Here is a 57,351-nt window from a genome sequence, read left to right as displayed (position 1 = left end):
GAGCCCGGCCAGCACGTCCATTCCAAGCTCATGGGCTGGCTCGCGCTGGACCGCGCCCTGGCCATCGCCGACACGCACCACCTGCGGGAGCGTCAGCGTCGGCGCTGGCAGCACGCCCGTGATGCGATCGCCGCCGAGGTCCGGACGCGCGGCTTCGACGCGAGAGCGGACAGCTACGTCCGGGGGTACGGCTCCGCCGATCTCGACGCGGCGGTGCTCGTCCTGCCGTTGCTGGACATGGACCGGGCCGAGTCACCCCGGGTGCGGGGCACCGTCGACGCCGTGCGGGACAGGTTGTCCGCCGGCGGCCCTCTGCTCTACCGCTACCCGCCCGGACGTGACGGCCTACCCGGCACCGAGGGCGCGTTCCTGCCGTGCTCGTTCTGGCTCGTTCAGGGCCTTGCCCGCACCGGGCGTCGCCGCGAGGCCGTCGACATGTTCCGGGCCATGGTCGACCACGCCAGCCCGCTCGGCCTCTACGCCGAGGAGGTGGACCCGGCGACGGGTGCCCACCTCGGCAACTACCCGCAGACGCTGACCCACGCCGCGCTCGTCCAGGCGGCACTCGCCATCCGGGACGCCCCCGCTGGTGACGGGTCCGCCTGAGGGGCCGTCCGGGCGCAGGACACGCCTGTGGGACGGCTCGCGCGGGTAGGGTTCCGATCATGACGATTCCGCATCTGACGGCCGCCGACGGCACCACGTTGCCGGCGATCGGGCTCGGCACCTACCAACTGAACGGCTCGGCGGGTGTCGACGCGATCGGTCAGGCGATCCGGGCGGGTTACCGGTTGCTCGACTCGGCATTCAACTACGAGAACGAGGGCGCTGTCGGTCGGGCCGTGCGGTCGGCGGGCGACGTACGGGACGAGCTGATCGTCACCTCGAAGCTGCCGGGGCGGCACCACAGCTACGACGAGGCGCTGACCACCGTCGAGGAGAGTGTGTTCCGCACCGGCCTCGACCGGATCGACCTGTACCTGATCCACTGGCCGAACCCGAAGGTCGACAGGTACGTGCAGGCGTGGCAAGCGCTGATCGAGGCCCGCGAACGCGGGCTGGTACGGCACATCGGTCTGTCCAACTTCCTGCCCGAGCACATCGAGCGGCTGGTGGGCGAGACCGGTGTCGCCCCGGTGGTCAACCAGATCGAGGTGCACCCGTACTTCCCGCAGCAGGAGGCGCTCGACTACCACCGGGAGCACGGCATCCTGGTGCAGGGGTGGAGCCCGCTCGGCCACGGCAACGACCTGCGACAGCATCCGGTGATCGGGGAGATCGCTGCGGCGCACGGCGTCAGCCCGGCGCAGGCCATCCTCGCCTGGCACGTGGCCCGTCAGGTGATCCCGCTGCCCAAGGCCGCCTCCCCGCAGCGGCAGGCCGAGAACCTGGACGTCTTCGGGATCACGCTCACCGACGCGGAGGTCGCGGCCATCACCGCGCTGGGCCGCCCGGACGGGCGACTCGCGGACCAGGACCCGGCGGTGTACGAGGAGTTCTGACCGGCCCGCCGCACCGGACGGTCAGGAGTCGGGAGAGCATGGGGCGTGCTCGACGGACTCGACGACATCGACTGGGCGCGGCTCGGCCACGCGTACGGGGCGGCCGACGACGTGCCCGACCAGCTGCGCGCCCTCGCTTCGCCCGACCCGGCCGTCCGAGACGAGGCGCTGGGCGAGCTGTACACCAACGTCTTCCACCAGGGCGGCCGGTTCGAGGCGAGCGCGTACGCGGTGCCGTTCCTGCTGGAACTGCTCGCCGATGCGGCCACCCCGGATCCGGCGGCGGTGCTCGGGCTGCTGGGCGCCCTGGCGGTCGGCTTCGACGAGGGTGTCCTCCCCGACGGTTTCCCGGTTGCCGAACACCGCCGGGCCGCCGAGGGTGGGCGTGAGCTGCTCGCCGCGAAGCCGCCACCGTGGACCGGCCCGGACGAGTCGGCGAAGGAGTACGTCGAGTACACCTACGTCGAGTCGCTCACCGCTGCGGAGCAGAGTCGGCTGTGGGCGTACATCGAACTGTCGGTCTACGACGCGGTGCGCGCCGGGGTGGCGCTGTTGCGCACCCTGCTGCACCACAACGACCCGGGCGTGCGGACGGGCGCGGCGTACACAGTGGCCTGGTTTCCGGAGGAGGCCACCGGCAGCGTGCCCGCGCTGGCTGCCGCGATCGACGCCGCCGGGAAGCCTGGCGCCGAGGTGGCGTCCGGCGAGGTGGCGACGATGCTGGTGGCGTCGGGGCTGCTCGGCGCGGCGCCGGACGTCCGCTGGTTGGCCGATCCGCGCCCGGTTGTGCGGTGGGGCGCCGCGATCGGGCGGGCCCGTGTCCTCGGCGCGGCGGCCGACCCGGCGACCGTCGAGGAGCTGCTGAGCTGGGCGGCGGCCCCGCCCGACGGCATCGCCGCCCCCGACCACGCGGCCGATCCGAGCCGGGACGAGGTGCCGACACCCCTGCCCGAGGGGTGGGTGCCGTTCCTCGACGGCGACCTCGGCGGCTACGCGGGCCTGGCCCTGCGGCAGCTCGGCCCGCGGCACAGCGACCGGGCCTTCGACGCGTTGCTCGACCGGCTGCCCGTCGTCAGCGGTGACCGGTCGTTGACGGTGCTGGGTGCCGCGCTGCGCCTCGCCTTCCCGGACGGTCCCGCGCCGATGGCGGCACCGGTCGCGGCGTTGACGCCCCGGCAGCGGCGGCTCGCCGAGGTGCTGGGCCGCTCGACGCAGCCGTGGCTGATCGACGGGCAGGAGTTCGGCAACGTCAGCATGCTGGTCGAGGAGTACGGCCTGCCGGGAAGCCGCCCGGGGATGCTCGCGTACCTGCGGTAGCCGCCGACCAGCGGCGGACGGTCCGGCGCTGACCGGTGACGGTGTGTGCCGGGTTCGGCCGACGTGCTGTTCACCACGCCCAGGTCGGGGAATTCGGGTCCGCGGGATCGGGGTTGAAGTGCCGGAAGCAGCGGAGAACGGATGCGGCGGGCGCATCGTGACGAGGAGGATGGACGTGGCCACCGAGGTGGAGTTCGGGCTGGACAGCTTCGGGGATGTCACAGTCGACGCGAAGGGCAGACCGTTGCCGTACGCGCAGGTGATCCGCAACGTCGTCGAGCAGGCGGTCCTCGCGGACCGGCTCGGCGTGGACGCCATCGGCCTCGGTGAGCACCACCGCGACGACTTCGCGATCTCCGCCCCGGAGATCGTGCTCGCCGCTATCGCCGGTCGGACCGAGCGGATCCGGCTCGGCACCGCGGTGACCGTCCTCAGCTCGGACGATCCGGTGCGGGTCTTCGAGCGCTTCGCCACCCTCGACGCGGTCTCCCAGGGCCGTGCCGAGATCACCCTGGGCCGGGGCTCGTTCACCGAGTCGTTCCCGCTGTTCGGGTACGACCTGGGTGACTACGAGAAGTTGTTCGAGGAGAAGCTGGAGCTGATGACCCGGCTGCTCGCCGAAGGTCCGGTGACCTGGGAGGGCAGCGTACGGGCGCCGCTGAAGCAGCAGGAGGTCTACCCGAAGACGGAGTCCGGGCGGATTCGCACCTGGGTCGGCGTCGGCGGCAGCCCGCAGTCGGTGGTCCGGGCCGCCCGGCTCGGTTTCCCGCTGGCCCTGGCGGTGATCGGTGGTGACCCGGCCCGGTTCGCGCCCTACGTGGAGCTGTACCACCGTGCCCTCGACCAGTTCGGCCGCGAGCGCCTTCCGGTCATCGCACACGTGCCCGGCTTCGTCGCCGCTACCGACAAGGAGGCGGCCGATCGGCTCTGGCCGCACGCCCGCAACATGTTGAACCGGATCGGCCGGGAGCGCGGTTGGCCGCCGGCCACCCGGGCCCGGTTCGAAGCCGACATCGCCGAGGGGTCCTGGCACGTCGGTTCGCCGGAGACGGTGGCCCGCAAGATCGCGGAGACGGTGCGGGTGCTCGGTCTGCAGCGCATCGACCTCAAGTACGCCACCGGCACCCTGGCCCACGAACACCTGATGAGCAGCATCGAGCTGTACGCCACGACGGTGATCCCGCGGGTGCGGGAGCTGCTGGCCGACTGAGCCCGCGACCCCCGCCTTGCCGGGCGCTCAGGCCGCCGCTTGCCGGCGCGGAGGACTATCTGGTCAAGCCTGCCGAAGTCGCCGAACTGCTGGCCAGAATCCGGGCGCTGCTCCGCCGTCACCAGGACGCGGCACGCCGACTCCCCCTGGGCCTGCGAAGCTGGTTGGACGTGGGCAACCGCCGGGCGCGGCGGCGACGACTGAACCCACGCCGGTGCCGGGCGGCCACGTGGCGGCCGCCCGGCACGGCATCGGCGTGCGTGAGATCAGACGAGCCCGCCGAGGGACGGGTCGCTGATGCTGTCCTTGCCGTTCTCGACGTGGCCCGCGTACCGGTACTCGAAGGCGGCGTCACCCGCGACGCTGACGGTCAGGTCGTACCAGCCGTGGGTACGGGAGAGCGGCCACTGCGCCCGCTCCGTCTCGCCGGGCCGCAGCGACAGCTTGACCGGACGGGAGTTGTAGAGGTCCCGGACGGTTACCTCGACCCGCTTCGACCCACGGTTGGTGAGCGTGAGGGCGACCTTGAAGTCCCGCTCGTCGTACGAGGGGGTGACGTCGAGGTTCGACCGGCCGCCCGTGAACCGGCGGAAGAACCCGTTCGGCCCGTGCACCGACAGGTCGTACCCGGACTCGACCTTCCACGTGTCCGACAGGTGCTTGCCCGGCTCGACGGTGAAGCTGCGCGGGGCGTCCGCGCTGCCTGCCTGGCGGACCTGGAAGACCGCGGCGACCCCGCCCGAGTTGCGGAAGTCGATCCGGAACGCGCCGTCGGCGAGGTGCCCGTCGGCGTGCAGGGTGTACGGGATCGGGCGCGCCGGTCGTACCCCGTGCTCCTGCTTCGGCAGCCGCTGGTCCGCCGGCGGGACCGGCACCTCGTCGGGGTGCCGGATGAGGTCCTCGGGCTTGAAGTCGTCGGTGTCGGGCAGCCGGACCTCGCGTGAGCGGTTCGGGTGTCGGAAATCGAAGGCCGTGGTCAGGTCGCCGACGACGGCACGCCGCCACGGGGTGATGTTCTGCTCGATCAGGTCCGGCCGGCCGTGTCCGAACCGCGCCTCCAGGAACTTGATCAGCGAGGTGTGGTCGAAGACCTGGGAGTTCACGTAGCCGCCGCGGGTCCACGGCGACACGATGATCATCGGTACGCGAAGGCCGAGCCCGTAGGGTCCGGCCGGGTGGTTGGCGTCGCCGGGGAAGATCTCGTTGGTGGTGGGCACCGTGGACTGCCCGTGCTCCCGCGACTGCGGTGGGGTCGGCGGGACCACGTGGTCGAAGAAGCCGCCCTCCTCGTCGTACGTGATGAAGAGCGCCATCTTGCTCCACACCTCGGGGTTCGCCGCGAGGATGTCGATGACCTGCGAGATGTACCAGGAGCCGTACGCCGGCTCCCAGTTCGGGTGCTCGGTGTACGCCTCGGGAGCGGTGATCCAGGAAACCTGGGGCAGGCGTCCCGCCTCGACGTCGGCGCGGAAGTCGGCCAGCAGCGCCTCCGGGTCGCGGCCCTGCGTCCTGATCTCGGTGCCGGTCTTGGCCTTGTCTGCCAGCGGCGTTCCGGGCTGCGCGTTCTGGTACTGGTGGAAGTAGAGCAGCGAGTTGTCGCCGTAGTTGCCGATGTACGGGTCGTTCGTCCAGCCCCAGGAGCCGCCGGCGTTCAGGCCGGTGCCGACGTCCTGGTAGATCTTCCAGGAGATGCCGTTGCGCTCCAGCCGCTCCGGGTAGGTGGACCAGTCGTAGCCGGCCTCCGCGTTGGTGATGACCGGACCGCCACCCTTGCCATCGTTGCCGACCCAGCCGCTGAACATGTGGTAGCGGTTCGGGTCGGTCGGCCCCATCAGCGAACAGTGGTAACTGTCGCAGACAGTGAAGGCGTCGGCGAGCGCGTAGTGGTACGGCAGGTCCTGGCGGGTGTGGTAGGTCATCGCCGTGACGCCCTTGTTCGGCACCCACCTGTCGAACCGGCCGTCGTTCCAGGCGGCGTGCCCGTCGTTCCAGCCGTGCGGCGGGTCCGGCAGGAAGGTCTGGCCGAGGTCCTTCACCTCGGGCCGGAAGGGCAGCAGCTCGTCGGCCCCATTGGGCTGGTGCCACACGTCCTTGCCGGACGGCAGTGTCGCCGGATGGGGGTCACCGAATCCGCGTACACCGCGCATGGTGCCGAAGTAGTGGTCGAAGGAACGGTTCTCCTGCATCAGGATGATGACGTGCTCGACGTCCTTGATCGTGCCCGTCCGGTTGTTCGCCGGGATGGCGAGCGCCTTGCTGAGGTCCAGCGGGAGCGCCGCGCCGATCGCGGGGACTCCCATCGCCTTGAGGAACGTGCGCCGATCCACCGTGCCCATAACTCCGCCTTTTGTGCGATCTGGTCGAGAAACTGGCGACCGGACGCTACCGACGACGGGTTGACGGCGGATGACCGTAGTTCGTTGGTTTTGCGACCACTCGTCGACCGGCTCTGGGCCCTCGATGAGTGCCGGTCACGCCGCCGTGACGTCGACCCGGGTGAGCCGTCGATGCCCGCTCGGGCTCAGGCCGTGCACGCGTTTGAAGGCCGCGCTGAAGCCGAACGCGTCCGCGTACCCGAGGCGACGCGCCACGGCGGCGACCGTCGCTGTTGATTCGGACAACAGGTCGGCGGCCACCGCCATGCGCCAGTCGGTCAGGTAGGTGAGCGGCGGTTCACCCACCAATGCGGTGAACCGTTTCGCCAGTGTGGACCGGGACACCCCGGCCTGGGCGGCCAGGTCGGCCAGGGTCCACGGTCGGCCCGGCGCGTCGTGCATGGCGCGCAGCACCGGACCGACAGTGTCGTCGCTCAGCGCGCGGTACCAGCCGGGCGCCTCGGCCTCCGGCTGGTCGAACCAGTCCCGGACCGTGCACACCAACAACCAGTCCAGCAGACGGTCCAGCACGACCTGCCGTCCGGGCCGACCCGCGTTGAGTTGGGCGTCCAGGTAGTCGCGCAGCGCGGCGCAGTCCTGGTCTTCCGGCACGACGAGCACCGGCGGCAGCGCGCCCAGCAACCGCTGAGGCACCCGACCCCGGACGTGGTACACCCCGACCAACAGCACGAGGCGGTCGGTGTGATCCGCGTCCACCGGGTCGACGACCCCGGTCTGGCCGCGCCGGACGTCCCGCAGTTCCCCGGGCTCGAAGCTCGACCGGGGCTCGGCGGAGAAGACGAACGGCGCCGGCCCGCGCACGATGGCCGCCTCGCCGACCCGGACCAGGCGAGGCTTGTCGCTGTCCGGATGGGAGATCCAGCCCTCGCCCCGCATCGGAACACAGAGCGTCAGCGGGGCGCCGTCGGTGAACCGCAGCGCCCACGGCGGCGTCAGCACCGACCGGCCGAAGGCCGCGCCGTCGGCGTGCAGACCGCGCAGCAGATTGTCGAACGGGTCCATGTCTCCGACGATAGGTCGCGGAGGATGGACCGCGGACGATCGGACATGCCCGTCGTACGACAGGACATGTCCCGCAAACGACCGGGCGCGTTGACTCGTGGTCATGACGACGAACGCACCTTCGACACTCGTGATGGCCGGCACCGGCAAGACCGGTCGCCGGCTGGTCCAGACGCTGCGGGCGGCGGGTCACCACGCCCGGGCCGCCTCTCGCTCCGGTGAGGTGCGCTTCGACTGGTCGCGGCGGGACACCTGGCGGCCGGCCGTGGCAGGTGCCTCTGCTGTCTATCTGCTCGCTCCGGAGGACCCGGCGCTGGCCACCGACTTCGTGACGCAGGCAGTCGACTCAGGTGTCGGCCGGATCGTGGCGCTCTCCGGGCGCGGGATCGACCGGATCGGTGACTTCTCCCCCGGCATGCTCGCCGCGGAAGAGGCAGTGCGGAAGTCCGGCATCGAGTGGACGATCATCCGGGCGAACAACTTCAGTCAGAACTTCAGCGAGGACCTGTTTCGCCAACCACTGCTCGACGGTCGGCTGGCCCTGCCGATGGGGGCCACGCCCGAGCCGTTCGTCGACGCCCAGGACGTCGCCGACGTGGCGGCGACGCTGTTGACCTCGCCCGGTCACCACGGACAGGTGTACGACCTGTCCGGCCCCCGTGCGCTCACCTTCGCTACGGCGGTCGCCACGATCGCGCGGGTGACCGGCCGCTCGATCCGCTACGTGGAGCTCACTCCGGAGCAGTACCACGCCGAACTGCGCGCCGAGGGTTATCCGGCGCAGGCGGCCACGGGGCTGAACGCCCTGTTCGCCGGGATGCGGGCGGGCCATCTCGCCGAACCGACCGACGGGGTACGTCGAGTTCTCGGACGGGACCCGCTCGACTTCGACACCTACGCCGAACGGGCCGCTGCGGCCGGCGCGTGGTCGTAGTCCGCCCGGCGGGCGGCATGAGAGCGGCGTAACAGGTGATCTGCCCGCATACCGCGAGCACCCGGACGTACCGTGAGATCGTGTCGACGAAAGACGTACTCACCAAGGCTGACCTCGCTGAACTTCGCCGCTCGGCGCTCGGGACGGCCAACCCGCTCGGCGTCGCCGCTGATCTCGCCGAGGCGGCGGAGCAGGGCCGACTGGAGGATCCCGACGACGCCGGGGACGCGCTGACACTGGCCGCCGAGATCGCCGAGATCCGGGCCCGACCGGATGCCGCCCTGCGCTACGCGGAGCGGGCCCTGGCGGCGTACCCGTCCGGGGACGATCCGCGGGCCGGGTTCGCCCGGGCGCTGCGGGCCCGGGCGCTGTTCCGCGCCGGCGGTCGGGACGACGAGGCGATGGCAGAGTTGACAGCGCTGCGCCCGTTGCTGCGCACGCAGCCCGACGCCCCCGCCTACGTCAGCGCGGCGCTGGATGCCGGTGGTCGTTCGGCGATTGCCGAGCAGTGGCTGAGCGAGGCGGTCGACGCGGTGCTCAACGAACGCGCGACCGCCGCCTCCGGGCCGGCCAGCACCGCGATCGACCCGGTGGTCGATCTCGGTCCGCCGGACGCGCCCGGTGTCACCTTCTTCCTGCTGCAACAGCGGCATCGGGTACGCCGGAACCTGAACCTGCCGCACGACCGGCAGGACGACCTGGCAGACCGGCTGGAGACCCAACTCGTGCGCCGGGCCGGCGAGCGCAGGGACGCCGAGTCCGACCTGCTCTTCTGGCCCCGGGTCGAGTTCGACCGACTGCTCGCCGAGCACCCCGCGCTGAGCGAGGTGTACGGGTCGGACTGGGACGCGCACCGGGGCCGGCTGGAGAAGGAACTGGTCCGGCTGAGGGGGGCCGGTCAGGCCGGGTTGGCCGTGTTCCGTGCCACCGTGGACGGGTTGAACGCGTTTGCCGGTCGACGTGACGGCGATCCGGCCGACGCCGCGGTCCGGGCGGGATACGCGGCCGAGGTGCAGGCACGACCCAGCGCGCGGATCGCCTGGCCTCCGGAGCGCAACGACGTCTGCTGGTGCGGGTCGGGCCTCAAGTACAAGAAGGACTGCCTGCCGCGTTCCCGCAGCTGAGCGTGGCAGCTATCGAGGTGCGGCGTGCCGCTGATAGTGGCGGGCGACCCGGGCCCGGTTGCCGCAGGAGGGCTTGCACCACTCCTGACGTGGGTGGTCCTTGACGAAGTAGCGCACGCAGCGGGGTGCGGGGCAGGCGCGCAACTCCTCGCGCGCCGGACCGGTGAGGAAGCCGATGACGGCCCGGGCCAGGCCGGCGGTGATCGCGAGCCGCGCGTCGGCGGCCTCGCCGTGCCAGGCGAGGGACGGTGCGCCCTCCTGCGCCCAGCTCAGCACGGGCCGGACCGGCACCGCCCCGGCGGCCTGGTTGAGCTGGGCGACCGCCTCCTGCGGCGAGAGCAGTGAGGCCGAGTCGGCCCGGCTCGGTGGGCCTGGGCGGACCGCCACGGCGAACAGGCCACGCGCGGCACGGCGCACCGCCACCACGTCGAGTCGGGTCCGTTCGTCGACGACGTCGCCGTGGGCGTCGAACCCGTCGACGTACTCCCGCAGTGCGTCGGCCTGCTCGTGCAGCCAGGCGGTGAGGCCGGCGAGGTCGTCGAGGTCGTCGGCGACGCCGCCGTTGCCGTCGTGCCGAATCGTGCTGACCAGGGCGAGCGCGAGCTGCGCTGACATCGGTCCCTCCGGTGCTGGCTTGTGCTGTCGATGCTGCCAAGAGTAGCTTCCCTAATGCTTACGCCGTTCGTGAACCATTAGGGGGCGCCGTGCTGGTCATCGCACATCTCAGCGACACTCACATCGACAGCCACCCCCGATCGGCCGAGCGGACCGCCCGGGTCATGGACCACCTGCACTCCCTGCCACGACCGGTCGACGCCATCCTGATCACCGGGGACATCGCCGACCACGGCGAGGTGGCCGAGTACGAGACCGCCGCGAAGCTCTTCGACTCCCCGCTGCCGGTCATGGTCTGCCCCGGCAACCACGACGTGCGCGACGCGTACCGCAAGGGTCTGCTCGGCGACGACGGCGGCGGCACCGGCCCGATCAACGCCCGGCACGACGTGGCCGGCGCGGTCTTCCTCCTCGCCGACTCGTCGGTGCCCGGTGCCGACGAGGGCCACCTGGACGACGAGACCATGGCGTGGCTCGTCGACGAGCTGGGTTCGGTGCCGGCCGGGACGCCGACGTTCATCGCCCTACATCACCCGCCGGTGGTGCTGCACCACCCGGTCATCGATCCGATGCGGCTGCTGCCGGCCGACCCCCTGGCCGACCTCGTCGCCGCCCACCCCCAGGTCGTCGCCGTGCTGACCGGGCACTTCCACACCGCCGCCGCGAGCACCTTCGCGGGCCGTCCACTGCGGATCGCGCCGGGTGTCGTCTCCACGCTGCGGATGCCCTGGGAGGGTGACGGCCCGCTGACCACCCAGACCCAGCCGCCCGGCGTCGCGTTCCACGTGTACGACGACAGCGGGCTGCTCACCACCCACTACCGGGTGGTGGTCTGAGCGTGCACGGGGTCGCGGTGCTCGGCTTCATGCTCGCCGTCGCGCCGATCACCGCCACGCCGGGCGCGAGCCTGACCCTGGTCGTCTCGCGGGTCGCCAGCGGCGGCCGGCGGCAGGGCTGGTGGGTGATCCTGGGTACGGTGACCGGGCTGTACGTGCACGCCACCCTGGCCGCTGTCGGTCTGGCCGCGCTGGTGCTCCGCTCGTCGCAGGCGTTCTGGGTCGTCAAGCTGGTCGGGGCCGGTTACCTGGTCGGGCTCGGGCTCTGGCTGCTCTGGTCCGCGTCACGCCGTCGCACGACGGCGCAACGACGACCGACGGTTGCCAGCCGGAGGCTGCCCTGGCGGGTGGACCACCCTTACCTGCAGGGGTTGCTCGGCAACGTGCTGAACCCGAAGGCCGCCGCCATCTACCTCACCCTGGCACCACAGTTCCTCGAACCGGGTCGACCGGTGCTCGTGCCGATGGTGCTTCTCGCCACGGCACACGCCGCGCTGCACACCTGTTGGCTCGCCGGCTGGACCGAGGTCTCCGGTGCCGCCGCCCGGCTGCTCCGCACCGCCTCGGTGCGACGCGCGTTCGATCGGTTGACCGGTGCGATCCTGCTCGGCCTCGGGGTACGGGCGGCGGTGACCTGAGGTCGCCGTGGCTCGCGCCCCGCCGGGCGATCGTGGGGGCTGACACATCCGAGCGGTACCGATAGCGTCCATGCCCGGACGAACGACGTCCGGCCGGTATCAGGAGGAGACGCCGATGTTCGAGGAGTTCATGGGCATCCCCGCCCACCCTCTGCTGCTGCACGCAGCCGTGGTGTTCGTGCCGCTGCTGGCCCTGCTGACCGTCGGCTACGCGTTGGTCGCCCCGATCCGGCCGCACACCCGCTGGGTGTTGGGGCTGCTCGCCGTGGGCGCGCCGATCGCCGCCCTGCTGACGAAGCTCTCCGGTGACGCCTTCCTCGATCGCATGCAGGCGGCCAACCGGGTCACTCCCGAGTTCCTGCCGAAGCTTGAGGCGCATCAGGAGTTCGGTGACATCACGCTGTACGCGACGATCGGGTTGGCCGTGGTGGCGCTGGCACTGGTCTGGTTCGTCGCGCCCAGGGCGACCGACGGCGACGTCGACCGGCGCCCCTCCCTTGCGCTGACAGTGGCGTTGCAGGTGTTGTCCGTGGTGGCCGCCGGCGTCGCCGTCTACTACGTGTTCCGTACCGGCGACTCCGGGGCGAAGGCGGTCTGGGAGGGCCAGTGACCCGCCAGGCGAGCAGCAGACCGGCCGCGATCAGCGACCGGAACGCCGCCCCGCCGGATCGACACCTCCGGCGACAGAAGGATTCGGCACCGGGTCGAGGGCGGGCCCGAGGTCTCCGGTTGCTGGTCAGCCAACACGCTGACCAGCAACCGGAGACGGCACCGGCCCAGCCGGGAGACCTGAACGGGACAGCTAGCTCTGGAATCGCCGACGGCGACGCGTCCACCAGAGCATGCCACTGCCGACGGCGATGAGCGCGGCAGCGAACGTGAGCACCAGACCGACGGGCAGGCTGTCGCCGGTGATGGGCAGACCACCACCCGATCCGCCGTCGTTGGACGGCGGCTCGGGGGTCGCGCCTCCGCCCCTGGACGCCTTCACGGTGGTGTTACCGCCGAGGTAGAGGATGTTCTTGGTCTCGGCGTCGTCGGTCATCGCCTTGACGGAGGTCTGCGTGGTGCGCGGCAGGTGCGGGTGCGCCGTGGTGAACTCCGATTTGGTGATGTTCTTCTTCGGTGCCTGTGAGAAGTCCACGCCGCCGACGGTGTAGACGTAGACCCTGCCGCCGTACTCGCGCTCGAAGCTGTAGTCGCCCTCCTTGAAGGATTTCAGGTACCGCTGCCAGGTTTCGTTCTTGTCCCACTTCGCACCGCGGATCGGCCATCGGGACACCTCGTTGCTGTTGATGATGGCGCGGTAGTCGGTGGCCTTCTCCGCGTCCTGCAGCCGGATCCACTCCGCGGCGACGCGCGAGGTGTACACCCGGCGCAGGTCGGCGTACGCCGCATGGTTGTTGATCTTCTTTTCGACTTCGGGGAGGATCATGGTGTTGACGAGGCTCTGGTTGTGCTCGATCTGCGCTTTGGTCAGGTCGCAGGTGCCGCCTGGCACAGGCGTGTTGACCTCCTGCGGAACGGAGTTGACCTTCAGCGGCGCGTCGAGGATGTAGATGCCGCCGTCCTGCTCCCGCACCTGCGCCGGCTGGGGGACGATCCAGTTGCGGATGCTGTGCAGGCAGGGCCGTCCGTCGACCCGACTCAGCGAGTCCCAGAAGCGGGCGCCGCGGGCGGTGCTGGGGTTCATCGTCTGGGCGAAGTCGTGCTTCATATCCAGGTCAGCTTCGAGCAGCACGCGGCCAGCGTCGGTCTCGCCGAACCGGTCGTCCATGATCTTGTCGGGTTGGTCCGGGTTGAGGTTCACCCAGAACTTGTCCGGGGTGAGCGCGAGCCAGGTGAAGAACGAGTCGGAGACCAGCTCCGCCTTCTCCTTGCCGCCCGCACCGGGATTGGTGTCCGGATCTGGCATCTTCTTGGCGCTGAAGGAATAGTCCAGGCCCTCGCCCTTGACCGGCGCGCCCACGAAGCGCAGTTCCAGGGTGGAGAAGTCCACGCCGCCGGGACCACGCACGCGCTGACCGGTCGTGTCCAACTGACGGGCACGCTCGATCTGCTGGCGCGCGGTCTCCGGGTTCGGCGCGGACCGGTTGATCATGTCGTTGCCGCCGCCGCGTGAGCCCTGGTTCACGCCCGGCTTGGCGTTGAGGGTGGAGTCGTACCTGCTGTGCGGGCCAGGCGTGTAGCGGACGACTGCAGTGGAACGGTGCTCGTAGGTGGTGACCCTTGGCCTGCCCTGCGCGTCGTTGCCGATGTCCGCGCCCAGGTTCCGCACAGCCGTCCTGGTCTTCGGTTCCTGCTCCTGGCCGAAGGCGTACCGCAGTTTGTAGTCCTGGTACCTCGGGTCCTTGAGTACGACGCGGTCCTTCGGCGGCTGGCTCGTGTCGTGCGCGCCGCCGGACTTGAACTCGACGAATTCCTTGGTCCGGTGGTTGGCCGCGTCGTACTTGCGGATGGTCTTGCCGTCCTTGTCGAGGATGTACTCCTCACACAGCCAGTCCGGTCCGACGAGGTTCAGATCGCGTACGATCTTCGCGGTGAACGCGGCACCACGCCGGTTACGGGCGTAGTTCTCGATGTAGACCTCGTTCAGCCACTCGTCGAACGTGCCCGCGAACGGCCTGGTGCCGTTCTTCTGGTTGTTGTTGTAGGTGGCGTAGACCCGCTTCGGGTCGCCCTCCTTGTATCGCGAGCTGTCCTCGCCGATCTCGTCCAGGAATTTCGTGCGTTCGGCCGGGTCAGAGGGAAGGGTCAGACCGTCCATGGCCTGCCGTGGGTTGTCGAACTCGTACTCGTCCCAGTCCGCCTCGCGACGGATCGTGCTGTCCGCCGGCAGTCCGCCCGGCTTCGCTGGATCGCCTCTGACGCCGTACATCTCGTCGCAGCGCTTCGCCTTCGGTGCCGCCTCCACGCCGCCGGTGAGAACAGGCAGGCCACTGAAGGTCATCACGCTGGCGCAGGCGACCGCCACCGCGATTCGCGCCAGGCTGCGTGGGCGACGTCTGGGTGTCGGGTAGCTCATCTGGATCCTCGTCTGGGGAGGCTGAAAGACCAGACAGCGGAAGCGCTGCGGCAGATGCCTCCCCGTAGTCATCTGGTCACCAGCGCCGTCAGGCACCCTAGGCGTGAGTTCGCCGCCGATGCAGTCCAGCACTACCTGATCGATAGCTTTGGATGCGGGATCGTTACGTTCGCGCCACCACAGTCGTAGGGTGGAACGCCATGAGCGTCGATCGGCAGAGCGAAGAGCAGGAGTGGGCCGACAACCCACGGCTGAACGCGTGGCTGGCGAAGCAGGAGGCGGCCTTCCCGGGGTGGACGCAGCAGAGTGGCCAGGCGTGGGACTTCACGCCCGGGTCGCTGGATCAGCTCGAAGACCTGCTCCGGCGGCAGTTCTCCACCTGGGAGGAGGTGAGCGCGGCGCAGGAGGATCCGATCGTGGCAGTCTCGGCCTGGTACCTCGGCGAGGTGCAGAACCGGCACTACGGCACCGTGTGGCACTGCAACCCGCAACTCCCGATGAACCACCCTGACCAGGACGGCACACCGTTCGTGCTCATGCCCGAGGATCCACGCGACGAGTACGAAGAGGACGATGACGAAAGGTACCGACCCGGCAACAACCCCTTCGTCGAGATCCGAGCCCTGTTTGTCCGGGGCCCGGAGAACCGACTGCGTGACGTCCTCAACCGGTACCGATGACGGTCTCGGGGTGCCGGTGCGGCCCGGTCGAGGGCCCGGGCCGCACCAGCGGGGTGACCGTCAGCCGGCGTGGTACGCCCGGATGATGGTCTGGTCGATGCCGCTACCACCGTTCGCGCCGGCCTTCACCCGCAGCGAGACGGCCTGCCCGGCGGCGGCCTTCGGCAGCACGACCCGGTAGCTGTCGCCACTGCTGGTGACCCGGGCCGAGGTCCAGGTGGCACCGTCGTTTGTCGACGTCCACACCTCGAACGAGGTCACCTTCTGCGCCGTGACACCGTGCGCCTGCCGGACGGCCAGCTCGGCCGTACCGCCGGTGGCGTGGTTGTTGGTGTCCATCGGCAGCGCGTAGTCCACCGCGAGCAGCGGCAACGGCACGCTTGCGGTCCCGTCCGGCCCGGCCGACCGGAACGTCCACGAGGTGCTGACCTTGGTGGAGATCGGCAGGATCAGGCTCGTGTCGACGTCGAGGGTCAGCCGGTAGTCCGACAGCTGCTGCGGCACCGTGAAGTCGGCGAGCGGGCGGTCCCGTTCCTCGACCAGCTTGCCGTTGCGGTACAGCGACAGCTTGCGGTTCACCCCGATGGAGGGGCCCTGGAGGCAGTCGGCCCGCTGGTGCTGGTCGGTCAGCGACACCAGGTCGATGTGCAGGTTGCCCCGGGTCCGCGACGGCGCGGTGGCGCAGCTCTGGTCGACGCCGGCCGGGTCGTCGTAGAAGCCGGAATGCAGCGGTTGGCGTGCCCAGACCTTGGTCTGCTGACTGCCCGGCTGGTAGCTGCGGGGCGCCTCCTGGGCCGACAGGCCACCGTAGACACCCTCGTCCGCCCAGCGGAACCCGGGCGAGAGGTAGTCGGTGCGGTTCGGCGGCAGGTTCCCCTCGTGGGTCTGCGTCACCGGGAACCCGTCCGGCGCGAAGCCACTGCGGATCAGCTGGGTGACCATCCCCTCCGAGTCCATCTGGTGGAATCGCTCATCGATGCGGGCAAGCGTCGCCTGCTCGGCCCGGCCCACCCGGAAGGCGGGGTCGGCCGGTACGCCGTCCGGGTACTCGTGCACCAGGTTGTAGCGGTACGGCTTGGCCGTGCCGGCTGGCGAATCGAGGTTGACGGCCGCCCAGCTGCGCCGGGACCCGACAGCGGGCTTCGGCATCGCGGTGGTGCGGACAGTGGTCTTGGACCCGTACCCGCTGACCTGGTGCCACCAGGACAACCCGTTCGGCGCGGTCTGGACGTTGGTGAGGTCGGTCTTGGTGGGTGTGGTGGGCACCCCGTCGACAGTCGCCGTCACCGCCCTGGCCCGCGCCGGGTCGAGGGTCACGCTCCGAGCACCGCGCACGTCCAGGTCGGCCTCGGCGGCGAGCGTGGTCTCCAGCACGTCACTGTCGACGTAGTAGGCGACGGACGAGCCGAGGATCGCGTACCGGCCGGCCGGCACCCGCAGCGTGAAGGTGTCTCCGGGGACACCGCCCGCGCCGCTGTAGTAGACCACCGGGTCGGTGAGGTTGGTGACCAGCAGGTTGATCCAGCTCTCCGCGCCGTCCTTGAGCCCGGGCAGCGGCTTCGTGTGGATGGTCAGGTCATAGCTGGGCGGCTCGACGGAGAAGCTCACCGGGGTGGTCGAGACCAGCTTGCGGCCGGGGCCGCGCGCGGTGACGGTGGCCAGGTAGAAGCCCGGCCGGGCGGCCAGCGCCGCGCGGTCGATCCGCACTGTCGTACCGGCGGTGGAACCGCGCTTGAGCGTCACCCGGTTGGTCGACAGCGACGCCGCCCCGCGCGGCACCGGCTGGCCGTCGTGGTTGACCACCGACACGTCGAGGTCGAGGTGGGTCGTCGCCGGGGTCGCCGCGCCGGTCCAGCTCAGCTTCGCCTCGCTGGTCCCGGACTGCGGGTACGCGAAGGTGCCGAGGTTGACCACCGGCTGGTTGCTGGTCGGGCCGTCGAGGGCCCGCGCCGCGTTGAGCCGGCCGGCCCCGACGGCGTACGCGTCGACACCGGTCAGCGGGTCGGCGGCGCCGACGAGCGCGGCCTTGATCTGCTCGCCGGTCCAGTCGGGGTGCCGCTGAACGAGGAGCGCGGCGGCGCCCGCCACGTGCGGGCTGGCCATCGAGGTGCCGCTGATCGCCTCGTAGTGCTCGTCGATCGGATCCTGCAGGTTGGTGCCGGCGGCCCGGGCGGCGACGATGTCGACGCCGGGCGCTACCAGTTCCGGCTTCGCCACGTGGCTGTCGACCAGCGGCCCACGGCTGGAGAAGTCGGCGAGCTTGTCGTTGCGGTCGACGGCGCCGACGGTCAGCGCGCTGGCGGCGGAGCCGGGCGAGGAGATCGCGCCGCCGCTGTTGCCGGCGGCGATGACGAAGAGGACGCCGGTGGACTTGCTCAGGCCGTCGACGGCGAGCGAGAGCGGGTCGTTGCCGTCGTCCGGGTCGCTGCCGCCGAGGCTCATGTTGATGACGTCGGCCCGGGCGGCGGCCCACTCCATGCCGGCGATGATGCCGGAGTCCTCACCGGAGCCGTGGTCGTCGAGGACCTTGCCGATCATCAGCCTGGCGTCCGGTGCCACGCCGCGTCGCTGGCCCTGGGCGGCCGCGCCGGTGCCGGCGATGGTGGCGGCGACGTGCGTACCGTGGCCGTTGTGGTCGACGGCGTCACCGCCCTCGGCGGTGAAGTCGGCCCGGTCGGCGACCCGGCCGACCAGGTCCGGGTGGGTGAAGTCGGCGCCGGTGTCGAGCACCGCGACGGTGCTCCCCTTGCCGGTCCAGCCGGCCTGCCAGGCGTCGGATGCGGCGATCTGCTCCAGGTTGCGGTCGAGGTCGGCGCGCTCGCCGCCGGTCAGCGCGGTGGCGCGGACCTTGCGGTCGAGCCAGACCTTCTTCGCGCCGGCGAGCAGCGAGTTCGTCGCCAGCTTCGCGGTGGCCGGGCCCTTCTTGGGTACGCGGCCGGCGACCGCGCCGATGCTGGGCAACGGACGCACGTCGCCGAGCGCGGCCACCCGGGCCGACGCCGTGGCGGGCTGCACGATGAGCGGCAACTCGAGGGTGTTCTCATCGTCGTACCCGTCGGCGATCAGCGCGGTGACGTCGAAGAGGTCGGGGTCGAGGACCGAGCCGATCTGGGACGCGACGCGGGCGGGGATGACGTGCAGGTGGCCGTCAGGACCACAGGTCTGGCGGATCACCGCGTTCTCGTCGGCCGGCCGGACCGTGGCGTGCGGGCAGCCCGGTCCGGTGTCCCGTACGGTCACCACGTCCCCGGTCAGCAGGGTGACGGTGTGCGTCTTCGGATCGGCCGTGGCTGCGGGTGCGCCGGTCTGACCGATGTGGCGGGGTCCGGCCGTGGCCGCGCCGCCCGGTAGGGCGGTCAGCGTGGTGGCCGTGACGGCGATGGCCAACAGCCACCGCGTTTTCCTGAGCATGGTGCTCCTCGTCTTATGTGGACGAAAGCGCCTCTTCGGGCGACTTCCCGCAAGATCATATGCACGGAGACGACCAGGCGGGCACCCCTTGACGAGGGGGTTTTCCGGCCCACGCGCTGCGGATTTCGGCGTTGTATCGCCGACGGGCTCAGTTCGATGTCGTTTCGATTGCGGCCCGCCGGACCGGCGGCGACGGCGTGGACGACAGGTTCGTACCCGGTCGAAGGGATCGACGCGACGCCGGACCGGACCTAGCATGGCGACGAATGGATCTTCGAGATCGGCCCCCGCCGACCCCGGCAACCAGCCCAACCGAAGGGAGACGCGCATGCGTCGACCCCGTCATCTGGCACTCCTGAGCGTCGGCGTGTCCGGCGCGCTGGTGCTCAGCGCAGCCCCACCAGCGGCTGCCGCCCCGCCCCCGCCCACCACGCCCACCGGCATCGTGGTCAGCGACGGCATGACCCAACCCGTGTTCTCGCTCGCCGACGCGATCGAGGAACGCGTGTTCGTCCAGACCCCGGTGGACACCGACCACGACGGTCGATTCGACCGGGTGGCCATCGACATCTCCCGTCCCCGGGAAACCGCCACCCAGGGCTTCAAGGTGCCGGTCATCTTCGAGCACAGCCCCTACCGCAAGGGCACCTGGGGTGACGTGCCGTACCCGAGCGTGCTGGTCGACGACCTGCCGCAGAACGGTCTGACCGACCGCTCCGGCCGCCGGGCGCTCGACGTGGGCACGCAGCGGGCCCAGGCCAAGGCCAACCTGCCCGGCTCGCTGGACGACTACTACGTGCCCCGCGGGTACGCGGTGGTGCTCGGCCAGAGCGTCGGCACCGGCGACTCGGACGGCTGCCCGACCAGCGGCGACCAGGCCGAGACGCTGGGCACCAAGGCCGTCATCGACTGGCTCAACGGCCGGGCGAAGGGGTACGACGCCAACGGCGCCCCGGTCACCGCCGGCTGGACCACCGGCGCGGTCGGCATGACCGGGGTCTCCTACAACGGAACGCTGCCCAACCAGGTCGCCACCACGGGCGTCAAGGGGCTCAAGACCATCGTGCCGGTCTCCGCGATCAGCAGCTGGTACGACTACTACCGGGCCAACGGCCTCGTCGTCGCACCCGGCACGTTCCAGGGCGAGGACCTCGACATCCTGGCCCAGTACACCGCCGGACAGGCCCGCGCCGAGGGGCAGTGCGCCGACGAGCTCGCGAAGATCACCGAGGAGCAGGACCGGATCACCGGCGACTATTCCACGTTCTGGCGCGACCGCGACTACCTCGACGCCCGCGACGTCGAGGCGAGCGTCTTCGTGGTGCACGGCCTCAACGACTGGAACGTGAAGACCGAACACTTCGCCGGCTGGTGGGACGAGCTCGCCAAGCGCCACGTGCCGCGCAAGATCTGGCTGCACCAGGGCGGGCACGGCGGCCCGGGCAGCAGCGCCTCGGTGACCCTGCCGAGCGGTCAGACGTGGACGTACAAGCAGACCGAGAACCGCTGGTTCGACTTCTGGTTGTGGAACGTGCGCAACGGCATCATGGACGAGCCGACGGCGGTGCTCCAGCGCGAGGACCGTGCCTACACCACGTACGCCAACTGGCCCGACCCGGCCGCGCGGGAGGTCGGGCTGCGCTTCGCCGCCACCGACGCCACCGCGCCGGGCACCCTCACCACCGGCAAGCCGCCCAAGGCCACTGTCGAGCAGAGCTTCGTCGACGAGGGCCGGACCATCCACCCGGACACTCTGGTGTCCAATCCGGACACCGCGAGCGCCAACCGGCTCGCCTACCGTTCCCCGGAGCTGACGCAGAGCGTGCGCATCTCGGGGCGTCCGGAGATGCGGCTGCGGATGGCGATCGACAACAAGCCGGACGCGAACCTCACCGCGTACCTGGTCGACTACGGGCCGGCCGGGTCGACCGCAGCACCGACAGTGGTGACGCGAGGCTGGATGGACCCGCAGAACCGCAAGAGCGCCGCCCGCACCGAGCCGGTCAAGCAGGGCAAGCTGTACGACTACCGGTGGACCATGGAGCCGAAGGACTACATCTTCCCGGCGGGCCACCGGATCGGCGTGGTGGTCTTCTCCAGCGACCAGGAGTACACCCTGCTGCCGCTGGGCGGCACCGAGCTGCGGGTCGCGCCGAAGGACAGCGAGCTGCGACTGCCGGTGGTCGGCGGGCGGGCCGTCCTCGGTTTCTGATCAGCTCCGTCAACGGGTGGGGCGGTTCGACGACGCGTCGGGCCGCCCCACCCGGGTGTTGTCGTCGGCAATCTCGGTGTGCGCGAGTGCGGCGAGCAGCCGCAGTTTCTCGTCGCTGTCGCTGTCCTTGTCGGGGTAGTAGACGACGAGGATGACGTCACCGATGGGGAGTTTGTCGCGGTGCAGGCGTAGTTCACCGACGACGGGGTGGTGGACAATGGTCGTGCCCCCATCGAGGTTGCGGACGTCGTGGCGGGCCCACAGGGTACGGAACCGCTGACTGGACAGCGCGAGTTCGCCCACCAGCTCGACGAACCGGGGGTTGTCGATGTCGTCACCGATGGTGGTGCGCAGGGTGGCGATGAAGTCGGCGGTGGCCTTCGTCCAGTCCTGGTGGAAGGCTCGTTCCTCCGGATCGAGCAGGAGCGACCGCAGCCGGTTCTGACCGGGCCGCAGGCGCGGGGAGAGCGCCACGGCCATCGGGTTGGAGGCCAGGACGTCGAAGGCGCGTCCTTCCACGAACGCGGGGATCTGAAGGTGGGCGAGCAGTTCGTACACCCGCGCCGGTACGTGCTCGGACCGCTTGCGGCGCGGCGCCCTGGGACGCGCCGCCGCGAGGTCGAGCAGATACGTCCGCTCGATGTCGTCGAGTTGCAGGACGCGCGCGAGTGATTCGAGGACCTGCGGTGAGGGGTTCCTGTCCCGGCCCCGTTCCAGCCGCAGGTAGTAGTCGGGGCTGATCCCGGCGAGCAGGGCGACCTCCTCGCGGCGCAGGCCGGGCACGCGGCGCCGACCGCCGGTCGGGAGCCCCACCTGCGCCGGTGAGACCAGTTCGCGCCGGGCCCGGAGGTAGCTGCCCAGCCGATGGCCGCCGGCCGACTCCTCATCCCTCATGCTCACCACGGTAGTGCGGTGCGCGGGGCGCAGAGGGGTCCTGGTGGGACCTGGGAAAACGGGGGCCCTGCCACCTCCGCCCAGCCCCGTCAAGACTGTGATCGCGCTGTTGTTGAGAAGGACAGCGCGCATCACTGTTCGCGCCGCGAGTTGACGCGTCGGCGCCCTCTGGATCGAAGGGAAGATCTCGTGGATCTCTCCAACCGCACAGTTCTCATCGTCGGCGGCACGTCGGGTATCGGGCGGGAGCTGGCCCGGCGGTTCGCCGCGGCGGGCAGCACCGTGGCCGTTGGCGGTCGCAGCCCCGAGGCCCTCTCCGCGCTCGCCGCGGAAGGTTTCGGCACGTTCGGCATCGACGTCACCGACGGCGCCTCTGTCGGCGCTGTCCGGGACGCCGTGCTCGCCCGTTACCCCGAACTGGACACGGTGGTGACGATGTCGGGTGTCATGCTCACCGAAGACCTTCGCGATCCTGCGCACTTCGGGGCGGCGGAGGCGACGATCGACACCAACCTGGTCGGCACCATCCGGGTCATCGATGCCTTCACCCCGCACCTGCTGGGTCGGGGTGCCGGCACGTTCATCACCGTCACCTCCGGCATCGCCTTCCTGCCGTTCCCGCCCATGCCCAGCTACGCCGCCTCGAAGGCAGCGGTGCACGCCTACTCCGAGGCGCTGCGCGCGCAACTCGACGGCACCGGTGTCGACGTCGTCGAGCTCGTTCCCCCGGCCGTCGCGACAGCCGGGCAGGAGAAGGTGAACCCGCACGCGCTGCCGCTCGACGACTTCGCCACCGAGGTCATGCAGCTGCTCTCGGCGAACCCCACCCCGCGCGAAATCCTCGTGAAGGGCGTTCTCATGCATCGTTGGGCCGAACGTGACGGCACCTACGCCGATCTCGTCGCGCAGCGCGCGAAGGCCCTGGCGATGTTCCCCGGTCGCGAAGGCTGACACCCCTCCCGATCGGGAGGGCTTCGTCGAGGGGCACGCGAACGGGCCCGCGACGTGACCCAAGGGTGGGACCGGGTCCGGCCAAGTCGCCCGGTTCCGTCGGGCACTGTCTCCCCCCCGCGTCGGCCCCGGTCGAGGGGGCGCAAATGGCGCAGACGGGCGTGATCCACTCGGCTTTCAGGAAGCCGCGGTATCCCCCACACCGGGACAGCGCGCTTTTCAGGAACCCGAGTCGATCATCCCGTTCGTCCGTCATGTCGGGGCAGCCCGGCAGGCATCGGTGTCCGGTTTGGGTGGGGATGTCGGGTGGTCGGGACCACCCCGACGGCGGAATCGGGGGCCGGGCCGGGTCGTTATACCTGGCAGACCACCGCGCCCCCGGCCCGGTGGAGAGCAGCCGCCGGGAACACCCGCCCGGCCGCCACGGTTACACCCCCCGCACGGCCGAGCACCACCGGCCGGCCCCAGGTAGGCGAAACCAGCCAGGCCCGAGCACCACCGGCCGGCCCCAGGTAGGCGAAACCAGCCAGGCCCGAGCACCACCGGCCAGCCCTGGTAGGCGGAACCAGCCAGGCCCGGCATCACACAGGGCCGATGGGCAGGCGGAATGACCCGCCACCGCCAACCGTTACACCCTGTCCCGACGCCGACCCCTCAGCGGGTCGCCGGGCACCCCGCGAACGTCCCCGCACGGCCACACCCCCCACGGGCACACCCCCCGGTTCAGTGCCTGTGCGGTTTCCCCCGATGCAGAGGAGCACGCCATCATGCGTACCGATCTGATCCGTAAGACCGCCCTGACCGCCGCCGGCCTCGCCTTCACCGGCGGCGCCATCGCCGGCCCCGTCACCACCGCCTTCGCCGCCCCGAACACCAGCAAGCCCGCGTCGCAGACCCAGACCGACCGCAAGGGCCACGGCGAGCGGGAGCTGGGCGTGCGCTACGAGGCCCAGCCGAACTTCTACTACTGCGGCCCCGCCGCCGCCCGTAACGCCCTGTCCGTGCAGGGCAAGGACATCAGCGTCGACGCCATGGCCAAGGAGATGGGCACCACTGAAGCCGGCACCAACTCCATCAACGACATCACCCCGGTGTTGAACAAGGAGACCGGTAAGAACAACGCCTACCGGTCGGTGGAGATCAGCACGCCCGCCGCGGATGACAAGCAGACCGACCAGCTGCGCGCCGACGTTGTGAAGACCGTCGACGACGGCCGGGCCGTGGTCGCCAACATCGCCGGCACCACCACCGACACCGACGGTGGTATCCACTCCTTCGAGGGCGGGCACTACATCAGCGTCGTCGGCTACCGCGATGGCGGGAACGTGGTGAAGATCGCCGACTCCGCCAACCCGGACACCGCCTCCTACGAGGTCACCGTCGAGCACCTCGCGGACTGGATCGCCACCCGCGGCTACGCCACCAGCTGACCCGCACCACACCAACACCGAAGGGCCGGACCCCACCACGGGGCCCGGCCCTTCGGCGTCTTTTCCACCAGTTGCCGAACGTATTGACAAGAGTCGACATACGGGTGAGGCTGGGACGAAGAGAGCGCTCTCTCTTCTCGGGCTCACCAAGCCACCACCATGTCTGGCCAGGACACACTCCGCTGTCTTCGGCGGCGGCGCCGGAGCTGTCCCTGACCCGTCCTCCCGACAGGAGTCACACGATGGACAGGGCCGCACCCCTCTCCGGCATGCCCCGCCGACTGCGCCTCGCCACGGCGATCGGCGCACTGCTGATGCTCCTCGGCACGTACCTGGTCTCCGCCACCGGCCGGGCCGACGCCGCCACCGGCCGAGCCGGCGCTGACTTCGGCGCCAACGTCATCCGGGTCGCCGAGTTCCCCGCCGACTGCACCTACAGCCACCGGTTGCCGGACGACCCGATCATCTTCCCCGGGCTGCCCGGGGCCTCGCACATGCACAGCTTCTTCGGCGCCACGGTGACGAACGCCAACACCACCCTCCCGGACCTGGTCCGCTCCCCCACCAGCTGCAACCCGGCGGTGGACGTCTCGTCCTACTGGGTGCCCACCCTGTACCGGGACAACGTGCCGGTGGAGCCGGCGATCGCCACGTTCTACTACCTCGGCGAGGGCGTACGCGCCGACGTCGTCGCGAACACCCAGCCGTTCCCGCAGGGGCTGCGGCTCGTCGCCGGCAACGCGAAGGCCACCGGGCCGAACGACAGCATCGCCCGCTGGTCCTGCCTGCACGCCGGACACGTGCCGCCGTCGAAGGACTTCGTCAACTGCCCGTCCGGCACGATGCTGGAGTCGTACCTGGACTTCCCGCAGTGCTGGAACGGCCGCGACCTCGACTCACCGGACCACAAGAGCCACCTGGCGTACCCGGTGAACCAGGCCTGCCCGAGCACCCACCCGGTGCACGTGCCGAAGTTGCGGCAGGTGCTGCGGTACCCGGTCACCGGTGACCCGTCGCGGTTCCGGTTGGCGTCCGGGCCGGGCTACACGATGCACGGCGACTTCTTCAACGCCTGGCCGGTGGCCGAGCTGGCCCGTCGGGTCCAGGACTGCATCCGTCCCGTCATCAAGTGCGGTCACGACGGCCGACCGATCTGAGCGAGCGGGTCACACCTCAGCGGCGGGTCCGGTCATCCCGGGCCCGCCGCCCGGGTGGGGAGGGAGTCGGATGCGCCAACCCAGGGCGGGTGCCCTGCTCGTCGCCGTGCTGCTGGTCGCCGGCTGCGGTGCCGGGCGCCGGGACGCGGCCGGCACACCACCCGTTACCGCGCCACCGGCGACGGTCGCGCCGACACCGTCGGGTACGGCGGGGTCGTTCAACCCGACCGACATCGCCTGGCTGCAACTGACCGCCGCGATGGCCGAACGTCTGCTGCCCGTACTCGATCTGGTGCCGGCCCGCACCACCGACCCGGCCTGGCGGCGAACGGCCGCCCAGGTCGCGGCCGCCCAGCGCGCGGACCTGGACCGCGCCCGCCAACTACTCGCCGAGGCTGGCGCGCCGACGACCAATCCGCACGAGGGGCACGACATGCCGGGCATGGTCACCGCCGAGCAGTTGGCGACGCTGCGGTCGGCCACCGGGGCGCCGCTTCACCGTCTGCTCGCCGGGCACCTGCGGGCGCACCTGACGCAGTCGGTCCGGATCGCCACCGCGGAGCAGCAGAACGGAGTCCAGCCCGCGACCATCGCGCTCGCTGCCGCCATAACCCGCAACGCCACCACCCACCTCACCCACCTCCCACCTGAACCCACCTGAACCCCCGCCCGCGGTGATCAAGAGGTTCGCGTCACGACACGCCGAGCCCGCTGACGCAAACCTCTTGATCACCAAGGGCGGGAGCGTCGCGGTGCACGGTCAGTTGCGGAGGTTCGCTGGAGGTTGGGCGGGGCTGGCCTCAGCTTCCGCCCATGCTCGACGAGCTGTTGTCTGACGAGTTGCCCGGACGCGACGTGTATCGGCCGGTCAGTCGCCCGGCCCGTGCCCGACGCCCCAGCGCGCCGATGATCATCAGCAGGAGCGCGGCGACGAGCGGGATCCCGCCGCCGAGCAGCACTGCCACCAATCCTGCCGACACGAGCGACCACCCCTCTCCGACAACGACCGGGGCACGGCCGGACGAGCAGATTCTCACACGATCAGGCCGTTCGAGCACCTGCCCGAAGCGAGTCGATGGTGAGGTCGAGGACGGCTTCGAGGTGGTCGATCTTCCCGGTGGAGAGCAGCAGCAGCACACCGCCCTGGATGCCGGCGAGCAGTGCCGCGGCGGCCCGGTCGGCGTCGAGGTCTCCGGCCATGTCGCCGGTCGACTGCATGTGCCGGATGCCCTCGGTGATCGCCTTCTGCCAGCGCCACATGAGGCCGGTCACGATCGCCTGCGCGCCGGGCGCCCGCCGGCCGGTCTGGCCGAGCAGACCGTTGAGCGGGCACTTCACCCCCTGTGCCTGGTACCGCTCGATCAGCCGGTCCCGCCAGGCGAGCCAGGCCGGCCAGGTCGTCAGGTTGCTCAGCATCGGCTCCTGGTCGGCGAGCACCTGGTCCGCCTCGTGCTGCGCCACCGCGAGCAGCAGCCCCTCCTTCCCGTCCGGGAAGTAGTGGAAGAGCTGCCCCTTGCTGGTGCCGGTGTGGGCCATCACGTCTTCGAGGCGTACCTCGTCGACGCCGCGCTCGCGGATCTCGGCGGCCGCGCCGGCGACGATGCGGGCCCGGGTCGCCTCGCCCTTGCGGGTCAACGCCCGTGTCATCGGACCTCCTGGTCTCGGGGTGCGGGTCCGACCCTAGCTCGACTTTTGGACTTGCAGGTCCATTTTTGCCGAGCAAAGGTCTGGAACACGCGGTCCGCAGCGGGCCGACACTCACGATCGGAAGGGCACCACAATGAACCACTACTACCTGCTCGGGCGGTCCGGTCTGCGGGTGAGCCGGCTGGCACTGGGCACCATGAACTTCGGCGTCGACGGGTTCCACGCCGCGTACGGCAGGACCGAGCAGGAGGCCGAACCGATCTTCCGGCAGTACGTGGAGGCGGGCGGGAACTTCATCGACACGGCGGACTTCTACACCGCCGGTGAGAGCGAGAAGATCCTCGGCCGCCTGATCGAGCGGGCCGGCGTACGCGAGCGGCTCGTGCTCACCAGCAAGGCCACCAACACCGTCGACCCGTCCGACCCGAACGCCAGCGGCAACGGTCGCAAGCACATCATGCGGGCCGTGGAGGCGTCGCTGCGCCGGCTCGGCACCGACTACATCGACCTGTACCTGCTGCACACCTGGGACCGGATCACCCCGGTCGAGGAGGTCGTACACACCTTCGACGACCTGGTGCGCTCCGGCAAGATCCGGTACGCCGGGCTGTCCGACGTCCCGGCCTGGTACGCGGCCCGGGCGCAGAGCTACGCCGCGGCGCACGGGCTGGCCCCGATGGTCAACGTGCAGTTGCCGTACTCCCTCGTCACCCGCGACATCGAGGCGGAGCACGTGACGATGGCGCAGAGCCTGGGCATGGGGCTCACCGCGTGGAGCCCCATCGGCGGAGGGCTGCTCAGCGGCAAGTACCGGCGGACCGCCGAGGGCATGAGCGGGGCCGGCCGCCTGACGAACCCCGACGCCGCGGGTCGGGAGATCAGCCCCGGCGACTGGCAGGTGATCGAGACGCTGGAGAGTGTGGCCGCCGATCTCGGGCGCAGCATGGCGCAGGTGGCGATCAACTGGGTGGCCACCCAGCCCGCCGTCGGGTCGGTGGTCATCGGGGCGAGCAGCCCCGAACAGCTCGCCAGCAACCTCGGAGCGCTCGACTTCGAGATCCCGGCCGACGCCCGACGCCGGCTCGACGAGGCGAGCGCACCGAAGCTCCCGCTGCTCTACGGCATGTTCACCCCGCAGTACCAGTCCTGGGTGGTGAGCCCCGGCCTCGGCATCGGCGACAAGCCCACCGGCTACGCCCCGGCCGTGTTCAACGGCGCCGGGTCGCCCTCGTAGAGCGCGACGTACCGCCGTCGCCACTCGTCGCCGTCGACGCCGAGGTTGAGGGTGTTGTGCTCGACCCCCAACTCCTCCGGCAGGGTGCACACCCGCAGCGGTATCGCGTTCGCGTCGGCGATCCGGCGCGGCAGGTGCACCGCCGCCCGGAGGTCCACCACGGCGTCGAGCGGGCTGATCGCGACAGCTGCGGTCCGCAGGCCGGTCCGCCGGGGCGGATTCGGCAGGGTACGGGCGATCGTCAGGTACTGGGTGACGGCGGCGAGGGAGTATCCGCGCGATGTGACGCGGTCCCGCAGCACGCGGCGTCCGTACAGCACGATGAGCGGTTTGACCGCGTACGCCGGTGCCTGTCGCGGGTTCGGGCCGAAGAACGGCGACAGCAACAACAGGTGGCGTACGACGTTGCCGGGCACCTGCGCGAGCCAGGTGGCCAGCACGGCACCGCCGGAGATCCCGACGACGCCCGCCTCGTCGCCGAGGGCCGCCGCGACGGCCCAACCCTGCGCGGCGTACGTCGTCAGCTCACCGGCCCGGACCCGGTGGTGGGCCCGCCGGTCGACGGTGCCGTGCTGGGGGGCCCGGGGGATCCAGACGTTGTACCCACTGTCGAAGAACTCCTCGGCCAACCCCGCGTACTGCTCCGGCGCGAGGGTGTATCCGTGCAGCAACAGCACGGCCCGGCCGGTACGGGAGCCGTGGCTCAGCAGGCGGCTGCGCGACTCGGGCCGGATCTCCGGATCGGCAGCCTCGGCGGCGATGGTGGCCTCGGCGGCACGGATGGCCGTGTCGAAGTCGAGCGGTCGGGCCGGCGCGACCGACAGCCCACGGCGGCCCACCGGCCAGAGGTAGAGCCCCGCGACCGCCGCCACGACCAGCGCCAACCCGCCGAGGAGAAGGGCGATGATCTCCGGCATGCCCAGATGCTGACAGCTGGCGGGGTCCGCGCCGGCTGAGGGGGTGCGCCCGGGTGACCGGGCGCACCCGGTCAGCTATTCCTGACTGTCCGGCGGCGCGAAGGCGACCCGGGAACGCAAGTGCCGAAAGCCGGTCCGCTCCAACTCGGCGAGCACCGTCACCCGGTGGGACTCCACATCGGCGATGACCTCGCGGGCACCACCGGCGGCCAGCACCCGCACCGCCTCGGCCAGCAGCTCGGGCCGGGCCGCCTCGTCGAGCAGGCCGAGGTAGGCGAGCAGGGGGTAGCAGGCGTCTCCGGCGGTGCCGACCAACCCGACCGGGTCGCCGGCCGCCAGGGCGACGCGCCATTCCTCGGTGGCGTCGCCCAACCAGGCCAGTGGGTCGGTGGCGAGGTCGACACCGGCAACCACCCGCGCGATCTCGACGCCGGTCAGCACGTCCGGCTCGACGATCCTGGCGACCAGCGCGTTGATCTCGGCGACGTCGGCGGGCGGCCGGAAGTCGTAGCGCCCGGAGGACGCCGGCAGCGGGGTGCCCGTCCAGGAGCACCGGATCCGCTCCCCCCGTTCGACCAGCCCGGCCAGCCGGGCGGCCGCCATCGGTGCCTGCACCACGGCCAGCACCTCCGGCCGACGCCGCCAGTGCGCCGGCAGCGCGGCGTAGTACAGACCGGGACCGCCCAGCGCCTCGTGGGCGGCGCGCAGCAGCTCGGCGCCCACCTCCGGCTCGGCGTCCAGGTCGAACCGGTCCAGCCAGGGGGCACCGACCGCGCCCGGCGGCAGGAGCCAGGCGGCGCGGCCCACCAACCGCCCGGCGCGCAACGCGACCCAGGTGGTCTCGGGCCGGTAGCCGCCGCCGGCGACCCCGTCGGCGTACGCGACCTGGCGCAGCTGCGGCAGCGGATCGGGCATGGAGTCGAACAGATTTTCCTCGCCCGCGACGAGCGGACGAATGACCAGATCAGTCATGGGTTGGTCCTCCGGGAAGCGAGCGCCCCGGGTCAGACCCGCGCGGACGCCGGAGCGCGGAGGGGGCGCAGAACATCGGACATTGTTCTGACCTCCTTCCCGCTCGACGGCGTGCCCGACCACGCTACGCGCAGTGGCCGCCGGCCCGCAACGGGATCATCACAGCGTCGGGTTGGACTCCGACCCCAGCCGGTGGACTCGGCGGTGGGCTCGTTGGTCGAACACGGTGATGGCGGCCAGCATCAGCGCCGCGACGGCCGCCACGGCGACCGGTGGAAGCAGCACCATTACCGGGGCCGCCACGGCCAGCGCCACAGCGCCGAGATAGAGCACCCGACACCGAGGTGCGGATCGGCTCGCCCGTTCCAGGGTGCTCCGCCCGATCAGGAACAGCACCGGGCCGCCGAAGATGATGGCCACCAGCGCCCAGTCGATCGGCGGGTGTGGGTCCTCGATGACCTGACCGAAGCCGACCGCGGTGCAGATGATGCCACCGACGATCAACAGCAGGCTGTAGCTCGCCCACCGCGACAGTTGGATCCCCTCCCCGCTCGGGGTCGAGGCATGGCCGGATCTGACGTGGTAGAAGTACATTCGCCAGAACGAGACGACCGCCACGAACGAGGCGACGAGGGTGATTGTTCCCTCGGTCGAGAAGCCCGGAAAGCTGACCGCGGCGCCGGCTTCGAGCACCACCTCGGCGAGAGCGATCATGAAGAACTGGTTGTACCGCTCGGCGAGATGCTCCTGCGAGACGGTGACCCGCAGGCTGTCGATCTGTCTCGGACCCAGGCGGGGCAGGGGGTAGGTGGTGGCGGCGCCGATCATCTCGACGGCGAGAGCGATGGTCCAGAAGACCCCTCGACCGAGACCACCACTGATGCCACCACTGATCCAGAGCACACCGGTGGCCAGGTGCCAGGTCAGCACCCGGAGCGAGAACACGTGCACCGGGTGGCCCCGCAGGGCGAACGACAGGAAGAGCGGTCGGCCGACCTGGATGACGACGTAGGTGCAGGCGAAGATGACACCGCGTTGGCCGAAGGCCTGCGGCAGGGTGACAGCCAGCACCAGCGTGCCGAACATCGTCGCCAGCAGGATGACCTGCAGATCGGGGCGCCGCGGGTCGTAGGTGCTCGCCAGCAGGGCGTTGAGCGACCAGATCATCCACATCGCGGTGAAGAACAGGACGGTCTGGCCCGCCTCGGAGAGCAGGGTGTGCCGGACGATGGTCAGGTCGTCCGCGACCCGCCCGGCGAGGCGGGCCAGCGCGAAGACGTAGACGATGTCGAAGAGCAGTTCCAGGACGGTCGCCGAGCGTGGGCTCCTGCTGTCCCCGAGGCCACGGAAGAACTCGGCGCGCCTCAGCACGGACGTCGAGACAGCTCAGCCGGCCAGGGCCGCTGGCACGGACGCACCACGGTGGTGGCCCCGTTCCGCTGCCATCGTCCCCGAGCCTCCTCACCGACCGGTCCCGCCTGATCCCCTATCTGCGCACTTTATCCATCTTTATCGGGCTGTCGTCGCTGATGGCGGATACCGGGTCGGCGGTACGCCGGATCATCTGTGCCGTCACCCCGCGGTACGAGCCCGGGTCGACCGGTAACAGCCACTGCCGGGCCCGGGTCAGCGAGCCGAGGTTGAGTCCCAGTTCGTCGAGCACCTCGTCGATGTTGTGCATCGAGAACGGGATGATGTTCGTGCCACGAGCGTGCCGTCCGTTGGTGCGTGCCGTCATCCAGGCCAGCCGGGCGCGCACCTCGTCACGCATGCGCTCCTCGGGTGGCAGGGTGATCCCACCCCGCAGGTACGCGGCCGTCCAGACCGCCGCCATCTCCGCGCTGAGCGGGCTGAAGAACGACGAGTTGTAGCCGGCGAACGTCAGGCGCGGCACGCCGAGCGGCAGGATCTGCCGGTAGAGCATGAAGTTGCCGGCGTCGTCCTGCAGCCGGGCGTGCACCGCCTCGTCGAGGAACGGCACGCGCTGGCGGAAGCCGGTGCCACAGAGCACCAGGTCGGCGGGGAGCACCGTGCCGTCGGCCAGGCGGGCGGCGGGCCGGCCAGCGTCATCGACCAGCAACTCGGTGATCACCTGATCCCGGTGCACGACGATGCGGCCGTCGGTGACCCGCTCGAAGAAGCCCTCGGTGGCGAGGCTGACCGTGCTGCGGGCGATGTCCTCGAAGCTGCCGTTGGGCACCAGGCCCAGCGCGCGCAGGTTGAACTGCCGGGTCGCGACCGAGCCGACGCTGGTGACCATGCGCTGCCGCAGGCCGTTCCCCGGGCCGTGCAGGAACCGCTCGAAGCCCTTCAGGTGCAGGTAGCGGAAGAGCGCCTCACCCATCCGGGTGAGCAGCAGATACTTGTAGTTCAGCGCCCCACCGAGCTTGCGGGGCATCTTCCAGAGCAGTTCCCGGGCCACCACGTGGGTCTGGGCGGCGACCTCGCTCACCGGGACCGCCACGTCACAGGCCGACTTGCCGTACCCGACCACCAGGACGTTCTTACCTCGGGCCGCCTCGACGTCGGGGAACTCCCCCGTCGCCAGTACGCGCCCTCCGGCGGCGGCGAAGGCCGCCTGCCCGTCGAAGGACGGCACGAGCGGGTCGGAGAAGATGCCGTTGGCGACGATCAGGTGGTCGTACCGTTGCACCGTCAACGGTTCCTGGGCGCCGGTCGGTCGGGACGTGACCAGCCACCCGGTCTCGTCGTTGACGAGTTCGGCGGAGACGACCTCCGTGGACAGGCGCAGCGCGCTGGCCAGCCCGAACTTCTCCACGTAGGTCTCCAGGTACCGCTGGACCTGCTCGCCCGAGGGCCACTGCGGGTAGTGGGCGGGCATCGGCAGGTCGGAGAGGTGGTAGGTGCCCTTGTCGTTCTGGGTGGTCAGACCGGGGTAGCGCCGGGTACGGCTCCACACCCCGCCGACGTCGGGCGCGCGCTCGAACACGGTGACGTCGAATCCGCTCTGTCGCAGCACCTTCGCTGCGCTCACACCGGCGAATCCGGCACCGACGACAGCAATCCTCATGGTCTCCTCCAAACGACGTGAACCCTGCGACGTGAAGCAGCGCCGGAAACCCGTGCCGACCCTGACCGACCCGCGGTGCTCGCACGCTAGCGAGCACGCCGCGACTGTCGCTATCCGCGCGACGCGGCCACTGTCCGAGGTACGCGGCCGGACCCTTTTCCTGTCGGGTCGACGGCTTTCCGGGCTGTTCCGGCCCGCGCACGCCTTACGGTCAGCGCGACAGGACGCCCGGGAGGTGTCGAGTGGATGCGGTGACGGTCCGGACGGACGACGTCGACCGGGCACGCGCCGAGGTCGGCCGGGTCTTCTGCCCACACCGGCTCACCCCACAGGCGGGCGTCCGCAACGTGCGCCTGCGGATGGCGGCTCGCCGGGCGGGCGGGGTGGGTGTCATCGACCTCGACTACGGGCACGCGGTCCGCATTCAACCGCCGGCGCTGGAGACCTTCTACCTCGTCCAGATCCCCAGCGCCGGCAGCACACTGGTCCGGCACGCCGGTCATTCCGTCACCTCGACCCCCAACGTCGCCTCCGTCCTGTCCCCGTACGACGCCTCGGACATGCGGTGGTCCGAGGGCTCTCCCCACCGGATCTTCTACGCCGACCGGCGCGCCGTCGACCGGGAACTCGCCCGCCTGCTGGGCCGCCCGGTGGACGACCCGGTCCGCCTGGACGTCGGCATGCTCATGACCACGGCGACCGCGCAGGCGTGGGCGCGCGGGGTGGCGTTCCTCGCCGACGAGCTGTCGCAGCCGGCGGACGCGTCGCTGTTCGACCACCCGCAGGTCGCCGCCCGCTTCGAGCAGGGGCTCATCGGCAAGCTGTTGCTGGCCCACCGGCACAGCCACTCCCACCTGCTCGCCGAGCCGGACCAGCACGCCCACCCCGGGCGTCTCGTCCGCCGGGCCTGCGCCCTGATCTCCGAACACCACGGCGAGGCACTGACCGTCGGTGACGTCGCCGAGGCGCTGCGGGTGAGCGTACGAACGCTGCAGGACTGTTTCCGCCGTGAGTTGCAGACCACCCCGACCGCGTACCTGCGGGCCTGCCGGCTCGACGCGGCGCACCGCACGCTCCGTTCGGCCGCACCGGGGGTTTCCGTGACGACTGTCGCCCTGCAACACGGCTTCGTGCACCTCGGTCGGTTCGCGACCGAATACCGGAGCCGGTTCGGCGAGTCGCCGTCGACGACCCTGCGTCGGTGACGAGCCCCGCCTCGCCCCGGCGGCGCGCCCCCAAAAGGGGCATTTCTGGCTGCTGACCGCGCCTCGCCCGGTGCTTGCCTTGACGTCGACGACAAGGTTTAGCGTGGTCGCGACGGGCCGATGGAGGAGGTCAGATGCTCATTGGCGAGTTGGCTGAGCGGGCCGGCACAAGCCCTCGCACGCTGCGCTACTACGAGGCGCACGGGTTGGTACGGGCGCAGCGCTCCGCCAACGGCTACCGCATCTACGACGAGGCGGAGCTGCGCGTCGTACGGGAGATCCGGGCGCTGCTCGACGTCGGCTTCGGCCTCGACGATGTCCGTCCGTTCGTCGCCTGCCTGCGGGCCGGCAACAGCTCCGGCGACGTCTGCCCGGACTCGGTGGTGGTGCTGCGGCGCAAGATCGCCGAGGTCGACGCCGTCATCGACCGGCTCGGCGCGGTGCGCCACCAACTGCACGGTCAACTCACCCACGCGATCGCCCATCGGGAGAAGACATGTCTCAGAAGTCGGAAGTAGGTTCGCTGGTCACCGTGACCGACGACACGTTCGCGGAGCTGGTGCTGGCCAGCGACCGGCCCGTGGTCGTCGACTTCTGGGCGGACTGGTGCCCGCCCTGCAAGGCCATCGAGAAGAGCCTCGTCGAACTGGCCCAGGAGTTCGGTGACCGGATGGTCGTGGCGAAGCTCAACTCCGACGAGAACCCGGTAGCGACCCGTAGCTACCAGGTGATGTCCCTGCCCACGCTGCTGGTGTTCCGTCAGGGCGAGGTGGTCGGCTCGACAGTGGGGTCGCGGCCGAAGACGTACCTGCGACAGACCCTGACCGCACAGGCCGGGTGGTAACGGCCGGCAGCGCGCCCGGGGACAGCGCTCCCGGCCACCATCAGCCGCGGAAATCGTTATTCCGGTCCGGCCGGCCAGTCTCCTGAGGGGAGGCAGCTGGCGGTTCGTCCGCCATGCCCCCGTCAGGTAGAGGTACGACCAGGTGAGGGAGTCGAGACGATGCGCGCAACCGGCCCGGGTGAAGCGGACGCCGCGAGGGGAAGACGAGGCGTCCACGCGGAACCCCGACGCGGGACGCTCGGCAGTCTCCCGGTCGGCGCGCGGCGGCTGTTGTGGCCGCTCCTGGTGGCCGCCGTGGTCGCCGTACTGGTGACCGGTGTGGTCGTCGTGGTGCAGCCGACCGGGCCGACGCCGGCCCCGGCAGCGACCCAGGCCCTCGACGCGCCCACGCCGACGGGTTCGCAGCCCGGCGCGACCGGGCCGAGCGCACCCACCGCCACGGCGAGCCCGGCGGGGGCGGCCCCGACCCCGCCCCCGACGCCGGCGGTGCGGCCGACAACCGGGCGTCCGGTCGCCCCGGCCTCCCCGGCGGCGACCTCGAAGCGCAAGGGCGTCGGGGTGTGGACCTTCGACGGCGTCAGCCAGGCGCTGGCCGACTCCGGGGCGAGCTGGTACTACACCTGGGACGTGAAGCACCAGGGCGTCGCCAGTCCGCAGGGCACCGAGTTCGTCCCCATGATCTGGGGGGCGAAGAGCGTCACCGCGAGCAACCTGCAACAGGCCAAGCAGAACGGCCGCTACCTGCTCGGGTTCAACGAGCCGGACCTGAACGGTCAGGCGGAGATGACCGTCGAGCAGGCGCTGGAGCTGTGGCCGCGGTTGCAGGCCACCGGTCTTCCACTGGGCAGCCCGGCGGTCGCCTGGGGCGGCGACCGTCCGGGTGAGTGGCTCGACCGGTTCATGGCCGGGGCGAAGCAGCGCGGCTACCGCGTCGACTTCATCGCCCTGCACTGGTACGGCGGCGACTTCACCACCGCCAACGCGGTCAACCAGCTCAGGTCGTACCTGCAGGCCGTGCACGACCGGTACGGGCTGCCGATCTGGCTCACCGAGTTCGCCCTGATCGACTTCTCCAACGGTGTCCGCTTCCCCACGCAGGCCCAGCAGGCCGCGTTCCTCACCGCGGCCACCCGGATGTTGGGCGGCCTGTCCTGGCTGCACCGGTACGCGTGGTTCGGCCTGCCCGCCACGGACAAGGACCAGACCGGGCTGTTCCGCACCGGCGGCACGGCCACCGCCGTCGGCCGTGCCTACCAGGCGGCGCGCTGACCTACAGCAGGTCGACGTGGTCCCGCCAGGAGTGCTGCGGCTCGTACCCCAGCACCCGGCGGGCCTTGTCGATGCTGAGCAGGGTCTCGTGCTCGCCCAGCTCCTTGCGGACCTCGACGTCCGGGTAGACCTCGGCCATCAGGCTGGCGCTGGAGCGGGTCATGACGGTGTCGGCGTTGGCGATGATGAAGACGTCGGCGCCGGGCTGGTCGTAGGCTAGGGCCCGCTCGACGGCCTGGGCTCCGTCGCGGGCGTCGATGTAGCCCCACAGGTTCCACCGGCGCAGTTGCGGGTCGGCGTCGAAGGTGGGGAACGGCGCGTAGTCCTCGACGTCCATCACGTTGGAGAAGCGCAGACCCACCATGACCAGCTCCGGGTCCCACCGGCAGAAGTGCCGGGCCATCTCCTCCTCCAGTGCCTTGTTGAGCGAGTACGTCGACTCGGGCCGGGGCGCGTACTCCTCGTCGACCGGCGCGTACGGCGGCGGGGTGTCGAACGGCAGGCCGAGCACCGTCTCGCTCGACGCCCACACGACCCGTTTGATGCCGGCCGCCCGGGCGGCGGCGAACACGTTGTAGGTCGCGGCGGAGTTGTTCGCGAAGGTGGTGGCGTTGGACATCAGCCCGGGGGCCGGCACCGCCGCCAGGTGCACGACCGCGTCGACGCCGCCCGCGTGCTCGTCGGCACCTCCGGTGAACGCCTCCACCACCTGCCCGTAGTCGGTCAGGTCGGCCAGCAGGAACTCGCCGTTCACGTCGCGCGGGTCGCGGCCACCGGTGCGGTCCACCGCCAACACGTCGACGCCGACGGCGCGCAGGTGGGCGACCACGGCTCGGCCGAGCTTGCCGGTGGCCCCGGTGACGACGACACGCCTGGGCAGTGCGGAATTGCTCATGACCACATCTTCGTCGCCGCCGGCGTCGCTCCGGCAGCCGGGTGCCCGCCACGCCGTGATCACGATCCGAGCGCGATCGGGCCGGCGGGTGCGTAACGTGCAGGGGTAAACGTTGTCGCGACGAGGAGACTTCATGTCCAAGCCACCGCTTCCCGAGGCCGCGGTCGCCATGCTCCAGAAGCCGAACCCCGCCGTCATGACCACCCTGCGCAACGGTGGCCAGCCGGTCTCCGCCGCCACCTGGTACCTGTGGGAGGACGGCCGGATCCTGGTGAACATGGACGAGAGCCGCCGCCGGCTGGAGCACGTCCGCAACGACCCCCGGGTGTCGCTCACCGTTCTCGACGAGGCCGGCTGGTACACCCACGTCAGCATCATCGGGCACGTCACCGAACTGCGTCCCGACGAGGGCCTCGCGGACATCGACCGGCTGTCGAAGCACTACACGGGCAACGCGTACCCACGGCGAGAGCGCGCCCGGGTCAGCGCCCTGATCGAGATCGACCGCTGGCACGGCTGGGGCGCGCAGAAGGACAACAACCAGGTCGGCTGAGAGTTGCCGCCCGCTCGCCCTGGCCCCGCCGTCGGGGAGAGCGGGCAGCGGCCGTCAGGGCGTCAGGGCGGTGGCGGACCGGGCGCCGGCCCGGGTCACCAGGTAACCGAAGGCCGCCGCGGTGAAGAACATGACGATGCCGTAGACGGCGCCCGGGATCGCCATCTGGGTGCTGTTGAGCAGCGCCGGGCTGAGCGCGATGGTGATGGCCAGGGTGCTGTTGTGGATGCCGATCTCGAAGCCGGCGGCCGTCGCGGCGCTGCGGTCCACACCGGCGAGGCGCGGCACCCCGTACCCGATGGCGAGACTGAGCAGGTTGAAGGCGAGCACGGCCAGGCCGACCGAGACGAAGTAGTCGGCGATGTTCTCCCGCTCGCCGAGCACCGCACCGGCGATCACCGCGACGAGGACGACGACGGACAGGATCCGGACCGGGCGGTTCAGCCGCTCGGCCACCTGCGGCATCCGTGCCCGGATGAGCATGCCGATCGCGACCGGGACGAGCACGATGGCGAAGACCTGCAGCACCTTGTCGAACTGCAGGCCGATGCTGCGCCCGTCGGGCAGGAAGTACGCCGCCGACAGGTTGACCAGGATCGGCAGGGTGAACACGGCGAGCACCGAGTTGATGGCGGTCAGGGTGATGTTCAATGCCACGTGGCCGCCGAACAGGTGGCTGTAGAGGTTGGCCGTGGTGCCGCCCGGAGAGGCGGCCAGCAACATCATGCCGACGGCCAGCTCGGGTGCCAGGTCGAAGGCGAGGACGAGGCAGAAGCAGAGCGCCGGCAGCACCAGCACCTGGCAGACCAGGGCGATGACGGCGGCTCGGGGGTGGTGGGCCACCCGGCGGAAGTCCGCCATGGTCAGTCCGAGACCGAGACCGAGCATGATGATGCCGAGGGCGACGGGTAGTCCGATCAGAGTCACGGCGGAGTCCATGGCACAACATCGTTACCACCCGGTAACGCCGCCACAATCCCCCATGTGGCTGGCGGCTCTTGACCCCGGACGGTGACCGGCTTAACTTCATCAATCAGATAACTCTCTTTACTAATTCTGTCTGATGTCTCGTGGGAGTGTGCCGATGCGACCATTGCGCCACCGCCGTCTCACCGCCGTCGTCGCCCTGGCGACACTGCTGGTCACCGCCGCTCCGCCCACCGTCGCCAGCGCCGGTGACAACAACCAGCGCCGCACCGGCTACCACCGGGTCGGTTACTTCACCCAGTGGGGCATCTACGGCCGGGCCTTCCCGGTCAAGAAGCTCGAAACCTCCGGGGCGGCGAGCCGCCTCACCCACCTCAACTACGCCTTCGGCAACGTCAGCGAGGACGGTCGCTGCTTCGTGGACGGTGGGCCGGGCGAGGGCGACGCCTGGGCCGACTACCAGCGACCCGTCCCGGCCGAGGAGAGCGTCGACGGTGTCGCCGACGCCCCCGGCCAGGCGCTCAACGGCAACTTCAACCAGCTCGCCAAGCTCAAGGCCAAGCACCCCGACCTGAAGGTGCTGATCTCGCTCGGCGGCTGGAGCTGGTCGACGTACTTCTCGAACGCCGCCCGCACCGACGCCTCCCGCAAGGCGTTCGTCACGTCCTGCATCGACCTCTACCTCAGGGGCAACCTCCCGGGCAGCACCCCGGGCGCCGCCGCTGGCGTCTTCGACGGCATCGACCTCGACTGGGAGTGGCCCAACTGGGAGGGTGAGCCCGGCAACGTCATCCGCCCGGAGGACCGGGAGAACTTCACCAAACTGCTCGCCGAGTTCCGCCGGCAACTCGACGCGTACGGGCGCACGACCCGCGCGCACCACCCGCTGACCGCGTTCCTGCCGGCCAGCCCGGCCACCATGGACGCCGGTTACGAGGGCCGCAAGATCTTCAAGTACCTGGACTTCGCCACCGTGCAGGGGTACGACTTCCACGGCGGCTGGGACGCGCGGGCCAACCAGCAGTCGGCGCTTCGCGTCCCGGCGGGCGCCCCGGACAACCCGGACTTCTCCGTCGAGGTGGCCATCGACGGGTGGATCGCCCGTGGCGCGCCACGGGACAAGCTCGTGCTCGGCATCCCCTACTACGGTCGCGGCTGGACCGGCATCACCGGCGGCGGCAACGGCCTGTTCCAGCCGGCCACCGGGCCCGCGCCGGCCACCTTCGAAGCCGGCTACGAGGACTACAAGAAGCTCAAGACGCTGGCCGGCAACGGTTACACCGTGCACCGCGACCTGCGCGCCGGGCACGCCTGGTTGTTCGACGGTACGACGTTGTGGACGTACGACGACCCGGCGGTGGTGTTGCAGAAGACGCTCTACATCCGACGGGCCGGCCTCGCCGGTGCCATGATCTGGTCGCTCGACGGCGACGACGACAACGCCACCCTGACCAAGACGATCGGCCTCGGCCTGACGACCTGGTAGGCGTACCCGATCCCTGCGGCCCGCCGCCGACCGACTCCTCGGTCGGCGGCGGGCCGGCTAGCTCTGCGGGGCGGTCACCGCGCGCACCGCCGCCTCGATGAGCGCGGTCACCTGGTCCATGTCTCGAGCGCGGTGGATGTCCACCTCGGCCGACCAACCGTCGGGCCGGGTGAGCGTCACCGTCACATCCTCGCGGCGGTGGGTCAGCCAGGCGGCCACGGCCTGGATGAGCACCATGGCGGTGCCCGCGTCGCTGGCCGCCACCCGCAGGACGTCCGGGTGGCCCGCCGACGCCCCCTCGGGAGACGTCGTGGTCACCAGCTCCCGCAGCCGCTCCTCGGCACGCAGCCAGGACGCCAGCGAACGCCGCGCGGCGGCGGACGGAAGATCCGGATGGATCGAGAGCGTGATCATCTCTGGCACGTCTCCTCCTCCCAGGCGACGACAAACCCGCGCCACCCATCCTGCCAGTCCACGTCGGGACCGGCACGCCGTGTAGTCAGCAATATCGATCAAGCCTTGACCGCCGTGTCGACGATTCATAGGCTCCGGCCACTGCGAGGTTGTGCCCGAGAAGGGAAACACGACTCATGGCCCCATCGATGCGTCCATTCCGGAAGGTCCCCGCCAGACGCCTGGCGAGTGCCGCCACGATCGCCCTCCTGCTCGGCACGACTCCCCTGCTCGGTGGCACACCTGCCGCGAGCGCCGCCCCGCCCTCCCGGTGCAGCGACGACCCGACCGCCCGGTTGGGCACCGTGCCCAGCCCGGAGACCGTGCTCGGCTTCCCGCTCGGCGCGGGTCAGGAGCGGGTCGTCACCAACGACGAGGTCCGCACCTACCTCGGGGCCGTCGACCGCGCCTCGAACCGGGTCGTCACCGGCGTGATGACCACCAGCGTGCTCGGCCAACCGTTGCCGTACGCGGTGGTGTCCAACGAACGTCACGTACGGCCCGCCGCGCTGCGCCAGATCGCCGACGACGTCCGGGACCTGCGTGACCCGCGCCGAACCAGCGCGCGGACGGCCGCCCGGACGGCGAAGGACAGCCCGGCCATCGTCTGGGTCACCGCGAACGTGCACGGCGGCGAGAAGAGCGGTGCGGACGCGGCGCTCAAGACGCTGTACGAGTTGGCGGCCGGCCTGTCCTGCGCCGTCGCCGAGCGCAACGACAACCTGGTCACCATCATCGTCCCCACCCAGAACCCGGACGGCCGCGACGCCACCCGGCGGCAGAACGAGTTCGGCTTCGACCTGAACCGGGACTGGTTCGCCCGCACCCAGCAGGAGACCGACGGCAAGCTCGAGCTGCTGCGCCGCTACCCGCCGCAGGTCTTCATCGACGCGCACGAGATGGGTGGCCGGCAGTACTTCTTCCCGCCCAACGCCGACCCGATCCACCACGAGATCGCCGGCGAGGCGGTGGACTGGATCAACCGGATCGGCGAGGCCAACAAGGACGGCTTCGGCTTCAACGGGGCCTGCGACGAGACCGTCACCACCGAGTGCTACTTCAACTACGACACGTACGACATGTTCTTCATGGGCTACGGCGACACGGTGCCGACCACCGGCTTCGGCGCGGCCGGCATGACGTACGAGAAGGGCAGCGCGTCGGCGGTGGCCGACCGGGTCCAGCAGCAGTTCCACACCCAGTGGTCGACGCTCGGCTGGGCCGCCGCGCACAAGCGTGAGGTGCTGGACGGCTACTTCGACATCTGGACCGACGCGCTCGCCCAGGGCAGGGCGGGCACGCTGGAGCCGAACGAGGTGGTGCAGCCCACCAACGAGGTCCAGTTCCCGGTGCCGGACGTCAAGGTCCGCTCGTACTTCCTGCTGCCCGACCGGCAGCTCGCCGACGTCCGCCAACTCGTCGAGCGGCTGCGCCGGATGGACGTCGAGGTGTACGAGGTGCGCAAACCGACCCGGGTGCCCACCGCGCGGGTCTTCGGCGGGCGCACCGCCACCAACGTGACAGTGCCCGTTGGCGCGTACTGGATCCCGATGGACCAGCCACAGAAGCACTGGATCCAGGCCGTCATGGGCGAGGACCCGTACGTGCCGTTCCCGTACTTCTACGACGTGTCGTCCTGGAGCAACCCGCTGCTGATGGGTGTCTCGGCCATCTACACCGGCGACACCGTCAAGCCGAAGGCCGAGCTGGTCCGGAAGGTCTCCGGTGGTCGCACCGGTGCGGCGTGGCCGTGGGGCTCGTACACGTACCCGCTCGACTCGGCCGCCGCCGCGGAGTTCACCTTCGCGCTGCTCGGCCGTGGCGTACCCCTGGTCCGTGACCTCACGACCAGCACTGTCGCCATCCCGGCCGCCACTGTGAGCCGGAGCGTGGACGGGCTGGCCGAATCCCTCGGGGTCAGCCTCACCCCGGGTGGTCGGCCCTCCGGTACCCGCCTCGACCTGCCCGACGTCGGGCTCTTCCAGGGCACCGGCATCTCCACCACGTCGGGCTCCCACGGCGAGGCGCGCTACGTGCTCGGCAAGCGGTGGGGGCTGGACCTCAAGCCGGTCACCACTGCCGACATCAACGACAACACCGCCGCGTTCACCGGGCGTACCGTGCTGGTGGTGCCGGACGGCAGCAGCCCGACCGGCGGTCTGACCGCCGCCGGCCAGGCCAACCTGCGCGAGTGGATCGCCCAGGGCCACACCTACGTCGGGCTGCGCAACGAGGGCACCCGGTTGGCCCGCGCCGCCGGGCTCACCTCCACCACCGAGAAGACGAAGCCGGCCGACTACCTGGTGATCGGCTCACACCTGCGGGTGGACGTCGACACCGACAGCCCGGTCGCGTCGGGTCGCCCGGCGGAGGACTTCGAGTTCAACAACAGCGACCCGATCCTCACCCCGAGCACCACCGGGACGAACGTGCTGAGCTACCCGACCGGTGACACGTTCTGGGCCAACGGCTACACCGTCGGCGCGGACACCCTCAAGGGCACCGCGGCGGTGGTGGACGAGCCGACCGGCGCCGGTCGGGCGGTGCTGTTCGCGTTCAACCCGCTCTTCCGGGCGTACAACGAGAATGGTCTGCACCTGGTGGCCAACGCGCTGCTCTACCCGGCGGGCGCTGCCCCGGACGCCCGGCGCTCGGCCGGTGTCGACGCGGCGCGCGCCAGCGCCGCCGCCGCGCCCGTGACGCCGGACCTCGGCGGCGGCTGGCGACCGATCACCATCCAGGTCGCGGCCGGCGACCTGCCCCGCACCCGGGCGATCGTCGAACGCTTCAGCACCGACGCGCAGGCGTCCACGAAGAACGGCTCGGCGTACGTCGTGATCCCGAACCCGCAGGGCCTCCAGGTCGACGAGCACCCGTTCGCGAACGATCTGGTACGCGCCCTGCGCGACGCCGGGGTGCCACTGCGGTCGGTGGTCGCCTGACGTAGCCCCGCACGCCGAAACGCCCGTCCCCACGTATCGGGGGCGGGCGTTTCGGTGGGTTCCGGGGTTGGTCAGGTGCTGCCGCCGGGACCACTGCGGGTGGACTTGTGCCCCTGTGGAGCTGATGCCGTCAACGAATCAGCTGACCCCTGGACCGACCCCGCTGACCCCACGGCTGTCACCTGTCCTGATTCGTTTGCGGCATCAGTTCCAAAGCGTCGCTACCCAGGACGTCGCCCTCCGACGATCGGACGACATGTGCCCAGGTCGACGAACGCGACAGGCATCAGCTCGGTCACCCGGTCGCGCAGACAGTGCCGTTGAGGGTGAACGCGGTGGGCAGCACGTTCGGGCCGCTGTACGCGCCGACGAAACCGGCGCTCACTGTGGCACCCACGGCGATCTGCCGGTTGTCGTCGGTCGGGGTGACCCGCACGGCGGTGCCGACCTGTTCCCAGGTGGCGCTCCAGCCGCTGCTCACCTGCTGCCAGCCGGTGGGCCAGGTCCAGGTGAGCGTCCAGCCGCTGATTGGCTTCGTCCCGTTGTTGGTGATGTCGACGCCACCGATGTAGCCGTTGCCCCAGTCGTTGGCGGTGGTGAAACGGACGGTGCACGCGCTGGCGGCGGGGCTGCCGGTGGCGAAGGTCAGCGGCGGTGAGGACCAGGAGACCCGGCCGGCGGTGTCGCGGGCCAGCACATTGACGGTGTACCTGCTGCCCGGCACCAGGTTGTCGACAGTGAACGAGGTGGACGCCGTCTCGCCGAGCTGCTCGCTGACCGCGCCGTTGTGCCGGTACACCTCGTACTTGGCGATGGGGCTGCCACCCGGTGTGGCCGCCGGCCAGGTGATCGTCGCGGCGCGGTCGGTGACGCCGCTCGCGGTGGGCTGGCCCGGCGTCGAGGGCCGTCCGGCGGACGTGCCGGCCGGTCGCAGCACGATCGTGGTCAACGAGTACGCCGGCAGCGTGCGGCTGGTCGCCGAACCGGACTGGCCGGTCGCGATGCCGGTGGCGCCGTTGGTGAGGGTGGACACCGTCGGTGCGACCGCCGACGGGGTGAACCCGGCGTAGTCGATGGTGACCGGGTGGTCGTTGTCCGGGTCCTTGTTCACCAGCAGCACGGCGAGGTCACCGTTGGCCCGGCGGACGGCGTGCGCGGTGACCAGCGGCTCGTCGGTGCCGGCGCGGACGAACTGGTCGCCGGGCGTCGCGAAGAGCTTCATCATGCGCAGCCCGTGGTACGGCGCGAAGGGCGTGTTCAGCGGCGGCTGGCAGACCGAGCCGTCCTCGGTGCAGGCGCCGCTGGAGAGCATCCCGAAGTCGCCGTAGTCGGTCTGGCCGGCCACCTGCGTCACGGTGCCCATGCCGTTGTGCACGTTCCACCACTGAACGGTGAAGACGCCGCTCTCCAGCAGCCCGCTGTAGACGTCGGCCAGGAAGAGTGCCGCCGGCTGGGTGGTCCGGCCCGCGTCGACGTTCAGCTCGGTGAAGCTGATGCCGATACGGTCGGCGTTCGCACCGGCGTACCGCGCGAGTTGTTGCCGCAGCAGGTAGGTGGCGTCGGGGAGGTGGTTGACGCGGGCCAGCGACTCGGCTGCCGTGCCGCCCGGGTACCAGTGCACGTCCACGAAGTCGATCTTCGGGCCGGCGATGGAGAGCACCGTCTGGTTCCACGGGCCGGGGTCGCTGCCGGCGGTGATCCCGTCCGGCCAGTTGCCCGGCATGGTCAACACCGCCCCGACCTTGACGCTCGGGTCCACCGCCTTCATCGCGTCGGCGTACTCGACGACCAGCCTCGCGTACTGTGTCGCGCTCTTGTCCGGGTGGTTGTCCGCCTCCCAGGCGGACCCGTAGTGGCCGTTGCCGTAGTTCTCGTTGCCGACGGTCCAGTAGCGGGCGTCGTAGCCCTTCGTCACGTTGGCGTACCGCACCCAGTCGGCGGCCTCGGCGGGCGTGCCGGTGCCGTAGTTCGCAATGATCATCGGTTGGGCGCCGGCGCGCCGGACCGCCGCCATGAAGGTGTCGAAGTCGGTTCCCGGTGCGACGTAACCGCCGGGCGCGGTGTGGTCCTTCCAGTGGTAGATGTCGGCGTACGAGCCGCCGGGGTAGCGCATCATCTGCACGCCGGCGTCGCGGAGCAGGTCCGATGTCTCGGCGGTGCCGAGGTTCGCGTCCCAGATGGCGTGGTTGACGCCGAGCGCGGTATCCGGCACGGTCGCCAGACCGGCGCGGGTGTTGACGGTCACGCTGACCGGGTCGGCTGCCGCGCTGGCGGATGGCGGGTTGACGCCCGCGAGCGCGCTCGCGGCGAGCAGCAGGCCCGCCAGGAGTGCCGCACGGGTCTTCGGTGTACGCATGGGCGGGGTTCCTTCGCGCAGGTGAGCCGCCCCGCCAGTCACTGTGCGACGCGGGCACGGGCGAGCTCGTGGACGATTGGCCTTCGTTGGTCCATCGCTTGTGTCACCGTCCCCCGGAGATCACACAGGGATCCCGGTTGCCCAGTGGACGGAGGTCAGCCCGCGCGCGGCTTCATCGACGTACCACAATGGCACTGGCGGCTGGACAATCTCAAGGTGCGACACGCTGACCGCCGTCGGCGTACCCCGTCGGTTGTCGCCGCCACTGGGTGGCGTCCCGCTGTTCGGGCCCGGACTCCGAACAGCGGGACGCGACCCGGGCGGCCAGGGCCGGGACCGACGGTCGTCTTCAGGGGCGGCCCAGGGGTGGGCCGCTGCTCAGCGGTGCGCGCTGACAGGCGGGCGGCCGGTTGTCGTCGCACGACTGTCCCGGCTGCTGCGCTGCCCTGGATTCCCGGTGGCCGTTCATGCCTCGGCCGCGTGGCGCGCGGGTCGCCCGGTGGTGGTCTCGGGCCGTCTCGCGCCGGCCGCGTGCCACCCGCCCCACGCCACGATCGTCGTCCGTCACGCCGCGGGTCACTGTCACTGGCGACAACTCCGTCACCGCGGCCCGAGGTCGTTCGAGTACCGACGACTGTCCGTAACGTTAACGCTAACAGTGAGCGATTGTCCATAGACAACTGCCGTTGTTGGCTGCTGCGGTGGTGGTGTTTCGGCGGGACGGCGCGGCATCAGGTCGACGGCGACGCGGTCGACCGCCGCGCGCACCGGCGGAATAGCCTTGCGGCATGCGGGGACGATTCGGGGCGGCCAGGCGGTGGTACGCGGAGCATCGGCGGTTGGCCCGCCGTGCGGTGCTCGCGCTCGTGGTGGGGGCGGTGGCGCTGGCCGGGGGCACCGTGGCCAGCGTGACGTGGATCCGCGACATCGCCGACGGCCACCTCTACGCCGAGGCCGAGGTGCCGGACGCGCCGGTCGCGCTGGTGCTGGGCACCAAGGTGGACGCGGACGGCATACCCTCCCCCGTCCTCGCGGCCCGGTTGGAGATCGCGCGGCGACTGTTCGACGCCGGCAAGGTTCGGGCGATCCTCGTGTCGGGCGACAACATGAACGCCGACTACAACGAGCCCGCCGCGATGCGGAGCTGGCTGGTGGAGCGGGGTGTGCCAGCACACAAGGTGGTGCCGGACTACGCCGGATTCGACACCTACGACTCGTGCGCGCGGGCCGAGCGGATCTTCGGAGTGCGGCGAGCCACAGTGGTGACCCAGTCCTTCCATCTTCCGCGCGCCGTGGCGCTGTGCCGGCGGCTCGGCATCGACGCCAACGGGGTGGGCGACGACAGCGCGAAGCGGTACGCCCAGACGTGGTGGTTCAGTTCCTCCCGGGAGAACGGCGCCTGCCTGAAGGCCGCGCTGGACCTGCTCTCCGGTCGGGATCCGGCGCACCTGGGCCGCCGCGAGACGGGCGTCGACGACGCGTTGCGGGTCGACTGAGCAGGATCACGACCGGGCAGGTGCGACGCTGTCGCGGACGATGAGTTCGGTGGCGAGCTCCACCCGGGGGCTCTCGGTCCGCTCGCCGCTGGCCAGGCGCAGCACGGTACGCGCGGCCAGCATGCCCATCTCGGCCAGGGGTTGACGGACGGTGGTCAGCGGCGGCGAGCACCACCGCACCTCCGGCAGGTCGTCGAAGCCGACCACGCTGACGTCGTCGGGCACCCGCAGGCCGCGTTTGCGGACCGCCTCGTAGACGCCGAGGGCCATCTGATCGCTGGAGGCGAAGATGGCGGTGGGTGGGTCGGGCAGGCTCAGCAGCTGTATACCCGCGGTGAAGCCGGACTCGTGGTAGAAGTTCCCCGGCCGGATCAGGGCGTCGTCGATGGGGATACGCGCGGCGCCGAGGGCGGCCCGGTAACCGTCCATGCGGGCCCGGCTGCACATCAGGTGCGGCGGGCCGGCGATGAAGCCGATGCGACGATGACCCAGGTTGATCAGGTACTGGTTGGCGCTGAGGCTGCCCGCCCAGTTGGTGGCGCCGATGGTGGGTGACTCCTGCGGGTCGACCCCGGCCGGGTCGATGATGACGACCGGCAGGTGCAGCCGACGCAGCTCGGCCTGCAACGGCGGGTTCACCATCGAGGTCACGAAGATGATGCCCTCGGTGGAGCGCGTACGCATGTTGTCGAGCCACTGCTTGGCCGAGGACATCCGCCAGTGGATGGCCGACACGACGGTGCCGACGCCGCTGGCCTGGCCGACGTCCTCCACCCCCCGGATGATCTCCACCGCCCACGGGCTGTCCAGGTCGTTGAAGACCAGGTCGATCAGGGCGGCGTCGGTCCGCCGGGCCGGTGCACGGCGGCGGTAGCCGTGCCGGTTGAGGAGCGCCTCGACGCGTTCCCGGGTGTCGGGGGCGACGTCGGAGCGGCCGTTGATGACCCGGGAGACGGTGGGTACGGAGACTCCGGCCAACCGGGCGATCATGGCGATGGTGACGTTTCGGCCGTTCGCTGTGCCCACGGTCCCCCTGCCTCCTGTTGGAAACGTCAGGTCTGCTCGAGGTGGTGTGCTGTCATCCCTTGACGCTGCCGGTGAGGCCGCCGATGAGTTGGCGTTCGGCCACGGCGTAGAAACCCAGGGCCGGCACCATCGACAGCACGACGTAGGCGAGCACCCGTGCGGTCTCGGCGGTGTACTGGCCCTGGAATGCCTGCACCCCGACGGGCAGGGTCCACCAGCTCTGGTCGGTGAAGACGACCAGCGGGAGCATGAAGTTGTTCCAACTGGTCACCACGGCCAACACCGAGACGGTGGCCAGGGCCGGACGGGCCATCGGCAGCAGGACCCGCCAGAAGAAGCCGAACGAGCCGCAGCCGTCGAGGACGGCGGCCTCCTCGATCTCCGCCGGGATGGTGCGGAAGAACTGGCGCAGGATGATGATGGTGATCGGCAGCCCGAAGGCGGCCTGGGGCAGAATGACACCGAGCGGGTTGTCCAACAGGCCCATGCCGCGCAGCAGGACGAACAGCGGCAGGATGGCCACCGCGAACGGGAACATCAGGCCGATCGCGAACAGGGTCACCAGAAACTCGCGGCCCCGGAAGGCGTACCGCGCGAAGACGAACGCGGCCATCGCCGCCGCGGCGACGACGATGACGGTGCTGCTCACGGCGATGAGCAGACTGTTGCCGAGCTGCCGCCAGAACACCTCGGACATCAGGATGTCCGTGTAGTTCGACGGCAGCCAGGGGTCGGGCCAGCCCAGCGGATTGGTGGAGAGCTGACCGTTGTCCTTGAAGCCGCCGAGCACGCCGAACCAGACCGGCACGACGATGAGTGCTCCGACGAGGACGCAGACGAGGTGCAGCACGAGGCCGCGGGTCCGCTGGGCGCGGTTCACGGTCATCGCTGGCCTCCCTGGTTGGTGATCGCGCCCGCGGTGTCCCGGCGCAGGACGATGCGCTGGTAGAAGAGAGCGAAGACGAGACTCAGCAGGAACATGACGATGCTGATCGCGCTGGCGTAGCCGACCTCGAAGCGGCGGAAGCCGTACTCGTACATCGTCACGGCCATGGTCTCCGACGAGTGGATCGGGCCGCCCCGGGTGAGCACCCAGACCATGTCGAACAGTTGGATGGTGCCGATGACCGACAGGAAGACGCTGATGCGGATCGTCGGCCCGAGCAGGGGCAGTGTGACGTGCCGGAACGCCTGCCAGGCGGAGGCGCCGTCGGTCACCGCGGCCTCGGACAACTCCTTGGGGATGCCCTGACGGGCGGCGAGGAAGAGCATCATGTAGAGGCCGAAGTATTTCCAGGACACCACGAGGAAGACGGCGTACAGCACGGTGTCCGGGTCGGCGAAGACCGTGCCGGCGTCGGCGCTCAACCACGTCGCGATCGCGTCGCCCAGGCCCCGGTTGGGTGAGAACACCAGGTCGAACAGGACGGCCGTGGTGACCTCGGAGAGCACGTACGGCGCGAAGAAGATCAGCCGGTACGCGGCGCGACCCCGCAGTGGCTGGTTGAGCAGCATGGCCAGGGCCAACGCCGCGGGCAGCTGGACGACCAGGGACAGCAGCACCAGGACGAAGCCGCGCCAGAGGTCACCCCGGAAGGTCGGGTCCTGGAAGGCGCGGGTGTAGTTGTCCAGCCCGATGAAGTTCTCCGGCAGCCCGAAGCCGTTCCACTTGTAGAGGCTGGCGTAGCTGGCCACCAGGATGGGGGCGACGACCAGCAGCAGGAACAGCACCAGGGCTGGGGTGAGAAAGATGGCGAGGACGCCGCCGCGGCCCGACCGGGGCTGGCGGCCGCGCTGTCGCACGGTGCCCGGCCCCGGTGCCGGCGGGTCCGTCGCCGGGTCGCCGCGCCTGGCGTCCGACACGGTCGATGGCCTGGTCATGCCTGCTCCACAGGGGGTTCTCCGGCTACGGATGGGTGGGTGGTCACGGTCAGACGGTCTTCGCCACCTGCGTGATGTCCTTGACGATCTGTGCGGGCGACTTGTTGCCGGCGACCAACTCGGCGACGCTGTCGTTGATCTGCGAACCGAGCGCCGGCGCGTACGCCTGGTCGAGGTAGAGCTGGAAGCCGGTGTAGCTGGCCAGGGTCTCCGCGAGGAGCTTGCCGTTGGCGTCGGGGATGGCCGTCGCGGCCTCCCGCACTGTCGGTAGCACCGCGCCGGTCTGCGCCGACTTACGCTGGTTGTCGGCGCTGAGCAGGAACTTCAGGAAGTCGGCGGTGGCGGCGGGGGCGTCCTTGCCGATGGCGAAGCCGTTGCCGCCGCCGAACACCTCAGTCGTGGCGCCCTTTCCACCGTCGACAGTGGGGAAGGGGAAGAAGCCGAGCTTGTCGCCGAGGCCCTTCTTGCTGGTGGAGCTGGAAGCCTGGACCGCGGGTGCCCACTGCCCCATCAGCTCCATCGCCGCGCCGCCGTTGCCCATGGCGGCGGCCTGGCCGTCGGGCGTCCCGTACGCCGCACCGAGGAACCCCTTCTGGAACGGCTGCAGGTCGACGAGTTCCTTCAGCCGGTCGCCGGCGGCGACGAGGTCAGGCGAGTCGAAGTTCTTGTCATCGACGGCCTTCTGCAGCGCGCCCACCCCGCCGACGCGCATCGCGAGGTAGGACCAGTAGTAGTGGGCCGGCCACTTGTCCTTGCCGGCCAGGGCGATCGGAGTGATGCCGGCGGCCTTGAGTTGACGGACCGCGTCGAGCAGACCCGTCCAGGTGGTGGGCGCGGCGGTGATGCCGGCGCGGGTGAAGAGGTCCTTGTTGTACCAGAAACCGACCATGCCGATGTCGAACGGAACACCGTAGATCTTGCCGTCGATCGTGTACGGCTCCAGGGCGGCGGGCAGCAGGCCCCCGATCCACGGCTTCACGTCGTCGGTGATGTCCTTGACCAGGCCCGCGTCCACCTGCTGCTTGAGAACGCCACCACCCCAGGACTGGAACAGGTCGGGCGGGTCACCTGCCTGGGTGGCGGTGGTGAGCTTGGCCTTGAACGCCTCGTTCTCCAGCGGCTGGATGTCGAGGGTGACGTTGGGGTGTGCGGCCTTGTACTCGTTGGCCAGCGCCGCCCAGACCGGAAGCATCGGCTCGGTGTTCTGGATGTGCCACCAGTTGATGGTCTGCGGGGCGTTCGGGTCGCTGGGCTCGTCGTCGCCGCACGCGCTCAGCAGACAGGCGCCGGCGCCGGCACCGGCGAGACCGAGCAGCGTTCGACGGGAAAGGTACGTGGTCATGATCCATCCCTTCGGGGACTCACGGGGGTGCTCGAACGCCGGCCGAGCCGGCCTGTGGGGATCCACGGATCTCCGAAACTTTCAATGCTTCGCCGGTAATACCGATCGATGGCCGGCACGCTACGAGCTGTCGCCTCACCGGTCAATACCTCTGTCCTAATACGAAAAGACCGGCTAGCGTAGGCACGACCTTCAATGGCCCCGGATCGCGAGTTTCCGGAAGTTGCAGACCGCCCGCCGAGAGGAGCGCTCGTGTCGACCGACATCGCTGACGTGGCGACCGCTGCCCGGTCGATCCGCAATCCCGTCCTCGCCGGCTTCCACCCGGACCCGTCGATCCTGCGCGTCGGCGACGACTACTACCTGGCCACCTCGACCTTCGAGTGGTACCCGGGGGTGCGCGTGCACCACTCGCGCGATCTGGTGAACTGGCGCAGCCTCGGTGGGATCATCACCGAACGGCGGCTACTCGATCTGCGCGGCTGCGGCGACTCCAACGGGGTGTGGGCACCCGATCTGACGTACCACGACGGTCTGTTCCACCTCGTCTACAGCGACGTGGCCAGCTTCGCCAGCGGCTACTGGGATCCGCAGAACTTCCTGGTCACCGCCGAGGACATCACCGGCCCCTGGTCCGATCCGGTGACACTGCACGGGCGCGGGTTCGACGCGTCGCTGTTCCACGACGACGACGGCACCAGCTGGTTGCTGGGCATGAGCGCGGACTGGCGACCCGGCCGTGACCGCTTCGGCGGCATCGAGATCCAACGCTACGACCCGGCCGCGCGCCGACTGGTCGGCAGCCCCCGCATCGTGTTCACCGGCTCCCCGGCCGGGCTCACCGAGGGTCCACACCTGTACCGCCACGACGGCTGGTACTGGCTGATCACCGCCGAGGGCGGCACCAGCTGGGAGCACCAGGTCACCATGGCGCGCTCCCGGGAGCTGTTCGGGCCGTACCAGGTGGACCCGGACGGGCCGCTGCTCACCTCCTGCGGGCGACCCGAGCTGCGGTTGCAGAAGGCGGGTCACGGCAGCCTGGTCCGTACCCAGCACGGCGAGTGGTACCTGGCCCACCTGGTCGGCCGACCGTACTCGCCGCTGGGCAACTGCGTGCTGGGCCGGGAGACCGCTATCCAGCGGGTGGAGTGGCCGTCGGGCGGTTGGCCGCGGGTCGCCGCAGGGGTGCCCGCGGACGAGGTCGTCGCACCCGATCTACCCGCCCACCCGTGGCCGGCGGAGCCCGAGACGGACCACTTCGACGCCCCGGAGCTGGGCCGCTGCTGGTCGACGCTACGACGGCCGGCCACCGCGGACTGGGTCGACCTGCACAGCCGCCCGTCGTACCTGCGGATCCACGGCGGGCAGTCGCCGGTCGGCCGACAGGCACCCAGCCTGGTCGGGCGGCGCGTCGGCGCGATGGAGTGCTCGCTGGAGACCGTGGTGGAGTTCGCGCCGGCCGACCACCGCCAGCTCGCCGGGATCACCGCCTACTACAACACCCTCAACTGGCACCACCTCTACCTGACCCGCGCCGACGACGGGCGGACGGTGCTGGAGCTGCTCAGCTCCGACAACGGGCGGCGCACCGCGTACCCCGAGCTGAGCGTCGATGTCGACGGCGTCACCCGGGTCGGACTGCAGGCCGTCTTCGACGGACCGGCGGTGCGCTTCGCGTACGACCTCGGCACCGGTTGGCAGCGGCTACCTGTCGAGCTGGACGCGACCATCCTCTCCGACGAACACGCCGCGCTGATCATCGACGGTGAGCCGGCGGCGTGGGGCTTTACCGGGGCCTTCCTCGGCCTGTGGGTGCAGGGCCTGGGCGGCGGCGACGTACACGCCGACTTCGACCTCGCCACCTACCGGGAGCGGTGACCACGCGGACGGCACTCGGCGGGTGCCGTCCGCGTTCCCACCCGTCCTACCTGACCTGGGCGGCGACAGTGCGCAGCTGGCCGAGGGTGGTGCGGAAACCGTGGCCGGACGCGGCCGGGTCCTCGGTGAGCAGACCGCTGACGGCCATGGCCTGCGAGCGGGTCACGGCGACGGCCTCCGCGCCGGCCCCGCTCACGTCGAACACCCCGAAGTCGCCGCTGAGCGTCCGGAACGTCGGGGCCGTCGGGTCCTTGGCCAGGTAGAGCACCACGACCTGGCCCGCCTCCAGGGTGGACATGTGCGCCGCGTCCGGCACACCGCTGGGCAGGCTGGCGAGCGTGATCCGCGCCCCGGCCCGCACTGTCGATCCGGTCGCCGCGCGCAGCACCTCGTCGACCCGGAAACCGGCCGCCTCGACCTCGCCCCGGACGACCAGGTCGGCGGCCTCGCTGAGCTGCCGCACGGTGCCGTACCCGCGCAGCTTGCCCTTGATCGGCGGGGCGGCGCTGCTGGGCGTTGCGGCGCTGCTCGGGGCGGGTGCGGCGGCCTGGTCGGCGTCGGCGCTACCACACGCGGACAACGCCGCCGCGGCGAGCACGGCGGCGGCGGTGGCCACCACAGACCGGGTACGGCGCAGGTCGACTGCCATGGAACGCTCCTTGCGTCTCGGTGCCGTCCCGGGGCATCTCGCCCGGAACGCGGCACTGCTTACGCCTTCTATCTGTGCGCTCCGGGCGGCGGGTTCCATCTTTTCGGGCTCGCCGGCGCTTTGTCAGACTCAGCCGCGCTCGCTGGCGAGCTGGCGGAGGTCGGCCAGCGTGGTGACGAACGCGCGGCCCGCCCCGGTGGCGTCCTCGGTGCGCAGACCGGTCACCGACATCGCCGACGACCGGCTGGTGGCCGTCTCCCCGGCGAGGTCGAAGATCCCGAAGTCGCCGCTGAGCGGGGCGTAGACGCGCGCCTGCGGGTCGCTGAGGGCCAGGTAGAGCACGCTCGGCCGGCCGGGCGACCCGGCCGATTCGGTGCCCACCGTGATCTCCGTGGAGACCGGGGCGACCGGGGCGCGGTAGAGCACCTCGGCCACCCGGTAGACGCTCCGCCCGTCCGCCACCGACACGACCTCACCCTGGACCACCAGGTCCGCCGAGTCGGTGAGTTCGCGCACCGTGCCGTACGCCCGGATCTTGGCGACCGCGCCCGGCGGCGGGAGGCGGGCGGCCGAGCGGCTCGCCTGCGGCGACGGCAGCGCCGCCGGGGGTTCGTCGCCCGAGCTGACGGCGAGCCCGGCGCCGGCCGCCGCGACCAGGACCAGGACCAGCGCGGCCAGCGCGAGCGCCGGGCGCCGCCACACCTGGGGCGAGCTGTGGGTACGCGACTCCCGCGCGATCGCCGTCAGCAACCGGTCGCGGTGCAGCTCGTGCCGGCCCGCCGGCAGGTCGCGAGCGCCGGGGTGCGGGGCGATCTCCGCCCACTCGGCCGGGTCGGGCGCGTTCACCGGCTGACCTCCCGCACGAACGAGGCGTCCACGACCGGCGCTCGCGCGGCGCGCGGCGGGGCATCGACGAGGGTACGGAGCCGGGCACGCGCGCGCGACAGTCGGGACCGCACCGTGCCGACCGGAACGCCCAGCGCCTCCGCCGCGGACTCGTAGTCGAGGCCCTCCCACAGGCACAGGGTCAGCACCTCACGCTCGGGCCGGCGCAGCCGGGCCAACGCATCGAGCGCGGCGGCGATGCGTCGGCGGTCGTCGAGTCGGCCGGCGACCTCGTCGGCGTGGTCGGGCACCGTGAGGTCGGCGGTGATCAGCGCGGCGGCCACCCTGCGGTAGCGGCGGTTGCTGCGGGTGTGGTTGCGGGCCTCGTTGGTGGCGATGCCGAGCAGCCAGGGGCGCAGCGACCCACCCTCCTCGGTGACCCGCTCCCGGGAACGCCAGGCTTGCAGGTACGTGGCGGCCATGACGTCCTCCGCCGTGGCCCAGTCGGCGGTCAGCCGGAACGCGTGGTTGTACACCGAGCGCGCGTACGCGTCGAACAGCTCGGCGAACGCGCCGGGATCACCGGCTCGCACCCGGGCGCGCAGACTCGACTCCATGACCATCTTCTGTCCGTCGGACGGTGCTGGTTCCGACGGACCGGCCCGTTGATCAGTTACGGCCCGACGATAGCCACCGGCATGGACGCGCCGCCAACGACGGGGTGAACAGGCGCTGTCACGCCTCGCGGTCGTCGATTGACGGGAAATCGACGTACTGGTATCTGTTAATACAGTTTCCTGATGCTCGCGGTGCCCGCCGGGGCCGAACTTCCGCGCCGGGTCACCGACCGGCCGGCGGCACGCCGCCCCTTCCCCGAGGAACACCATGGTTCACCAGAGAACAGCCGCCGCATCCGTCGTGGGAGCCCTGCTGATCGGCGTCGCCGCCGTCGGCTACGGCGTACCGTCGGCGAGCGCCGCGACCGCCGGCCCGATCACCGGCCTCGGCGGCAAGTGCATCGACGTGGCCGGCGCCAACCCGGCCAACGGCACGCCCGTCCAGCTCTACGACTGCAACGGCAGCGCGGCCCAGACGTGGACCGTCGGCAACACCGACACCTCGATCCGGGCACTCGGCAAGTGCCTCGACGTGACCGCCGCGTCGACCGCCAACGGCGCCAAGGTGCAGCTGTACGACTGCAACAACACCGGCGCGCAGAAGTGGACCGCCAGCAACGGCGCCCTGGTCAACTCCGGCTCCGGCAAGTGCCTCGACGTCACCGACCGGAGCACGGCGAACGGCGCCCGGTTGCAGATCTGGACCTGTGGCGGCACCACGAACCAGCGGTGGACCCTGCCGGGCGGCGGCACCCCCACCCCCACGCCCACCAACCCGAGCGGCACCAACCTCGACGACCCGGCGAAGAAGGACGTCGCCATGCAAATCGTCTCGGCCGCGGAGAACTCGTCGCTCGACTGGCGCGCGCAGTTCTCCTACATCGAGGACATCGGTGACGGGCGCGGCTACACCGCCGGCATCATCGGCTTCTGCTCCGGCACCGGCGACATGCTCGAACTGGTCGAGGCGTACACCCGCACCAAGCCAGGCAACGTGCTCGCCGGCTACCTACCGGCGCTGCGCACCGTCAACGGCACCCCGTCGCACTCCGGCCTCGACCCCAACTTCCCCCGCGACTGGCGGACCGCCGCCACCGACCCGGTCTTCCAGGCCGCCCAGGAGGCCGAACGCGACCGGGTCTACTTCAACCCATCGGTACGCGACGGCAAGAACGACCAGGTCCGGGCGCTCGGCCAGTTCGCCTACTACGACGCGGCGGTCATGCACGGGTACGAGGGCATGCGTCAGATCCGCAGCCGCGCCCTGAACCGGGCCAAGCCGCCGGCCCAGGGCGGCGACGAGCGGACCTGGCTCAACGCCTTCCTCGACGAGCGGGTCATCGAGATGAAGAAGGAGGCGGCCCACTCGGACACCTCCCGCGTCGACACCGCCCAGCGGGTGTTCCTCAACAACGGCAACTTCAACCTGAACACCCCGCTGGTGTTCGCCGTCTACGGCGACCAGTTCCGCATCGGGTAGGGCCTGTTTCATAAGGGCGGTCGAGCCGAGGCGGAGTCCGGGCGGCGATCCGGCAAGGCGCGGTTTCGTCCGGATACCGGTGTCGTATCCGG

Annotated in this window: 49 protein-coding genes and 1 pseudogene (1 of these 50 only partly in view); 27 read left to right on the top strand and 23 right to left on the bottom strand. The window is 70.7% G+C overall.

The annotated features are described in order from the left end of the window. The 5 genes and pseudogenes from AB0C03_RS29135 to AB0C03_RS32375 all read left to right on the top strand — a co-directional run. Positions 1–606: the final stretch of a glycoside hydrolase family 15 protein gene (locus AB0C03_RS29135; RefSeq protein ID WP_357640261.1), read on the top strand. It extends 1,194 nt beyond the left edge of the window; the window shows 606 of its 1,800 coding nt (coding positions 1,195–1,800); its start codon lies beyond the left edge, outside the window; its stop codon occupies positions 604–606. A 59-nt stretch (positions 607–665) separates the two neighbouring features. Beyond that, entirely contained in the window at positions 666–1,502 is an 837-nt protein-coding gene (locus AB0C03_RS29130) for an aldo/keto reductase (protein WP_357640258.1), read from the top strand. 45 nt (positions 1,503–1,547) lie between these two features. Further along, positions 1,548–2,819: a hypothetical protein gene (locus AB0C03_RS29125; protein ID WP_357640255.1), complete on the top strand. Its 1,272-nt coding sequence runs from the start codon at positions 1,548–1,550 to the stop codon at positions 2,817–2,819. A 175-nt stretch (positions 2,820–2,994) separates the two neighbouring features. Then, on the top strand, positions 2,995–4,029 hold the full coding sequence (locus AB0C03_RS29120) for an LLM class flavin-dependent oxidoreductase (protein WP_357640252.1): 1,035 nt from the start codon (positions 2,995–2,997) through the stop codon (positions 4,027–4,029). Positions 4,030–4,070: 41 nt separating this feature from the next. Then, positions 4,071–4,148 (top strand): annotated as a pseudogene (locus tag AB0C03_RS32375) (DNA-binding response regulator); the annotation flags it as partial. Between the two features lie 147 nt (positions 4,149–4,295). Here the strand turns inward: AB0C03_RS32375 and AB0C03_RS29115 are convergent. Both AB0C03_RS29115 and AB0C03_RS29110 read right to left on the bottom strand, forming a co-directional pair. Continuing rightward, the gene (locus tag AB0C03_RS29115) at positions 4,296–6,365 is read right to left on the bottom strand and encodes a phosphocholine-specific phospholipase C (RefSeq protein WP_210864407.1); all 2,070 of its coding nucleotides are present in this window, start codon (positions 6,363–6,365) and stop codon (positions 4,296–4,298) included. A 135-nt stretch (positions 6,366–6,500) separates the two neighbouring features. Beyond that, entirely contained in the window at positions 6,501–7,427 is a 927-nt protein-coding gene (locus AB0C03_RS29110; RefSeq protein WP_030337139.1) for an AraC family transcriptional regulator, read from the bottom strand. 103 nt (positions 7,428–7,530) lie between these two features. Here AB0C03_RS29110 and AB0C03_RS29105 point away from each other — a divergent pair, with 103 nt between their 5' ends. Next, a complete protein-coding gene (locus AB0C03_RS29105) occupies positions 7,531–8,361 on the top strand; it encodes an NmrA family NAD(P)-binding protein (RefSeq protein ID WP_030337140.1) in 831 nt (276 codons plus the stop codon). A gap of 80 nt (positions 8,362–8,441) precedes the next feature. Next, positions 8,442–9,485 (top strand): SEC-C metal-binding domain-containing protein, encoded by a 1,044-nt coding sequence (locus tag AB0C03_RS29100; RefSeq protein WP_357640247.1) that lies wholly within the window; start codon positions 8,442–8,444, stop codon positions 9,483–9,485. 9 nt (positions 9,486–9,494) lie between these two features. On the opposite strand, the gene AB0C03_RS29095 is transcribed toward AB0C03_RS29100, so the two are convergent. Continuing rightward, the gene (locus AB0C03_RS29095) at positions 9,495–10,100 is read right to left on the bottom strand and encodes a CGNR zinc finger domain-containing protein (protein WP_357640244.1); all 606 of its coding nucleotides are present in this window, start codon (positions 10,098–10,100) and stop codon (positions 9,495–9,497) included. Between the two features lie 89 nt (positions 10,101–10,189). Between AB0C03_RS29095 and AB0C03_RS29090 the strand changes: the two genes are divergently transcribed. The 3 genes from AB0C03_RS29090 (at position 10,190) to AB0C03_RS29080 (ending at position 12,184) form a co-directional block, all read left to right on the top strand. Next, the gene (locus AB0C03_RS29090; protein WP_357640241.1) at positions 10,190–10,936 is read left to right on the top strand and encodes a metallophosphoesterase; all 747 of its coding nucleotides are present in this window, start codon (positions 10,190–10,192) and stop codon (positions 10,934–10,936) included. Between the two features lie 2 nt (positions 10,937–10,938). After that, the gene (locus AB0C03_RS29085; RefSeq protein ID WP_357640238.1) at positions 10,939–11,574 is read left to right on the top strand and encodes a LysE family translocator; all 636 of its coding nucleotides are present in this window, start codon (positions 10,939–10,941) and stop codon (positions 11,572–11,574) included. A gap of 115 nt (positions 11,575–11,689) precedes the next feature. Continuing rightward, positions 11,690–12,184: a DUF2231 domain-containing protein gene (locus AB0C03_RS29080; RefSeq protein ID WP_357640235.1), complete on the top strand. Its 495-nt coding sequence runs from the start codon at positions 11,690–11,692 to the stop codon at positions 12,182–12,184. A gap of 192 nt (positions 12,185–12,376) precedes the next feature. Here AB0C03_RS29080 and AB0C03_RS29075 read toward each other — a convergent pair whose 3' ends face one another. Then, positions 12,377–14,731, bottom strand: coding sequence for a hypothetical protein (locus AB0C03_RS29075; protein ID WP_357640232.1), 2,355 nt, complete (start codon positions 14,729–14,731; stop codon positions 12,377–12,379). 68 nt (positions 14,732–14,799) lie between these two features. Here AB0C03_RS29075 and AB0C03_RS29070 point away from each other — a divergent pair, with 68 nt between their 5' ends. Further along, positions 14,800–15,279, top strand: a complete 480-nt coding sequence (locus AB0C03_RS29070; protein WP_357640229.1) for a hypothetical protein — start codon at positions 14,800–14,802, stop codon at positions 15,277–15,279. Between the two features lie 60 nt (positions 15,280–15,339). On the opposite strand, the gene AB0C03_RS29065 is transcribed toward AB0C03_RS29070, so the two are convergent. Continuing rightward, a complete protein-coding gene (locus AB0C03_RS29065) occupies positions 15,340–18,690 on the bottom strand; it encodes a S8 family serine peptidase (RefSeq protein WP_357640226.1) in 3,351 nt (1,116 codons plus the stop codon). Between the two features lie 328 nt (positions 18,691–19,018). Between AB0C03_RS29065 and AB0C03_RS29060 the strand changes: the two genes are divergently transcribed. Beyond that, positions 19,019–20,902: a Xaa-Pro dipeptidyl-peptidase gene (locus AB0C03_RS29060; RefSeq protein ID WP_357640223.1), complete on the top strand. Its 1,884-nt coding sequence runs from the start codon at positions 19,019–19,021 to the stop codon at positions 20,900–20,902. A gap of 9 nt (positions 20,903–20,911) precedes the next feature. Here the strand turns inward: AB0C03_RS29060 and AB0C03_RS29055 are convergent, their stop codons facing one another. Beyond that, positions 20,912–21,796: a helix-turn-helix transcriptional regulator gene (locus AB0C03_RS29055; RefSeq protein WP_357640220.1), complete on the bottom strand. Its 885-nt coding sequence runs from the start codon at positions 21,794–21,796 to the stop codon at positions 20,912–20,914. 189 nt (positions 21,797–21,985) lie between these two features. On the opposite strand from AB0C03_RS29055, the gene AB0C03_RS29050 reads away from it, so the two are divergent. From AB0C03_RS29050 to AB0C03_RS29035, 4 genes are all read left to right on the top strand, one after another. Then, positions 21,986–22,747 carry an SDR family oxidoreductase gene (locus tag AB0C03_RS29050; RefSeq protein ID WP_357640213.1) on the top strand — a complete coding sequence of 254 codons (762 nt, stop codon included), beginning with the start codon at positions 21,986–21,988 and terminating at the stop codon, positions 22,745–22,747. Positions 22,748–23,514: 767 nt separating this feature from the next. Continuing rightward, complete coding sequence (locus AB0C03_RS29045; protein WP_357640210.1) at positions 23,515–24,177, top strand: C39 family peptidase; 663 nt, start codon at positions 23,515–23,517, stop codon at positions 24,175–24,177. A gap of 242 nt (positions 24,178–24,419) precedes the next feature. Continuing rightward, complete coding sequence (locus tag AB0C03_RS29040; RefSeq protein ID WP_357640207.1) at positions 24,420–25,334, top strand: DUF1996 domain-containing protein; 915 nt, start codon at positions 24,420–24,422, stop codon at positions 25,332–25,334. 70 nt (positions 25,335–25,404) lie between these two features. Continuing rightward, entirely contained in the window at positions 25,405–25,995 is a 591-nt protein-coding gene (locus tag AB0C03_RS29035; RefSeq protein ID WP_036412717.1) for a DUF305 domain-containing protein, read from the top strand. Between the two features lie 139 nt (positions 25,996–26,134). Here the strand turns inward: AB0C03_RS29035 and AB0C03_RS29030 are convergent, their stop codons facing one another. Together AB0C03_RS29030 and AB0C03_RS29025 are read right to left on the bottom strand one after the other, a co-directional pair. Continuing rightward, complete coding sequence (locus tag AB0C03_RS29030; protein WP_156058023.1) at positions 26,135–26,314, bottom strand: hypothetical protein; 180 nt, start codon at positions 26,312–26,314, stop codon at positions 26,135–26,137. Between the two features lie 61 nt (positions 26,315–26,375). Beyond that, positions 26,376–26,981 (bottom strand): TetR/AcrR family transcriptional regulator, encoded by a 606-nt coding sequence (locus tag AB0C03_RS29025; protein WP_030337910.1) that lies wholly within the window; start codon positions 26,979–26,981, stop codon positions 26,376–26,378. A 133-nt stretch (positions 26,982–27,114) separates the two neighbouring features. On the opposite strand from AB0C03_RS29025, the gene AB0C03_RS29020 reads away from it, so the two are divergent. Further along, the gene (locus AB0C03_RS29020) at positions 27,115–28,215 is read left to right on the top strand and encodes an aldo/keto reductase (RefSeq protein WP_357640202.1); all 1,101 of its coding nucleotides are present in this window, start codon (positions 27,115–27,117) and stop codon (positions 28,213–28,215) included. Here the strand turns inward: AB0C03_RS29020 and AB0C03_RS29015 are convergent. The 4 genes from AB0C03_RS29015 to AB0C03_RS29000 form a co-directional block, all read right to left on the bottom strand. Next, positions 28,173–29,132, bottom strand: coding sequence for an alpha/beta fold hydrolase (locus tag AB0C03_RS29015; RefSeq protein ID WP_357640199.1), 960 nt, complete (start codon positions 29,130–29,132; stop codon positions 28,173–28,175). The two genes, AB0C03_RS29020 and AB0C03_RS29015, sit on opposite strands and share 43 nt — an antisense overlap. A 75-nt stretch (positions 29,133–29,207) precedes the next feature. Next, positions 29,208–30,104: an acetyltransferase gene (locus tag AB0C03_RS29010; protein WP_357640196.1), complete on the bottom strand. Its 897-nt coding sequence runs from the start codon at positions 30,102–30,104 to the stop codon at positions 29,208–29,210. A gap of 159 nt (positions 30,105–30,263) precedes the next feature. Then, a complete protein-coding gene (locus AB0C03_RS29005) occupies positions 30,264–31,475 on the bottom strand; it encodes a low temperature requirement protein A (protein ID WP_357640193.1) in 1,212 nt (403 codons plus the stop codon). A 115-nt stretch (positions 31,476–31,590) separates the two neighbouring features. Then, entirely contained in the window at positions 31,591–33,135 is a 1,545-nt protein-coding gene (locus tag AB0C03_RS29000; RefSeq protein ID WP_357640190.1) for a flavin-containing monooxygenase, read from the bottom strand. A gap of 251 nt (positions 33,136–33,386) precedes the next feature. Here AB0C03_RS29000 and AB0C03_RS28995 point away from each other — a divergent pair, with 251 nt between their 5' ends. The 4 genes from AB0C03_RS28995 to AB0C03_RS28980 all read left to right on the top strand — a co-directional run bounded on the left by AB0C03_RS28995 (position 33,387) and on the right by AB0C03_RS28980 (position 36,453). Next, positions 33,387–34,340, top strand: a complete 954-nt coding sequence (locus tag AB0C03_RS28995) for an AraC family transcriptional regulator (RefSeq protein WP_357640187.1) — start codon at positions 33,387–33,389, stop codon at positions 34,338–34,340. A gap of 134 nt (positions 34,341–34,474) precedes the next feature. Continuing rightward, positions 34,475–34,858 carry a MerR family transcriptional regulator gene (locus AB0C03_RS28990; RefSeq protein ID WP_030337917.1) on the top strand — a complete coding sequence of 128 codons (384 nt, stop codon included), beginning with the start codon at positions 34,475–34,477 and terminating at the stop codon, positions 34,856–34,858. Next, positions 34,837–35,184, top strand: a complete 348-nt coding sequence (gene trxA, locus AB0C03_RS28985; protein WP_030337918.1) for a thioredoxin — start codon at positions 34,837–34,839, stop codon at positions 35,182–35,184. Before AB0C03_RS28990 ends, trxA begins: the two co-directional genes overlap by 22 nt. A gap of 294 nt (positions 35,185–35,478) precedes the next feature. Further along, positions 35,479–36,453, top strand: a complete 975-nt coding sequence (locus AB0C03_RS28980; protein WP_357640184.1) for a glycoside hydrolase family protein — start codon at positions 35,479–35,481, stop codon at positions 36,451–36,453. A 1-nt stretch (position 36,454) separates the two neighbouring features. Here AB0C03_RS28980 and AB0C03_RS28975 read toward each other — a convergent pair whose 3' ends face one another. Then, a complete protein-coding gene (locus tag AB0C03_RS28975; protein ID WP_357640181.1) occupies positions 36,455–37,348 on the bottom strand; it encodes an NAD-dependent epimerase/dehydratase family protein in 894 nt (297 codons plus the stop codon). Between the two features lie 133 nt (positions 37,349–37,481). On the opposite strand from AB0C03_RS28975, the gene AB0C03_RS28970 reads away from it, so the two are divergent. Beyond that, a complete protein-coding gene (locus AB0C03_RS28970; protein WP_030337921.1) occupies positions 37,482–37,901 on the top strand; it encodes a PPOX class F420-dependent oxidoreductase in 420 nt (139 codons plus the stop codon). Positions 37,902–37,955: 54 nt separating this feature from the next. Here the strand turns inward: AB0C03_RS28970 and AB0C03_RS28965 are convergent, their stop codons facing one another. Next, positions 37,956–38,840, bottom strand: a complete 885-nt coding sequence (locus tag AB0C03_RS28965; protein WP_030337922.1) for a bile acid:sodium symporter family protein — start codon at positions 38,838–38,840, stop codon at positions 37,956–37,958. Positions 38,841–38,985: 145 nt separating this feature from the next. Between AB0C03_RS28965 and AB0C03_RS28960 the strand changes: the two genes are divergently transcribed. Continuing rightward, entirely contained in the window at positions 38,986–40,314 is a 1,329-nt protein-coding gene (locus AB0C03_RS28960; RefSeq protein ID WP_030337923.1) for a glycoside hydrolase family 18 protein, read from the top strand. 57 nt (positions 40,315–40,371) lie between these two features. Here the strand turns inward: AB0C03_RS28960 and AB0C03_RS28955 are convergent, their stop codons facing one another. Continuing rightward, positions 40,372–40,728, bottom strand: a complete 357-nt coding sequence (locus AB0C03_RS28955; RefSeq protein ID WP_357640378.1) for an effector-associated constant component EACC1 — start codon at positions 40,726–40,728, stop codon at positions 40,372–40,374. A 188-nt stretch (positions 40,729–40,916) separates the two neighbouring features. Here AB0C03_RS28955 and AB0C03_RS28950 point away from each other — a divergent pair, with 188 nt between their 5' ends. After that, positions 40,917–43,709: a M14 family zinc carboxypeptidase gene (locus tag AB0C03_RS28950; RefSeq protein WP_357640176.1), complete on the top strand. Its 2,793-nt coding sequence runs from the start codon at positions 40,917–40,919 to the stop codon at positions 43,707–43,709. 295 nt (positions 43,710–44,004) lie between these two features. Here the strand turns inward: AB0C03_RS28950 and AB0C03_RS28945 are convergent, their stop codons facing one another. Further along, positions 44,005–46,065: a cellulose binding domain-containing protein gene (locus tag AB0C03_RS28945; protein WP_357640173.1), complete on the bottom strand. Its 2,061-nt coding sequence runs from the start codon at positions 46,063–46,065 to the stop codon at positions 44,005–44,007. A gap of 788 nt (positions 46,066–46,853) precedes the next feature. On the opposite strand from AB0C03_RS28945, the gene AB0C03_RS28940 reads away from it, so the two are divergent. Continuing rightward, positions 46,854–47,561 carry a SanA/YdcF family protein gene (locus AB0C03_RS28940; RefSeq protein WP_210864422.1) on the top strand — a complete coding sequence of 236 codons (708 nt, stop codon included), beginning with the start codon at positions 46,854–46,856 and terminating at the stop codon, positions 47,559–47,561. Between the two features lie 6 nt (positions 47,562–47,567). Here the strand turns inward: AB0C03_RS28940 and AB0C03_RS28935 are convergent, their stop codons facing one another. The 4 genes from AB0C03_RS28935 to AB0C03_RS28920 all read right to left on the bottom strand — a co-directional run bounded on the left by AB0C03_RS28935 (position 47,568) and on the right by AB0C03_RS28920 (position 51,810). Next, positions 47,568–48,551, bottom strand: a complete 984-nt coding sequence (locus AB0C03_RS28935) for a LacI family DNA-binding transcriptional regulator (RefSeq protein ID WP_051708897.1) — start codon at positions 48,549–48,551, stop codon at positions 47,568–47,570. Positions 48,552–48,639: 88 nt separating this feature from the next. Beyond that, positions 48,640–49,473 (bottom strand): carbohydrate ABC transporter permease, encoded by an 834-nt coding sequence (locus tag AB0C03_RS28930; protein WP_210864424.1) that lies wholly within the window; start codon positions 49,471–49,473, stop codon positions 48,640–48,642. Next, positions 49,470–50,468: a carbohydrate ABC transporter permease gene (locus AB0C03_RS28925; protein WP_357640169.1), complete on the bottom strand. Its 999-nt coding sequence runs from the start codon at positions 50,466–50,468 to the stop codon at positions 49,470–49,472. Before AB0C03_RS28925 ends, AB0C03_RS28930 begins: the two co-directional genes overlap by 4 nt. 49 nt (positions 50,469–50,517) lie before the next feature. Beyond that, positions 50,518–51,810 carry an extracellular solute-binding protein gene (locus AB0C03_RS28920; RefSeq protein ID WP_030337931.1) on the bottom strand — a complete coding sequence of 431 codons (1,293 nt, stop codon included), beginning with the start codon at positions 51,808–51,810 and terminating at the stop codon, positions 50,518–50,520. Positions 51,811–52,062: 252 nt separating this feature from the next. Here AB0C03_RS28920 and AB0C03_RS28915 point away from each other — a divergent pair, with 252 nt between their 5' ends. After that, on the top strand, positions 52,063–53,688 hold the full coding sequence (locus AB0C03_RS28915; RefSeq protein WP_357640164.1) for a glycoside hydrolase family 43 protein: 1,626 nt from the start codon (positions 52,063–52,065) through the stop codon (positions 53,686–53,688). 46 nt (positions 53,689–53,734) lie between these two features. Here the strand turns inward: AB0C03_RS28915 and AB0C03_RS28910 are convergent, their stop codons facing one another. From AB0C03_RS28910 to AB0C03_RS28900, 3 genes are all read right to left on the bottom strand, one after another. Beyond that, positions 53,735–54,337 carry a hypothetical protein gene (locus tag AB0C03_RS28910; RefSeq protein WP_357640161.1) on the bottom strand — a complete coding sequence of 201 codons (603 nt, stop codon included), beginning with the start codon at positions 54,335–54,337 and terminating at the stop codon, positions 53,735–53,737. A gap of 129 nt (positions 54,338–54,466) precedes the next feature. Continuing rightward, positions 54,467–55,183 (bottom strand): hypothetical protein, encoded by a 717-nt coding sequence (locus AB0C03_RS28905; protein WP_357640158.1) that lies wholly within the window; start codon positions 55,181–55,183, stop codon positions 54,467–54,469. Continuing rightward, positions 55,180–55,779, bottom strand: a complete 600-nt coding sequence (locus AB0C03_RS28900) for an RNA polymerase sigma factor (protein WP_357640155.1) — start codon at positions 55,777–55,779, stop codon at positions 55,180–55,182. The genes AB0C03_RS28905 and AB0C03_RS28900 overlap by 4 nt, the downstream gene beginning before the upstream one ends. Before the next feature lie 268 nt (positions 55,780–56,047). Between AB0C03_RS28900 and AB0C03_RS28895 the strand changes: the two genes are divergently transcribed. Beyond that, positions 56,048–57,259, top strand: a complete 1,212-nt coding sequence (locus tag AB0C03_RS28895) for a chitosanase (protein ID WP_357640152.1) — start codon at positions 56,048–56,050, stop codon at positions 57,257–57,259. The last annotated feature ends 92 nt before the right edge of the window (positions 57,260–57,351 follow it).

It is taken from the genome of Micromonospora parva (genome assembly GCF_040649675.1).
Taxonomy (GTDB): domain Bacteria; phylum Actinomycetota; class Actinomycetes; order Mycobacteriales; family Micromonosporaceae; genus Micromonospora; species Micromonospora parva.
This window is presented reverse-complemented; position numbering and strand designations above follow the sequence as displayed.

Coding starts and splice junctions, on each gene's coding strand:
- AB0C03_RS29010 (WP_357640196.1), bottom strand. CDS start 30,104: ATGACTGATCTGGTCATTCGTCCGCTCGTCGCGGGCGAGGAAAATCTG.
- AB0C03_RS29055 (WP_357640220.1), bottom strand. CDS start 21,796: ATGAGGGATGAGGAGTCGGCCGGCGGCCATCGGCTGGGCAGCTACCTC.
- AB0C03_RS29000 (WP_357640190.1), bottom strand. CDS start 33,135: ATGAGGATTGCTGTCGTCGGTGCCGGATTCGCCGGTGTGAGCGCAGCG.
- trxA (WP_030337918.1), top strand. CDS start 34,837: ATGTCTCAGAAGTCGGAAGTAGGTTCGCTGGTCACCGTGACCGACGAC.
- AB0C03_RS28920 (WP_030337931.1), bottom strand. CDS start 51,810: ATGACCACGTACCTTTCCCGTCGAACGCTGCTCGGTCTCGCCGGTGCC.
- AB0C03_RS29040 (WP_357640207.1), top strand. CDS start 24,420: ATGGACAGGGCCGCACCCCTCTCCGGCATGCCCCGCCGACTGCGCCTC.
- AB0C03_RS28945 (WP_357640173.1), bottom strand. CDS start 46,065: ATGCGTACACCGAAGACCCGTGCGGCACTCCTGGCGGGCCTGCTGCTC.
- AB0C03_RS28965 (WP_030337922.1), bottom strand. CDS start 38,840: ATGGACTCCGCCGTGACTCTGATCGGACTACCCGTCGCCCTCGGCATC.
- AB0C03_RS29060 (WP_357640223.1), top strand. CDS start 19,019: ATGCGTCGACCCCGTCATCTGGCACTCCTGAGCGTCGGCGTGTCCGGC.
- AB0C03_RS29070 (WP_357640229.1), top strand. CDS start 14,800: ATGAGCGTCGATCGGCAGAGCGAAGAGCAGGAGTGGGCCGACAACCCA.
- AB0C03_RS29025 (WP_030337910.1), bottom strand. CDS start 26,981: ATGACACGGGCGTTGACCCGCAAGGGCGAGGCGACCCGGGCCCGCATC.
- AB0C03_RS28895 (WP_357640152.1), top strand. CDS start 56,048: ATGGTTCACCAGAGAACAGCCGCCGCATCCGTCGTGGGAGCCCTGCTG.
- AB0C03_RS29035 (WP_036412717.1), top strand. CDS start 25,405: ATGCGCCAACCCAGGGCGGGTGCCCTGCTCGTCGCCGTGCTGCTGGTC.
- AB0C03_RS28970 (WP_030337921.1), top strand. CDS start 37,482: ATGTCCAAGCCACCGCTTCCCGAGGCCGCGGTCGCCATGCTCCAGAAG.
- AB0C03_RS29065 (WP_357640226.1), bottom strand. CDS start 18,690: ATGCTCAGGAAAACGCGGTGGCTGTTGGCCATCGCCGTCACGGCCACC.
- AB0C03_RS28935 (WP_051708897.1), bottom strand. CDS start 48,551: ATGATCGCCCGGTTGGCCGGAGTCTCCGTACCCACCGTCTCCCGGGTC.
- AB0C03_RS29080 (WP_357640235.1), top strand. CDS start 11,690: ATGTTCGAGGAGTTCATGGGCATCCCCGCCCACCCTCTGCTGCTGCAC.
- AB0C03_RS28955 (WP_357640378.1), bottom strand. CDS start 40,728: ATGATCACGCTCTCGATCCATCCGGATCTTCCGTCCGCCGCCGCGCGG.
- AB0C03_RS29110 (WP_030337139.1), bottom strand. CDS start 7,427: ATGGACCCGTTCGACAATCTGCTGCGCGGTCTGCACGCCGACGGCGCG.
- AB0C03_RS28900 (WP_357640155.1), bottom strand. CDS start 55,779: ATGGAGTCGAGTCTGCGCGCCCGGGTGCGAGCCGGTGATCCCGGCGCG.
- AB0C03_RS28930 (WP_210864424.1), bottom strand. CDS start 49,473: ATGACCGTGAACCGCGCCCAGCGGACCCGCGGCCTCGTGCTGCACCTC.
- AB0C03_RS29020 (WP_357640202.1), top strand. CDS start 27,115: ATGAACCACTACTACCTGCTCGGGCGGTCCGGTCTGCGGGTGAGCCGG.
- AB0C03_RS28950 (WP_357640176.1), top strand. CDS start 40,917: ATGCGTCCATTCCGGAAGGTCCCCGCCAGACGCCTGGCGAGTGCCGCC.
- AB0C03_RS29015 (WP_357640199.1), bottom strand. CDS start 29,132: ATGCCGGAGATCATCGCCCTTCTCCTCGGCGGGTTGGCGCTGGTCGTG.
- AB0C03_RS28960 (WP_030337923.1), top strand. CDS start 38,986: ATGCGACCATTGCGCCACCGCCGTCTCACCGCCGTCGTCGCCCTGGCG.
- AB0C03_RS29095 (WP_357640244.1), bottom strand. CDS start 10,100: ATGTCAGCGCAGCTCGCGCTCGCCCTGGTCAGCACGATTCGGCACGAC.
- AB0C03_RS29115 (WP_210864407.1), bottom strand. CDS start 6,365: ATGGGCACGGTGGATCGGCGCACGTTCCTCAAGGCGATGGGAGTCCCC.
- AB0C03_RS29130 (WP_357640258.1), top strand. CDS start 666: ATGACGATTCCGCATCTGACGGCCGCCGACGGCACCACGTTGCCGGCG.
- AB0C03_RS28925 (WP_357640169.1), bottom strand. CDS start 50,468: ATGACCAGGCCATCGACCGTGTCGGACGCCAGGCGCGGCGACCCGGCG.
- AB0C03_RS28940 (WP_210864422.1), top strand. CDS start 46,854: ATGCGGGGACGATTCGGGGCGGCCAGGCGGTGGTACGCGGAGCATCGG.
- AB0C03_RS28975 (WP_357640181.1), bottom strand. CDS start 37,348: ATGAGCAATTCCGCACTGCCCAGGCGTGTCGTCGTCACCGGGGCCACC.
- AB0C03_RS29105 (WP_030337140.1), top strand. CDS start 7,531: ATGACGACGAACGCACCTTCGACACTCGTGATGGCCGGCACCGGCAAG.
- AB0C03_RS28910 (WP_357640161.1), bottom strand. CDS start 54,337: ATGGCAGTCGACCTGCGCCGTACCCGGTCTGTGGTGGCCACCGCCGCC.
- AB0C03_RS28990 (WP_030337917.1), top strand. CDS start 34,475: ATGCTCATTGGCGAGTTGGCTGAGCGGGCCGGCACAAGCCCTCGCACG.
- AB0C03_RS29045 (WP_357640210.1), top strand. CDS start 23,515: ATGCGTACCGATCTGATCCGTAAGACCGCCCTGACCGCCGCCGGCCTC.